The organism is Aquimarina sp. Aq107, assembly GCF_943733665.1.
Lineage (GTDB): Bacteria > Bacteroidota > Bacteroidia > Flavobacteriales > Flavobacteriaceae > Aquimarina.
Window position 1 is genome coordinate 2,490,582 of record NZ_OX030782.1, and the last position, 57,671, is coordinate 2,548,252.

General features: G+C 31.1%; 50 protein-coding genes (1 of these 50 only partly in view). 33 read left to right on the top strand and 17 right to left on the bottom strand.

Features of this window, described 5'->3' with window-relative positions:
- Nucleotides 1-4: 4 nt before the first annotated feature.
- Nucleotides 5-181, bottom strand: a complete 177-nt coding sequence (locus NMK29_RS10490) for a hypothetical protein (protein WP_091412127.1) — start codon at nucleotides 179-181, stop codon at nucleotides 5-7.
- A gap of 184 nt (nucleotides 182-365) precedes the next feature.
- Here NMK29_RS10490 and fumC point away from each other — a divergent pair, with 184 nt between their 5' ends.
- Entirely contained in the window at nucleotides 366-1,763 is a 1,398-nt protein-coding gene (fumC, locus tag NMK29_RS10495; protein WP_108805406.1) for a class II fumarate hydratase, read from the top strand.
- 98 nt (nucleotides 1,764-1,861) lie between these two features.
- Here the strand turns inward: fumC and NMK29_RS10500 are convergent, their stop codons facing one another.
- A complete protein-coding gene (locus tag NMK29_RS10500; protein ID WP_108805405.1) occupies nucleotides 1,862-3,490 on the bottom strand; it encodes a hypothetical protein in 1,629 nt (542 codons plus the stop codon).
- Between the two features lie 605 nt (nucleotides 3,491-4,095).
- Here NMK29_RS10500 and NMK29_RS10505 point away from each other — a divergent pair.
- From NMK29_RS10505 to NMK29_RS10515, 3 genes are all read left to right on the top strand, one after another.
- The gene (locus tag NMK29_RS10505) at nucleotides 4,096-7,101 is read left to right on the top strand and encodes a T9SS type A sorting domain-containing protein (RefSeq protein WP_108805404.1); all 3,006 of its coding nucleotides are present in this window, start codon (nucleotides 4,096-4,098) and stop codon (nucleotides 7,099-7,101) included.
- Nucleotides 7,102-7,924: 823 nt separating this feature from the next.
- On the top strand, nucleotides 7,925-10,918 hold the full coding sequence (locus NMK29_RS10510) for an RICIN domain-containing protein (protein ID WP_108805403.1): 2,994 nt from the start codon (nucleotides 7,925-7,927) through the stop codon (nucleotides 10,916-10,918).
- Nucleotides 10,919-10,945: 27 nt separating this feature from the next.
- On the top strand, nucleotides 10,946-12,175 hold the full coding sequence (locus tag NMK29_RS10515) for a glycosyl hydrolase family 18 protein (RefSeq protein ID WP_108805402.1): 1,230 nt from the start codon (nucleotides 10,946-10,948) through the stop codon (nucleotides 12,173-12,175).
- A 61-nt stretch (nucleotides 12,176-12,236) separates the two neighbouring features.
- On the opposite strand, the gene NMK29_RS10520 is transcribed toward NMK29_RS10515, so the two are convergent.
- Nucleotides 12,237-13,520 carry a cystathionine gamma-synthase family protein gene (locus NMK29_RS10520; RefSeq protein WP_108805401.1) on the bottom strand — a complete coding sequence of 428 codons (1,284 nt, stop codon included), beginning with the start codon at nucleotides 13,518-13,520 and terminating at the stop codon, nucleotides 12,237-12,239.
- Between the two features lie 203 nt (nucleotides 13,521-13,723).
- Between NMK29_RS10520 and NMK29_RS10525 the strand changes: the two genes are divergently transcribed.
- Complete coding sequence (locus NMK29_RS10525) at nucleotides 13,724-14,179, top strand: Lrp/AsnC family transcriptional regulator (RefSeq protein WP_108805400.1); 456 nt, start codon at nucleotides 13,724-13,726, stop codon at nucleotides 14,177-14,179.
- Between the two features lie 9 nt (nucleotides 14,180-14,188).
- Here NMK29_RS10525 and NMK29_RS10530 read toward each other — a convergent pair whose 3' ends face one another.
- Both NMK29_RS10530 and holA read right to left on the bottom strand, forming a co-directional pair.
- Nucleotides 14,189-15,535 (bottom strand): MFS transporter, encoded by a 1,347-nt coding sequence (locus NMK29_RS10530; protein WP_108805399.1) that lies wholly within the window; start codon nucleotides 15,533-15,535, stop codon nucleotides 14,189-14,191.
- 60 nt (nucleotides 15,536-15,595) lie between these two features.
- On the bottom strand, nucleotides 15,596-16,600 hold the full coding sequence (gene holA / locus NMK29_RS10535; RefSeq protein ID WP_108805398.1) for a DNA polymerase III subunit delta: 1,005 nt from the start codon (nucleotides 16,598-16,600) through the stop codon (nucleotides 15,596-15,598).
- Nucleotides 16,601-16,626: 26 nt separating this feature from the next.
- Here holA and NMK29_RS10540 point away from each other — a divergent pair, with 26 nt between their 5' ends.
- The 5 genes from NMK29_RS10540 (at nucleotide 16,627) to NMK29_RS10560 (ending at nucleotide 20,348) form a co-directional block, all read left to right on the top strand.
- On the top strand, nucleotides 16,627-17,070 hold the full coding sequence (locus NMK29_RS10540; RefSeq protein ID WP_108805397.1) for a type I restriction enzyme HsdR N-terminal domain-containing protein: 444 nt from the start codon (nucleotides 16,627-16,629) through the stop codon (nucleotides 17,068-17,070).
- Between the two features lie 33 nt (nucleotides 17,071-17,103).
- A complete protein-coding gene (locus NMK29_RS10545; RefSeq protein ID WP_108805396.1) occupies nucleotides 17,104-18,096 on the top strand; it encodes a glycosyltransferase family 2 protein in 993 nt (330 codons plus the stop codon).
- A gap of 100 nt (nucleotides 18,097-18,196) precedes the next feature.
- Nucleotides 18,197-19,063 (top strand): OmpA family protein, encoded by an 867-nt coding sequence (locus NMK29_RS10550; RefSeq protein WP_027393656.1) that lies wholly within the window; start codon nucleotides 18,197-18,199, stop codon nucleotides 19,061-19,063.
- Nucleotides 19,064-19,206: 143 nt separating this feature from the next.
- A complete protein-coding gene (locus NMK29_RS10555) occupies nucleotides 19,207-19,974 on the top strand; it encodes a DUF3108 domain-containing protein (RefSeq protein ID WP_108805395.1) in 768 nt (255 codons plus the stop codon).
- 5 nt (nucleotides 19,975-19,979) lie between these two features.
- Entirely contained in the window at nucleotides 19,980-20,348 is a 369-nt protein-coding gene (locus NMK29_RS10560) for a hypothetical protein (RefSeq protein WP_108805394.1), read from the top strand.
- Nucleotides 20,349-20,384: 36 nt separating this feature from the next.
- Here NMK29_RS10560 and NMK29_RS10565 read toward each other — a convergent pair whose 3' ends face one another.
- Nucleotides 20,385-22,235, bottom strand: a complete 1,851-nt coding sequence (locus NMK29_RS10565) for a glycoside hydrolase family 13 protein (protein ID WP_159092357.1) — start codon at nucleotides 22,233-22,235, stop codon at nucleotides 20,385-20,387.
- A 603-nt stretch (nucleotides 22,236-22,838) separates the two neighbouring features.
- On the opposite strand from NMK29_RS10565, the gene NMK29_RS10570 reads away from it, so the two are divergent.
- On the top strand, nucleotides 22,839-23,534 hold the full coding sequence (locus tag NMK29_RS10570) for a sensor histidine kinase (protein WP_159092356.1): 696 nt from the start codon (nucleotides 22,839-22,841) through the stop codon (nucleotides 23,532-23,534).
- Nucleotides 23,535-24,263 (top strand): LytTR family DNA-binding domain-containing protein, encoded by a 729-nt coding sequence (locus NMK29_RS10575; protein ID WP_108805391.1) that lies wholly within the window; start codon nucleotides 23,535-23,537, stop codon nucleotides 24,261-24,263.
- 24 nt (nucleotides 24,264-24,287) lie between these two features.
- Here the strand turns inward: NMK29_RS10575 and NMK29_RS23780 are convergent, their stop codons facing one another.
- Together NMK29_RS23780 and NMK29_RS10580 are read right to left on the bottom strand one after the other, a co-directional pair.
- Nucleotides 24,288-24,419, bottom strand: a complete 132-nt coding sequence (locus tag NMK29_RS23780) for a hypothetical protein (protein WP_255411844.1) — start codon at nucleotides 24,417-24,419, stop codon at nucleotides 24,288-24,290.
- Between the two features lie 167 nt (nucleotides 24,420-24,586).
- Nucleotides 24,587-25,171 (bottom strand): hypothetical protein, encoded by a 585-nt coding sequence (locus NMK29_RS10580; RefSeq protein ID WP_108805390.1) that lies wholly within the window; start codon nucleotides 25,169-25,171, stop codon nucleotides 24,587-24,589.
- 227 nt (nucleotides 25,172-25,398) lie between these two features.
- On the opposite strand from NMK29_RS10580, the gene NMK29_RS10585 reads away from it, so the two are divergent.
- Nucleotides 25,399-26,274, top strand: coding sequence for an AraC family transcriptional regulator (locus NMK29_RS10585; RefSeq protein ID WP_108805389.1), 876 nt, complete (start codon nucleotides 25,399-25,401; stop codon nucleotides 26,272-26,274).
- On the opposite strand, the gene NMK29_RS10590 is transcribed toward NMK29_RS10585, so the two are convergent.
- Nucleotides 26,271-26,891, bottom strand: coding sequence for an L-threonylcarbamoyladenylate synthase (locus NMK29_RS10590; RefSeq protein ID WP_108805388.1), 621 nt, complete (start codon nucleotides 26,889-26,891; stop codon nucleotides 26,271-26,273). The genes NMK29_RS10585 and NMK29_RS10590 overlap by 4 nt on opposite strands.
- A 203-nt stretch (nucleotides 26,892-27,094) precedes the next feature.
- On the opposite strand from NMK29_RS10590, the gene NMK29_RS10595 reads away from it, so the two are divergent.
- The 7 genes from NMK29_RS10595 to NMK29_RS10625 all read left to right on the top strand — a co-directional run bounded on the left by NMK29_RS10595 (nucleotide 27,095) and on the right by NMK29_RS10625 (nucleotide 34,161).
- The gene (locus tag NMK29_RS10595; protein ID WP_108805387.1) at nucleotides 27,095-28,453 is read left to right on the top strand and encodes a DEAD/DEAH box helicase; all 1,359 of its coding nucleotides are present in this window, start codon (nucleotides 27,095-27,097) and stop codon (nucleotides 28,451-28,453) included.
- Between the two features lie 30 nt (nucleotides 28,454-28,483).
- Nucleotides 28,484-29,089, top strand: a complete 606-nt coding sequence (locus NMK29_RS10600) for a hypothetical protein (protein ID WP_108805386.1) — start codon at nucleotides 28,484-28,486, stop codon at nucleotides 29,087-29,089.
- Between the two features lie 8 nt (nucleotides 29,090-29,097).
- Nucleotides 29,098-29,637 carry a metal-dependent hydrolase gene (locus NMK29_RS10605; RefSeq protein WP_108805385.1) on the top strand — a complete coding sequence of 180 codons (540 nt, stop codon included), beginning with the start codon at nucleotides 29,098-29,100 and terminating at the stop codon, nucleotides 29,635-29,637.
- A gap of 55 nt (nucleotides 29,638-29,692) precedes the next feature.
- The gene (bla, locus tag NMK29_RS10610; RefSeq protein ID WP_159092355.1) at nucleotides 29,693-30,391 is read left to right on the top strand and encodes a subclass B1 metallo-beta-lactamase; all 699 of its coding nucleotides are present in this window, start codon (nucleotides 29,693-29,695) and stop codon (nucleotides 30,389-30,391) included.
- A 3-nt stretch (nucleotides 30,392-30,394) separates the two neighbouring features.
- Nucleotides 30,395-32,170, top strand: a complete 1,776-nt coding sequence (locus NMK29_RS10615; RefSeq protein WP_108805383.1) for an ABC transporter ATP-binding protein — start codon at nucleotides 30,395-30,397, stop codon at nucleotides 32,168-32,170.
- 217 nt (nucleotides 32,171-32,387) lie between these two features.
- A complete protein-coding gene (locus NMK29_RS10620) occupies nucleotides 32,388-33,761 on the top strand; it encodes a DUF3179 domain-containing protein (protein WP_108805382.1) in 1,374 nt (457 codons plus the stop codon).
- Nucleotides 33,762-33,924: 163 nt separating this feature from the next.
- Nucleotides 33,925-34,161 carry a CDGSH iron-sulfur domain-containing protein gene (locus tag NMK29_RS10625; RefSeq protein WP_108805381.1) on the top strand — a complete coding sequence of 79 codons (237 nt, stop codon included), beginning with the start codon at nucleotides 33,925-33,927 and terminating at the stop codon, nucleotides 34,159-34,161.
- A 55-nt stretch (nucleotides 34,162-34,216) separates the two neighbouring features.
- On the opposite strand, the gene NMK29_RS10630 is transcribed toward NMK29_RS10625, so the two are convergent.
- The 3 genes from NMK29_RS10630 to NMK29_RS10640 form a co-directional block, all read right to left on the bottom strand.
- The gene (locus NMK29_RS10630) at nucleotides 34,217-35,539 is read right to left on the bottom strand and encodes a serine hydrolase (RefSeq protein ID WP_108805380.1); all 1,323 of its coding nucleotides are present in this window, start codon (nucleotides 35,537-35,539) and stop codon (nucleotides 34,217-34,219) included.
- A 133-nt stretch (nucleotides 35,540-35,672) separates the two neighbouring features.
- The gene (locus NMK29_RS10635; protein WP_108805379.1) at nucleotides 35,673-36,575 is read right to left on the bottom strand and encodes a TlpA disulfide reductase family protein; all 903 of its coding nucleotides are present in this window, start codon (nucleotides 36,573-36,575) and stop codon (nucleotides 35,673-35,675) included.
- Nucleotides 36,576-36,578: 3 nt separating this feature from the next.
- Nucleotides 36,579-36,995 (bottom strand): MotA/TolQ/ExbB proton channel family protein, encoded by a 417-nt coding sequence (locus NMK29_RS10640; RefSeq protein ID WP_108805378.1) that lies wholly within the window; start codon nucleotides 36,993-36,995, stop codon nucleotides 36,579-36,581.
- A gap of 216 nt (nucleotides 36,996-37,211) precedes the next feature.
- Here NMK29_RS10640 and NMK29_RS10645 point away from each other — a divergent pair, with 216 nt between their 5' ends.
- Entirely contained in the window at nucleotides 37,212-38,288 is a 1,077-nt protein-coding gene (locus tag NMK29_RS10645) for a sensor histidine kinase (RefSeq protein ID WP_108805377.1), read from the top strand.
- On the top strand, nucleotides 38,278-38,988 hold the full coding sequence (locus NMK29_RS10650) for a LytTR family DNA-binding domain-containing protein (protein ID WP_108805376.1): 711 nt from the start codon (nucleotides 38,278-38,280) through the stop codon (nucleotides 38,986-38,988). The genes NMK29_RS10645 and NMK29_RS10650 overlap by 11 nt, the downstream gene beginning before the upstream one ends.
- 58 nt (nucleotides 38,989-39,046) lie before the next feature.
- Here the strand turns inward: NMK29_RS10650 and lpdA are convergent, their stop codons facing one another.
- Nucleotides 39,047-40,453 (bottom strand): dihydrolipoyl dehydrogenase, encoded by a 1,407-nt coding sequence (gene lpdA / locus NMK29_RS10655; protein ID WP_108805375.1) that lies wholly within the window; start codon nucleotides 40,451-40,453, stop codon nucleotides 39,047-39,049.
- 217 nt (nucleotides 40,454-40,670) lie between these two features.
- Here lpdA and NMK29_RS10660 point away from each other — a divergent pair, with 217 nt between their 5' ends.
- Entirely contained in the window at nucleotides 40,671-42,236 is a 1,566-nt protein-coding gene (locus NMK29_RS10660) for a hypothetical protein (RefSeq protein ID WP_108805374.1), read from the top strand.
- A gap of 68 nt (nucleotides 42,237-42,304) precedes the next feature.
- Here the strand turns inward: NMK29_RS10660 and NMK29_RS10665 are convergent, their stop codons facing one another.
- Nucleotides 42,305-43,222 carry a leucine-rich repeat domain-containing protein gene (locus NMK29_RS10665; RefSeq protein ID WP_108805373.1) on the bottom strand — a complete coding sequence of 306 codons (918 nt, stop codon included), beginning with the start codon at nucleotides 43,220-43,222 and terminating at the stop codon, nucleotides 42,305-42,307.
- A gap of 115 nt (nucleotides 43,223-43,337) precedes the next feature.
- Here NMK29_RS10665 and NMK29_RS10670 point away from each other — a divergent pair, with 115 nt between their 5' ends.
- Genes NMK29_RS10670 through NMK29_RS10685 form a run of 4 tightly spaced genes read left to right on the top strand, consistent with a single transcriptional unit; the run spans nucleotide 43,338 to nucleotide 45,597 of the window.
- Complete coding sequence (locus NMK29_RS10670) at nucleotides 43,338-43,874, top strand: GNAT family N-acetyltransferase (RefSeq protein ID WP_108805372.1); 537 nt, start codon at nucleotides 43,338-43,340, stop codon at nucleotides 43,872-43,874.
- An 11-nt stretch (nucleotides 43,875-43,885) separates the two neighbouring features.
- Complete coding sequence (locus NMK29_RS10675; RefSeq protein WP_108805371.1) at nucleotides 43,886-44,425, top strand: nuclear transport factor 2 family protein; 540 nt, start codon at nucleotides 43,886-43,888, stop codon at nucleotides 44,423-44,425.
- A gap of 46 nt (nucleotides 44,426-44,471) precedes the next feature.
- The gene (lspA, locus tag NMK29_RS10680; protein ID WP_199915074.1) at nucleotides 44,472-44,990 is read left to right on the top strand and encodes a signal peptidase II; all 519 of its coding nucleotides are present in this window, start codon (nucleotides 44,472-44,474) and stop codon (nucleotides 44,988-44,990) included.
- 1 nt (nucleotide 44,991) lies between these two features.
- Nucleotides 44,992-45,597: a carboxymuconolactone decarboxylase family protein gene (locus tag NMK29_RS10685; protein ID WP_108805370.1), complete on the top strand. Its 606-nt coding sequence runs from the start codon at nucleotides 44,992-44,994 to the stop codon at nucleotides 45,595-45,597.
- A gap of 277 nt (nucleotides 45,598-45,874) precedes the next feature.
- On the opposite strand, the gene NMK29_RS10690 is transcribed toward NMK29_RS10685, so the two are convergent.
- Together NMK29_RS10690 and glyA are read right to left on the bottom strand one after the other, a co-directional pair.
- Entirely contained in the window at nucleotides 45,875-49,123 is a 3,249-nt protein-coding gene (locus NMK29_RS10690; RefSeq protein WP_108805369.1) for a sialidase family protein, read from the bottom strand.
- 236 nt (nucleotides 49,124-49,359) lie between these two features.
- Nucleotides 49,360-50,634, bottom strand: a complete 1,275-nt coding sequence (glyA, locus tag NMK29_RS10695; RefSeq protein ID WP_108805368.1) for a serine hydroxymethyltransferase — start codon at nucleotides 50,632-50,634, stop codon at nucleotides 49,360-49,362.
- Between the two features lie 204 nt (nucleotides 50,635-50,838).
- On the opposite strand from glyA, the gene fahA reads away from it, so the two are divergent.
- From fahA to NMK29_RS10720, 5 genes are all read left to right on the top strand, one after another.
- Complete coding sequence (fahA, locus tag NMK29_RS10700; protein WP_108805367.1) at nucleotides 50,839-52,119, top strand: fumarylacetoacetase; 1,281 nt, start codon at nucleotides 50,839-50,841, stop codon at nucleotides 52,117-52,119.
- 102 nt (nucleotides 52,120-52,221) lie between these two features.
- Nucleotides 52,222-53,409 carry a hypothetical protein gene (locus NMK29_RS10705; RefSeq protein ID WP_108805366.1) on the top strand — a complete coding sequence of 396 codons (1,188 nt, stop codon included), beginning with the start codon at nucleotides 52,222-52,224 and terminating at the stop codon, nucleotides 53,407-53,409.
- A gap of 19 nt (nucleotides 53,410-53,428) precedes the next feature.
- The gene (locus NMK29_RS10710; RefSeq protein WP_108805365.1) at nucleotides 53,429-54,028 is read left to right on the top strand and encodes a Crp/Fnr family transcriptional regulator; all 600 of its coding nucleotides are present in this window, start codon (nucleotides 53,429-53,431) and stop codon (nucleotides 54,026-54,028) included.
- Nucleotides 54,029-54,110: 82 nt separating this feature from the next.
- Nucleotides 54,111-54,395, top strand: a complete 285-nt coding sequence (locus NMK29_RS10715; protein ID WP_035085628.1) for a hypothetical protein — start codon at nucleotides 54,111-54,113, stop codon at nucleotides 54,393-54,395.
- A gap of 12 nt (nucleotides 54,396-54,407) precedes the next feature.
- On the top strand, nucleotides 54,408-54,854 hold the full coding sequence (locus NMK29_RS10720; RefSeq protein WP_108805364.1) for a group III truncated hemoglobin: 447 nt from the start codon (nucleotides 54,408-54,410) through the stop codon (nucleotides 54,852-54,854).
- On the opposite strand, the gene ytxJ is transcribed toward NMK29_RS10720, so the two are convergent.
- Complete coding sequence (gene ytxJ, locus NMK29_RS10725) at nucleotides 54,851-55,246, bottom strand: bacillithiol system redox-active protein YtxJ (RefSeq protein ID WP_108805363.1); 396 nt, start codon at nucleotides 55,244-55,246, stop codon at nucleotides 54,851-54,853. The two genes, NMK29_RS10720 and ytxJ, sit on opposite strands and share 4 nt — an antisense overlap.
- Before the next feature lie 202 nt (nucleotides 55,247-55,448).
- Between ytxJ and clpB the strand changes: the two genes are divergently transcribed.
- Nucleotides 55,449-57,671: the 5' portion of an ATP-dependent chaperone ClpB gene (clpB, locus tag NMK29_RS10730; RefSeq protein ID WP_108805362.1), read on the top strand. The gene runs 378 nt beyond the window's last position; only the first 2,223 of its 2,601 coding nucleotides appear in the window; the start codon lies at nucleotides 55,449-55,451; the stop codon falls past the right edge of the window.

The following is a 57,671-nucleotide window of genomic DNA, read 5'->3' on the forward strand; positions in this document are numbered from 1 at the left end:
TTATCTAAGCTTCTCCTCTAGCTTTTCTTTTAGCTTCTTGTTTTAATTTAAAATTTTCAATAGTAGCTCCAAAAATCCAATAAGGAACAACAAATGTTAACAAGAATATCATTAACCAAAATCCAATAGTAAGGATTGTTAAAAATGCTAAGAAACCAAGGTATTGATCAAATTCGAACATAATAGTAATCTAATTTCAATTTTTGCCAAAGATAACAACTCTTCTTTTTATCTCATAGCATTAATATAAATTATTTTTAAAACTAAAACTTTAATCAATTTCCTTTTTAAAAAGTACATTCTTTATTCAGAAAAAGCTCTACAAATTCTTAAATTTGCCGTTCGAAAAACAAATCATCACCGCTATGGAATATAGAATAGAAAAAGATACAATGGGCGAAGTAAAAGTGCCTGCTGATAAACTTTGGGGAGCACAGACGGAACGTTCCAGAAATAATTTTAAAATTGGGGCACCTTCATCAATGCCATTAGAAATTGTATATGGTTTTGCATATCTAAAGAAAGCTGCTGCTTTTACCAATTGTGAATTAGGAGTACTTCCCATAGAAAAAAGGGATCTTATTGCACAAGTATGTGATGAAATTCTAGAAGGAAAACACGATGATCAATTTCCTTTAGTAATATGGCAAACTGGTTCTGGTACGCAGAGTAATATGAATGTCAATGAAGTTATTGCTAATCGTGCGCATCAAATAGCCGGAAAAACAATAGGAGAAGGTGAAAAAACAATCCAGCCAAATGATGACGTAAACAAGTCTCAATCTTCTAATGATACTTTTCCAACAGGTATGCATATTGCTGCTTATAAAAAAATTCTAGAAGTAACAATACCTGGAATCACGCAATTAAGAGATACACTTAAAAAGAAATCAGAAACGTTTAAGAATGTTGTAAAAATTGGTCGTACCCATTTTATGGATGCTACTCCACTTACAATAGGACAAGAATTATCTGGTTATGTTTCTCAATTAGATCATGGACTTAAAGCTCTGGAAAACACATTACCACATTTAGCAGAAATCGCTTTAGGTGGAACTGCTGTTGGTACCGGTTTAAATACTCCAAAAGGATATGCTAAAAGAGTATCTGAATTTATTGCTCAGTTTACAGGATTACCATTTATTACCGCAGAGAACAAATTCGAAGCACTAGCAGCTCACGATGCTTTTGTAGAAACACATGGAGCATTAAAACAAATTGCTGTTTCTTTAAATAAAATAGGAAATGATATTCGTATGTTAGCTTCTGGACCAAGAAGTGGAATTGGTGAACTTATCATTCCTGCTAATGAACCTGGAAGCTCTATTATGCCTGGAAAAGTAAATCCTACTCAATGTGAAGCATTAACTATGGTGTGTGCCCAGGTATTAGGTAATGATGTTGCAATTAATGTTGGTGGAATGCAAGGACATTTTGAATTAAATGTTTTTAAACCTGTTATGGCTGCTAATCTATTACAAAGTGCTCAACTAATCGGTGATTCTTGTGTTTCTTTTGATGTACATTGTGCGCAAGGAATAGAACCAAATCAAGCAAGGATTACAGAGTTACTTAATAATTCATTAATGTTAGTTACCGCTCTTAATACAAAAATAGGATATTACAAAGCTGCGGAAATTGCAAATACTGCACACAAAAACGGAACAACACTAAAACAAGAGGCTATCGCTTTAGGATATGTTACCGAAACAGAATTTGATGAGTGGGTAAAACCTGAAGATATGGTAGGTGCGATGAAATAATATAAGCTCCCATCAATACTTTCAAAAAAGTCAGACCTTCAAATGGTCTGACTTTTTTATTTATCATTTTAAATTTTAAAGAAGTTTCAACTTAATTTTTAAGAAGCATTAAAGAACTCCTCTAAATATTTTCCAAGTGTATAAGATTCTGGAATATTCATCTTCTTTTTAATTCTACTTCGGGAGGTTTTTACCGTATCCGCAGAAACTCCCAAAACACTTGCGGTTTCTTTAATTGATAAGTTAAGTTTTGTAAAAACACAATATCTAATTTCGGTATTGGATAATTGAGGATATGCTTTTTTAAGTTGAGTAATCAGACCAGGATATCTAGATTCTACTCTATCTTGAATTGCAAACAGATCATCACCTGACATCATTAAAGCTTTCAATTTGTTCTTAAGGTTTTTTATCTGGGGAGATGATTTATCAAACTTATCTATTTCTTTTTTTAACTCTTCAAACATTTTTTGACGGTTTGTAATTGCCACAACAGTCATATTTAATTCATTTTCTCTTAGTTGAACCTTATCTTCTAATAACTTCTTCTCCGTTTTTTTTAGTCCAATCAATTCTCTATTTACTCTTATATTTTTTATTAAAAGAAAAAAACACAAAACTCCAATTAAGAATAATAGCGTTACTCCTACTATAATATTAAACTGTCTTTTATTTTTTGCTACCAAAAGCCTATTCTCAATATCCAACTGTTTGTTCAATAATTCTTCTTCTATAAGTTTAAAAGCTATTTCATTATTTTTAATTATCTCTTTGTTATTTAAACTTGTTAAACTGTCTTTAATCGCATAGTATTTATCTTTGCTTTCTTTTGCTCTTTTCCATAAATTTTGTTTAGCATACACTTCAGAAAGCTTATGAAAACTATCCATGTTCTTTCGATCATCCTTTTCTTTCTCTATGGCTTTTAAAAAAAGTACCTCGGCATCTTGTAATTTATTCAAACCTAAATAAATCATACCTAAATAAAAATCCTTGTTCCAATTATAATCTTCGTTTATTAAATGATAGATTTTTTCTGCTTTTATATTTTCATTTTTAAGCAAATACACATCACACATTCCTTTAAGGATATCATTTTTAACCAATTTGTGGTTATTGATCTTAGTCAATTCTAAACCTTTATTCAACCACATGATAGCATCATCAAAGTTTTTTTGCCTTTTAAGATTCAAAGCTATATTTTGGTGCAATTGACTATAATGAATTGATGTTGAATCGAAATCTGGATCCTGCAAAATTTTTATATAGTATTGATGAGCTAGCTCATAATCCCCCAATAAACTATATGTAGATGCTATATTTATTTGTAGCGCCCTTAATATAGTTTTATGATTATTCGAATTCTGTTTTTTATAAAAATCATAAGCCTTTAGATTTACTTCTAAAGACTTTTCATAATTCCGAATCTTCCCATAAATACTTCCTAAAGACAAATAAGAATTATGTAATTCTTTAATCAAATTATTCTCCTTGCAAAGTTTTATAGAACGATTAATATGATAAAATGCACTATCAACTTTATTACGCTTTCTATAATAAAAACTTAATATCAAATGCACCTTACTCATCCCTACAATATACTCTATATCAGAACTCTCATCTAAAAGTCTTTTTAGTTTTTTAGGATCATTGTAATTTTTGTCTAACGAAGATATTAGGCTATCGATTCTTTTTGCTTTAGAAAGATTATTTTCTTTCTGAGCCAAAAGAAAATTAGATATAAAAAATAGAAAGAAAAACACCTTCAGAGTCCTTTGAAAACTATATTTCTTATTATGTCTAATTACTTTTTTGATGATTAACTAATTTGATTTGAAGATTGTCATAAAAAAATAGATCCTTCTCCCATTAAATAAAGAAAAATAAATGACTTTATTTTAAAAAAAATAACCGCTTTAGCGAAACAAAATATTAGCCATTGACTAACAGTATTTTACAACTAAAAAAGATTGTAATGTTTACATTTTATCAACCTAAAAATATCAGCTTGATTACATCAAATCAACCTACCTACTATAGACAACAACAATCTTCAGTTCTAAATTTGAAATCTAAAATGATGATCTATAATTAAATCCAGAATTAATCATGAAAATCGTTTTATCAAATTATATAAACATTAAACTCATGAATTATTAAGTAAACTTTTCTAGCGTAAAATACCATCTCTCCTTCCCTAGTATTAATTCGCATATCACTGCAAGTACTTTAAACATAAAGGTTCTATAGCTATATAAAACGTTTAGATCCTTTGTACTCATTTGTAAATACCTAAGAGGTATAAATATTAATACTAACGTTAACAAAAGCCATGAAAAAAATTAATCTCAAAAGATACATATATCTTTTACTTACCCTTATCTGTTTATCATTTTCTGGAAAAGCTCAAATGATTGATATGAGTGCTATTATTCCCGACAACACTGCAACCCATACTTCTATGAGAAGTGGAAATTGGAATGATCCAAATACCTGGGATGCAGGTTATGTACCAGGTTTAGCCTCCATTGTAGTTATTAAGATGGGAGATAGTATAAATTATAATGTAAATAATGACGTTCAAATATTTGCTATACGGAATGAAGGCAAAATAACATTTAGAGCTCCAACTGGAGCTACAAGAAAATTAGTGGTAGACACTTTTTTTTGTGGTATGATGTCAGAGTTAGATATCAAAGCTGATCAATCAACAGATGGTACTATTGATATTTATTTTAAAGCATTTGATATAGAAAAAAAGAAAAATGGTCTAATAGGTGGAAATCGATGGAACGCACAAGCAAAAAGTCATTATTCTGATGGAAAACGAATGAACGATCATTTTGGAAACCGACTTTTTAATGATGGAACTGGAGTTTTAGGCAGATACGAGTGGGACCCAACACAAGCCACATTAGGATTAATGACAATGAATAAAGTAACGATTCTTGGTAAGGAAAAAACTTCCTTTTTACGAACTACCAGTCCTACAGCAAGAAGAAGAAATAAAACAACTCTCGAAGACACTCCTATAAATTGGAATACAGGAGATGAAGTGGTTTTATCCGGTACTCAAGGTATATTTAGAGTTAGAAATGATGGTGTCAGAACACAGGATGAAGAGTTTGTAATAGAAGCTATCAATGAAGCAACCAATGAAGTGACTTTTAATTCCCAAACAAGAAATGCACACCAAGGAATAACAGAAGCAAACCTTTTTTGTCACCTATCAAATTTAACACGAAACATAACTTTTAAATCGATTGATTTCACGGATAGTAATAACAATGTAAATGATGATATTACTCGTCGTGGTCATACCATGTTTATGCGTACAACTGATGTTAAAATTCATTTTGCTGCATTCAAAGATCTTGGTAGAAGTAACAAACATAATATCCTAGATGATTTTAAATATAACTTAAGAAAAACAGGTGAAGTAGATGAAGATGGAAAACCATTTGTTATCATAAGAAATTTTATTGAAGAAAAAGCATTACCTCAAGATATTGAAAATCAAAGAGGAAGATATGCAATGCACTTTCATAGAATGAATAATTCTCAAACAAAAATGGCTGAAGCACATGGATTAGCCGTTTGGGGTTCACCTGGCTGGGGAATGGTACATCATGATAGTCATGCTTCTTTTGCAAATAATGTAGTTTATTTTGTGGATGGATCAGGTATGGTAGCAGAAAGTGGTTCTGAAACTGGAATTTGGAAAAACAATCTGGTTACAACTGCTAGACCAGATGGAAGAAACTATTACTTTGCAGACATGGATCGTGATGCTCCAAGCGCCCTAAACTCCATCGTATCTGATCTATTAGACGATGATTTCAGGATTGGTGAAGCTTATGGATTACAAGGAAGAGCAGTAAGAATGGTTAACAACATAGCTGCATCTTCTAGAGAAGCTTATGCCTATGATGGTGGAGGAACAGTGATAAGTTTACGGGACAAAGTAAGAACCAATGTATATCCAGAAAATATATTCCCCTTACAAGATTATGTAGATCCTGCTGCGGCACCTTTATTAGAATTTAAAAATAATGAAGCATATGGATGCAGTAGTGGTTTTAGATCAAAAGATAGAGCAGCTCAGGCATTTCATCATAAACTATCTATTATTGATAATCATACCACCTGGAATACGGGTAGAGCAATGTATATTACTACCAATTTTGGATATATGGTTCGGAATGGAAATTATTATAATGGCGATGGCGCTGGTCTTATTGGTGGTGATTTAGACAATCTATGTGTTGTTAACACCACATTTCATAATTGGAGAGGTGATGGATTTACAGATGGTCGCGGAACCGATTCCAATCCTCAACATAAACTAAATTTTGTAAATGTAAGAATCCCTGGATTCGATAGAAATAGAATCTATAGACAACTAGACCGAAGTAACGAAAATATATACAATGCTTCTGTATTAGACGCCAATGTAGAAGTAACTCTGTCACCAGGCAGTCAAATGGATACTCAACTCAATGTAAACACCAGAGATTACACAGCTGTGGTAAGCGGAATGATAACTGATCGATTAGGAACGTACCCTTTTGGACACGCATATGCAAGGCGTTTCCCTACGATCAGAAAGAGAACATATAACTTTACAAACAAAGAAACTCTAGAGGACTATGTTAGACAATATGGTATCGCAGAAGATGCTAATGGAACATATACTACGCTTACTGAATTTATAACGGATAGGGGAACTGGTGAAACCTTTGGGGTAGATATTAGAATTAATATTATTGGACTTGATGTTGAAGATTATAGGGATAATAGGGCTCCAGAGCTAATAATGATTGAACCTATTGAAAGTGAACTATATTTTGAAGGCGATACCCTAATTGTTCGTGCAGAAGCTAATGATCCTGATGGTATAAGAGAAGTTAAATTATATCTTAATGGAGAATTGATCAGAACCGATATGGAAGCTCCATACAGTTGGGGAGGGAACCCTTTGCTACAAAATGTTCCAGAAGGACGGTATAGAATAAAAGTTGTAGCTATAGACAATACGGGCAGAAGAACTAAAAAAATCATCGTACTCAATGTATTACCATCAGCATTAAGAGATGCTGGATTCGATAAAGAAAGTACAGGAACTATTATGGTAACTCCTAATCCTGTTAAAAAAGGATCAAATATTACTATTTATCAAAAAGGAAATAAGTACCTACGATTGTATGATATTACTGGAAAAGAAATAATGAAATTGGATGTAGATTCTAATGAATTAAACATAAACCTATCAGAACTCGCTAGTGGTTTATATATCCTTAAATCTGACAGAACAAGTAGTAAATTCATTATTAAATAACTTAAAGCAATAAATTGCAGTAATTCTATAATAATTAATATTAAAAAAACCGGATGCAAATGCATCCGGTTTTTTGTCCCCATTATTATAACTAAGTATTAGAATTTCCCCCAAAATTCTAATATACTGTTTCTTCCAATTGACAATTACATCCTATCTGTGTATCGCATGGCTACAAGCCTTCGGAAGTTCTTTTAAAAATTTTCTTAAAAATTTGAAATTAATACGAAATGGTTTCATAATATCTTGTGTAAAGTTGTTTTATATAATCTGAAATTTTTATTTATAATAAATTTAAATGATCTTTTTATTTATATGGAATTAATGATATCATCTATAATTTCATATTTAACTAGTCTTATATTCTATCTATGGATAGCGTGACTACATGCTTTAGGTAGCTCTTGTAAAAAATCTAAAATAAAACGGAAGTTAATGCCCAATAAGTTCATAATGCTGTATGTGTAAAAATGATTAATATATCTTTTATTTATAATTCTGGTACAAATATACCTCAGGAATACACATCGCGCAATGGGGGAAAACACCCGAAATGCATAGTGGGATATCCCCTAAATATAATCAAATCACTGATTATCAATAATTTAAACTTAAAAGACTAATCATAAATATTCTAATTAATTGCTTAATTTTTGCGAAATTTTAAAATAAAACTCAATATTATACATTGACATCCACCAATTTTATTAAAATAAAAGTACTTCTATCAATTCCAACATACTTTATGTTAATTCTAAAATCCAATAAAAATTGTGTAAACAATTAATAATATGTACTTTACAGATCCCAATTTCCTCTACTTATGAAAAGCAGCATTACGCTAACTAGTATTCTTTCTGTATTACTACTATTCTCGATAAAGTCTATCAGGGAAAAAAACAACATCTCCTCCTATACAACTATAAATTCGCTTAATGCTATAAACATGCCAATCGAAGTACTTGGAGAAGAAGGTAAAATAGTAGAAAGATCTCTAATTTTAGACAATGAAACTCTTAATAGCACTGCTAAAATTTGGTTAATGATAAATAACCTTAGTTACCAAAATAAAGGATCTATAAAAATTAACAATAATAGCTGGTTATCATTAAATCACAATACCGCTGCGGTTAACCCAAAAGAATTAGCTTATGGAGGCATGGTTCATGGAGGGTTTAATACTATACGACTTACAATACCAGCGACCGGTTTACAGGAGGGAGACAATATCATACGATTTAGATTTGACACCTCCGATGGAATTTCCATAGGATATCGTGTAATAAAAATTAATCTTCTAGATATTAATAACAATACACTTTTACCAAATAACTCTTTTGAACAAGATGATCCTAATAACTGGACTACTCCTGACAACAGTTCTATAGAGAACGGTGAAAATTTATGGTTTAATAAAAATCTATGGAATCATTATCCGCTCAATAATGATACTGGGTTCTGGTACGGAAAAACAATCCCTAATCGAAGAACAATACGAGCGAAATGCACAGATTGTCATACCCGAGATGGTAGGGATCTAGAAATGTTTAGCTATTCTAACCTTTCGATTATTGAGCGATCAAAATTTCACGGTCTTACGGAACAGGAAGGAAAAGATATTGCAGCTTATATTAGAAGTTTATCTTCTCAGTCAAATATAGCAAGGCATGGTAGACCATGGAATCCTCCGTATCAACCAGGTCCAGTTCTAAAAAACAGATCTATTGAACAATGGGCTGCTGGAGCGGGTTTAGAATGGGTTCTTGAAAACGACGCCGATATGGCTCCATATATTTTTGCCAACGGAACCAGTAAACAAGCTATTAGAGCTGTTTTTGATGCTGATAAAATGGAAGATCGAACTATATTACCGCTTGCTATACAATTCCCAGATTGGAAACATTGGCTACCAATTATACACCCAAAGGATGCCTATACTAAGAATGAATGGTGGACTAATTTAGCTATTGAAAAAAATCCAGTAACAAATTACGAAACAATTAGATCACAATTTGTTACTTCCTATAATCCTAATACGATTGAAAGTTTTAATGTTCCTCAAAAACTGCGACAATTAGGAAAAGGAATTGATGGCAACTCTGGATTTAGACATTTTTTTGAAATAGGATCTCCTGACAACAAACATTGGAGATCAAAAAATGGAGATGCTAATGCGCATCTTAGTGATGGTATTGATCTAGAAATGGCAAAAACCAGTCTTGCTAAACTAATGGCAGTTAAAAATTTTGAAATAATCAATGAATTTAACCTACAAGACAAAGCTCCACTTGTTGTACCAAATCCGGAAGAAGATGATCCAGCAATACGCCAATGGCCAGTAAAATGGTATTCGGTATTCGAAATACCTGCTCATTTTACTTCGGATAATAGTAGACATTATGTAGGGCAAGAGCATAAGACAGCTCATTATGAAACATCGACTTGGTATAACCTACAATTTGTACTTAATGGAGGAAATGGATTTGTAGGAGGAACTACTCCAACAGATTTCAACTATCACACCCCATTTATGGGATTTGCTGAATACTATTCTGGAATTAATGAACCATTACGTCGTTTCTCTGCTATTAACCATATGTATCAGATCCGTACGTGGTCTAATTCAATAATTCCTAGTAACGAAGGGTTTAGAATTTCTAATCAAGGTATCTGGGAAATGTTGGGCTCCAGTAATAGTAATCAAGAATTTCATAACCCATCATATGATATCGTAAAACAATTAGACAATATAGAATCTGGTTTATCCGACAAAGTATTAGAAGCTATGCTACTTCAGTTTCTTGATGAAGCTGAAAAATATGATCTAAATACTTGGGCAAGAACCGAAGATGGCGGAGATTATCAGTTAGATTCTGCTTCTAAAACAACCACAGATTTAATATCGGTTCCTCATTTTGGCAACCCTAATCAAGGTAGACTATTGTACCACTATGCCGATAAGTTTTATGATATCATTCCTAGAATTAAAAATAACTTCGGCATACACTGTAGCATTCTAAATAGAATAACAAATTGGTGTAAAGAAGCGTGGCCTTTAATAGATTTTGAGAAATATTTGATCGACAACTGTAGCGAAGAAGTACTGGATTGTAATAATGTATCAATTAATGAAGGTAACATCTATAAAATTAAAACTACACATGATAAATGTATCAATGCAATAGAAAATAATGGTTACAATATCACGCAACAAACTTGTTCTGATAATACTACCGAAAAATGGATTCTAGAAAATGCAGAAACTGGATATTACTATATAAAAAATATAGATAGTGGTAAGTATATGAGTACTACTTCGAATAACAATGGAGATCATATTGAAGAAGTTACTTTCTCTGGTAATGATAGTCAGCAGTGGGAAATAAAAGAAATAGAAAATTGTAAATTCAATATTATTGCGAAAACATCTAACAAATGTCTTGATCTAAAAAGTGGGAATAGTGCAGATGGTACACGTTTTCAGTTATGGGATTGTGTAAGTACTAATAGTGAAAATCGTGAGTATAGTTTTGAATTTATCGAAACAGAAGTATTAGGAGTAGAAGATCTCTCTGAATCAAACATGATTTTGTATCCAAATCCTACACGTGCACTTTTAAATATCAAAATACCAAACAAGTATCTTGAAAAATCTACACAAATTAAAGTATATGATTTTATGGGTAGATTACTAAGAGAAGTAACTTCGACTAAAGATTTGATCCAAATAAATATAGAAAATATACCATCTGGGAATTATTTTGTTCGAGTAATAGATGGTAAAAAGTCTTATAATTCGTTCATTATTAAAAATTAATTTATACGTCCTTTATACACTATATCTATGAGGAAACTATTATTTACAATTAGTATGTTAGTGTTTTTAATGAACTGTAATAATAACAACCAATTCAAGCAAAAAACCAGAACTTTAGAAAAATCAAGCGATAGTGCACGTTCTATTAGTGATCGACAACTACAAAATCAAAAATTTGAATCCTATAATTTTAATACAGAAGAACAATGGGATAGTCTAAATAAAAGGATCAAAACACAAGTAATTCATAAAAAAGGAAAAGTTCATCCGAGTACAAAAACATTTGGTTGGCATATATACTCTAACGGTACTTCCTATAAAAATTATAATTTCTCTATGTTATGGGGACTCTCCTATTTTTCCTATACGTTAGAATCAGAAACTGGAAATTATAAAAGTATCTATCAATGGAAAACAACATCTCTTATTGATAGTGCTAAAGCAAAAGGTTGTAAAGTATTCTTATCAGTTTCTAATTTTGGAAGTAAAAATAATAGTGCATTTTTAAAAAATCAAAAAGCTAAAAAAACACTAATCGATAGTTTATCTAATTTGTTGGCATTAAGAGCTGCAGACGGTATAAACATTGATTTTGAAGGAGTATCAAAAGAAGATAGAACAAACTATACTAATTTTATTATCGAAATTTCTAAAAACTTAAAAAAAGATAACCCTAACTATATGATATCACTCTGTCTTTACGCAATTGACTGGAATGATGTTTTTGACATACAAGCTATTGATCCATATATTGATTTCTATACATTGATGGGATATGATTATTATGGTAGTTTTAGTAAAACTACTGGACCTGTAACTCCTTTTAAAACAAGTCAACTATTTGGAAATGGTCTACAAACATCCGTTGATTATTATAACAAGAAGGGTGTACTTCTTAATAAACTAATTGTAGGGCTACCCTATTATGGAGCCGAATGGTATACTAATGATCCTGAAATTGGTGCCATAGTTACCAGATTTAAATCACACCCGCGCTATCATAATATTAAGGATATATATATTGATTCATTAAAAATACCAATTGAGTTTGATGTAAAGAGTTCTTCAAGTTACCTTATAATTAAGGATAATAATAAAAAATATCGGCAATTATTTTTCGAAGATTCTAAATCGTTATCAATCAAATATGATTGGATAAAAAGCAATAAAATAGGAGGCGTCGGAATTTGGGCACTAGGATATGATGATGGTTATACTGAATTATGGGATTTATTAAACGAGAAATTTTCAGAATAACAATAAAATATGAAAGCCCAGACACTTTGTATCTGGGCTTTTTAGCTTTGGGTTACTATTTTTAAGCAGTTTCTACTTCTAAAACATTGACTATATCAACCTTTTCTAATGCTTGCTCTAAATCCCATATCAAATCTTTAGCACTTTCTACTCCAATAGACAATCTCACTAATTGATCCGTAATGTTCATTTGTTGTTGCTGTTCTTCATTTACACCAGCATGTGTCATCGTTTTAGGATGTTCTGATAAACTTTCTGTTCCTCCCAAACTTACTGCTAGTTTCATTAATTTAAGATTATTAAGAAACATAAATGCTTCTTTCTCACCTCCGATAATATCAAAAGAAACCATTGCTCCAGGTGCAGAACATTGTTTCGTATAAATACTATGCGCCTCTGTTCCTTCTTTTAACAATCCTAAATAATACACTTTTTCTACTTTAGGATGTTTATCTAAATAATCAGCAACAATCTGAGCATTCTGAGTTTGCTGATCCATACGCACCTTTAATGTTTCTAAACTTCTTAACAATAACCAAGCTGTATGAGGACTTACCATATTACCCAAAAAAGTACGTAAAGTTTTAACACGAACCATCAACTCTGCATTTCCTAAAACCGCTCCAGCAATTAGATCACTATGACCTCCTATATATTTGGTAGCAGAATACAACACCAGATCCGCACCACATTGTAATGGATGTTGCCATAGAGGTCCCATATATGTATTATCAACAGCTACAAGTGCTTTTCGATCCTCTGTACTATATTTAGCAGCAATCTGACTAAATTTTTCTATATCTACAATGTCATTCGTTGGGTTTGCCGGGGTTTCTAAATAAATCATAGAAAGTTTATCTGCCTTACCCGAAGCTTCTATCATGTGCTCCACTTCTTCTATACTCTGATTTGGCATCACTCCTATAGTATCAACTCCTATTTTATCTAAGAAATGATGAATAAAGTGATCCGTTCCTCCATAAACTGGATTACTATATACCAATAAATCACCTGGTTTTAAAAATTCTAATAATACCGTACTAATCGCAGACATTCCACTCTCAAATACTGCGCAATCATCTGCTTTATCCCAAAGACATAACCTATTTTCTAATATTTCAAGATTAGGGTTATTAATTCTACTGTAGATCAATCCCAATTCTTCCTTTTCTGATTTCTCTCTTAGACCATAGGCTAATTCAAAAAATGCTTTCCCCTCTTCTGCTGTCTTAAAAACAAAAGTTGAAGTTTGAAATATTGGACATTTAATAGCTCCTTCAGATAACTCAGGTTTATAACCATATGTCATCATTAAACTCTCTGGATTAAAATTGTGATCTTTCATTTCTTTGGTTTACTATATTTATTAATTATTCTAATGAATTTCTATAGAAGAAATAATTAGCATTTATAACAATATAAAATTAGTCATAAAAGAAATAAAAACTATTTTATAGATTAATTTTAGAATTAAAACATATAAAATCTTTTAAAAAAGAATTTTATTCTATTTTTGATTACTTATTTTAATTGAAAAAGAAAAATATTATGGATAAAACAGATCGATCTATCCTAAATTTATTACAAAAGGATGGAAAAATAACTATCAAAGAGATTGCAGAAAGATTGAACCTTACTACTACTCCTATTTTTGAAAGAGTAAAAAAATTGGAACGCGAAGGATATATCAAATCGTATAAAGCAATTCTTGATAGAAAAAAAGCTGGCTTACAACTTATGGTGTTCTGCAACGTAACTTTAAACCTTCACCAAACAGATTATCTTAAAAAATTTGAAAAAGACATTCAGCAATTTCCGGAAGTTGTAGAATGTTACCATGTAGCTGGAATGTTTGATTATCTAATTAAGATATATGCGGAAGATATGGAAAGCTATCAGCATTTTCTTTCTAACAAATTAGCTTCACTAGAAAATATTTCTAAAGTACAAAGCTCATTTGTGATGACTGAAGTAAAAGATTTTTCTTTTTTACCAATTCCTTAGAAAACACATCTAAATCGCCTCTACAGTATGATCCATTATAACTTTAGTTTTCCTAGTTCGGATATAATTTATAAACAACAAAAGTAGGATAACCAAAAATATCCCAGAACCTATAGTAAAAATAACTACACCTATACTTTCAAACATTATTCCTCCTAAAACAAGTCCAAATATACTTGCTAAACTTCCCATACTATTTCCATATCCTTGAATCGCTCCTTGCATAGTTGGATTCCCTGTTCTTGATAAAAGTGATAAAAAACTTGGCCACATTAGTCCATTTCCAAGTGACAGTATCGTATTTGCTAAATAAAGCAGAATTAAGTTATTAAATGAAAGAAAGAAAAAACTTAGAGATAAAAGTAGTGTTCCTATAGTAATTAATATAATATTAGAAACTTTACCTGACAAGAAAGACAATAATGGACCTTGTACTAAAATCATTATAAAACTAGAATACGCCAGAAACATTCCTAAATCAATTGCTGTCCATTCTAATGTAGTAGAAGCATATATAGGCAAGCCAGCATAAAATAAACTAAAGGCTAAAAATGTCAAAAAATAAATAGTAAATAATAACGGAATTCCTTTTTGCTTCAAAACTCCCTTCAGCGTATTATTATTACTATCTTCTGGAGCATTTTTAATAAAACAATCTTTATGCTCAACCTGAAAGAACTTTCTAAAAGATTTAAAGTTTAAACTGCCAGTATCTACCATACACGGATTGCTTTCTGGCAATCTGATAAAAATAACTAGAATTGCTATTAACGAAATAATAGCGGCTAAACTAATTGGCAATATTTCTCCTAAAACTGTAGAAGCTAAAATGCCTGCTACAGCTGGTCCTAAGACAAAACCTAAGCTTGTAGAAGCACCCATCATTCCGAAATTCTTATCTCTATCTTTATCTGTCGAAACATCTGATAAATAAGCATTAGCAACGGATACATTACCTCCAGTAAAACCATCAAAGATTCTTGCTAAGAAAAGTAAAACCAATGGCAATGTCATAATATAATTACCAATGAACCCTGAATCAGAAGACCATAATGGTATTTTTGGTAACATTAAAGCAATTAAAAACAATAACCAAGCTATAAATGTACCTGCTTGGCTAATTACTAGGACTTTTTTTCTTCCTATTCTATCAGAAAGTCTCCCTAAAATTGGAGCACCAATAAATTGAAAAAAAGGATACATTGCACCTAAAATTCCATAAATAAATCCATTACCCCCAAGATCAGTAACAATAAATATAAGAATTGGAATGACAATACTATAACCTAATATTCCTATAAAATTAACTAAGAGTATTGGAAAAATCTTTTTAGAAAAGAAACTTATAAATCTCATTTTCTAAAATTAAGATTGTTATTACTAAAGACCTGTTAAACTATTACTAATAATCTAGCTTCAATTCAATATTTTCACAAGTAGCTCTTTCAGGATATCTCCAGGAGGAAGACCTGCTGCTCCTACTCCTTTGCTCTTAACATCAGCCTCTCTTAATAGTGCAATAATTTGACTTACTTTTTTCATAGGATAATTACGACTAGCATCGGAATAATCACTTACAAAATATGGATTGATTCTTAGTGCACTGGCAACACTACGTTGAGATTTATCGGGTAATCCGTGATATTGTAAAACCTGAGAAAAAAAACTATAAAGCAATGATATGGTAACCACCAATGGATTGTCTTTAGGATTCTGCGCAAAGTAATTGATAATCCTAAATGCTTTCATAACATCTCTGGTACCTATCGCTTTTCTTAGTTCAAAATTGTTAAACTCCTTGCTTATTCCAATATTCTCTTCAATTTTATCTGCTGTAATAGGTTGCCCCTTTGGAATAATCAATTTTAGTTTTTCTAACTCGTTATTAATTTTGTTTAGATCTGTACCCAAAAACTCTACTAACATTTGAGAAGCTTTTGGTTCAATAGTATATTTTGATCCAGCTAAAACTCTTCTTATCCAATCAGATACCTGATTCTCATATAGCTTTTTACTTTCATATATAATACCATTCTTAGCAACTATTTTATATAGTTTTTTCCGTTTATCTATCTTTTTATATTTATAACAAACTACTAAAACGGTGGTTGGCTGAGGGTTTTCTGCATAATCAGCTAATTTTTCAATGGTTCTAGAAAGATCTTGTGCTTCTTTTACAATTACCACTTGACGTTCTGCCATCATTGGATAGCGCTTAGCATTAGAAACAATATCCTCTACGCTAACATCGCGACCATATAATACCATTTGATTAAACCCTTTCTCCTCTTCTGCTAGTACATTTTTATCAATATATTCTGAAATTTTATCAATATAGTATGGTTCTTCGCCCATTAAAAAATAAATAGGTTTAATATTTCCATTCTTAATATCGCTTACTATCTGTTTTACTTCATCCATTCAGAAAAAATCATCAAATTTGTGCTATGCAAAACCTTAACTTTCCAGCATATCAGTTCAGGTTCAAAAGTAGCGAAAATAAAGTTTCTATTTTTGACAGAATACGCAAAAAATTTATCATTCTTACTCCAGAAGAATGGGTAAGACAGCATACAATTCATTATTTAATTGAAGAAAAGAAATATCCAGAAAGTCTTATTAATGTAGAAAAACTGATCAAAGTTAATGATCTTAACAAGCGTTATGATATTATTGTTTTTAACCCTGATGGCAGCATCTATTTGATTATTGAATGTAAATCACATTCTGTAAAAATTACGCAAGAGGTATTTGATCAAATAGCTAGATACAACTTAGTATTGAACTCAGAATATCTTATGATCACTAATGGGCTGGACCATTATTATTGTCAAATGAATTATCAAGAAAAACGTTACTCTTTTTTAAAAGATATTCCTGATTATAAATAGCTATTTATTAATATTTGCTTTTTATTTGTACAAGTGAATATAGCTATTGTCATATTAAATTGGAATGGGCGTTCGTTATTAGAGCAATTCTTACCATCTGTTGTAAACCATTCAGAAGGAGCATCAGTGTATGTTGCAGATAACGCATCTACTGATGATTCTATAGAATATCTTAAAACATCATTTCCCGAAGTACAAATTATCCAAAATGATAGTAATGGAGGATACTCTAAAGGATACAATGATGCGTTAAGCAAGGTTGATGCTGATATTTATTGCCTGCTAAATAGTGATGTAGAGGTTACTAAAAATTGGCTTACCCCAATTATCGAAGCTTTTAAAAATTCTGAAAAAATTGGCGCAATACAGCCTAAAATTTTGGATTATAAAAAAATGAGCTATTTCGAATATGCTGGTGCAGCTGGAGGATTTATTGATAAATTCGGATACCCATATTGTAGAGGAAGAATTTTTGATACACTTGAAGAAGACAAAGGTCAATATGATGATACTTTAGATATATTTTGGGCAAGTGGTGCCTGTTTATTTATTAGAAAATCTGTTTTTGAGGAAGTTGGCAAACTGGATGAAGATTTCTTTGCGCATCAAGAAGAAATTGATCTGTGTTGGCGAATACAAAATACCGGCTATCTAATTAAATATATAGGAAGATCAAAAGTGTACCACCTTGGTGGTGCTACGCTAAATGCTATGAACCCAAAAAAAACATTTCTTAACTTCAGAAATAGTTTACTTATGATAGTAAAAAACACTTCTGGAGTTTTTAGTTGGTATATTATTTTAGTTAGATTACTGCTAGATGGAATTGCAGGTGTTAAATTTGTATTAGAAGGAAAACCCTCACATTGTTTAGCAATTCTTAAAGCACATTTCAGCTTTTACAAAAATTTGCCAACTTTTGTTAAAAAACGTAAAAAATCAAAGGATAAAAGGAAATATTATTCCGTTTCTTCCGTTGTATGGCAGTATTATATTTTAAACAAAAAACTATTTAACCATTTGTAGGGTTATATTCATTAAATTATTGTTAATGGTACGATAATGCGTCACAATTTTAATAATTTTGAGTTATATAACCAGAATAAGACTAAAAACAGATTTTCTAATGAAAAAAGTAATGATTATCGGAGCTTCAATGGCTGTATTATTATCTTCTTGTGTATCACAGAAGAAATTTACGGATCTAGAAGCCAAGCAAAAAGAAACCCAAGATCTTTTAAATACCGCAACAGTTAAATTAAATAATTGTTTAGAAGAGAAAGCAAGTGAAAGTTCTGAATTAAAAGTTTTAAGAGATCAAGTAAGTAATCTTAAAAATCAAAATTCAGCCCTTTTAAATAATGTTGGTAATTTAGCTACATTATCTACTAAAGAGGCTGAGAACCTAGAGAGATCTTTAGAAAGTATTAAAGAAAAAGATCTACAGATAAAAACAATGAACGATGCACTAAATAAAAAAGATTCTGTGACATTAGCATTGGTTACTAGTTTAAAAGGTGCTTTAGGAAACCTTGCGGATGAAGATATCGAAGTAAATGTAGAGAAAGGTGTAGTTTATGTATCTATTTCTGATAAATTACTATTTAAGAGTGGTAGCTACAATGTTTCTACTAGAGCAAAAGAGGTATTAGGTAAAGTTGCTAAAGTAGTTAATGATAAACCTGATATCGAATTCTTAGTAGAAGGACATACGGACAATGTGCCAATTAAGAACAAAGTTTTACTTGATAACTGGGATCTAAGTGTAAAAAGAGCTACTTCTGTAGTAAGAGTTTTACAAAAAGATTTTGGAGTAGATCCAAAACGTATGACTGCAGCAGGAAGAAGTTATTATGTACCAATAGCTGATAATAATAGTGCAGCTAACAAGGCTAAAAACAGACGTACTAGAATTGTTGTACTTCCTAAATTAGATCAATTCTATAATATGATCGAAGATGGAATGAAAAAAGCAACCGAAGGCGGTAATTAAAAAAATAAAAAGTATTTTTGAAAAGGGTTAATGTTACTATTAACCCTTTTTTTATTCTTTATTTTAAGAATGGTATGAAAATTGAATTTTAGTGAATAAAAAAGCCCTTAAAGCTTATTAGTTATTAATATTTATAAAAAATAATGAGAAAATTATTTATTGTCGCACTTCTTCTTTGTTTTACAACCATAAAAGCTCAGAAGAACTCGAACACTTCTATCGGTGAAAACGAAAAACTTGTATATACCGCTTCCTATAACATGTCTGGTTTATTAACTAATTTGGCACAAGTAACTATGCAAACTACTCGTGTTAATACAGGAAAAAGCAATTATCTTAGGTTAAAATGTAGCGCTTCTACTTATTCTAAATGGGACTCTTTTTTTAAAATTAGAGATGTATACGAAGCATATGTAAATCCATCTAATCTTACTCCATATTTATATAAAAGAGATATCAATGAAGGAGGATATATCAAGAAGGAAAAATATGTTTATAGTCATAAAAAAAAGACTGTAAAAGCCACTATGCAAAAGAAAAAAGAACCTAATACAAAGGTTTTAAAAATGACTGGGAATACCTATGATGTAGTCTCTACCCTATATCATATTCGTAATATGGACATAGAAAAAGCACCGGTTGGTACCAATCAAAAAATAACAATTTTATTTGATAGAAAACCTCAAACTGCATATCTAAAACTATTGGGTAAAGAAACTATTAGCACTAAAACAATGGGAAATAAAGAATGTTATAAAATAGCAGTCAATAATAACTCCCTTAAAGGAACTAATAAAAACATTGTTTACCTTACTGCTGATAATAATAAAGTTCCTGTATTAATTAAATTTAGTATTCCAGCTGGAACCGGGCAACTAAGCTTAACTCAGGCTTCTGGATTAAAAAATTAAATCATATGAGAATTGTACTAATATCTATAGCTGCCATAGCTGCTCTTTTAGGAATCATAATGGCAATACTGCCATTTGGAACTATAGGAGTATTGCCTGGTATTGTTGCTTTATTAGCTGGTTTTGGAGCATTCTACATCTCTAAGAAGAAACAAAAACCACAAAAACTATCACTCCTATTTTTAACTATTGGAGTTTTAGTAATTGTAGCCAGTGGATCTAAATCATTGTGGGTAAAAGATGAAATTGCTGTTGATGAAGAATTTGAGCAAAAAGAAGAACAAAGTAAAGAAGAAGCTATAGAAGAACTTAAAGAAATAGAAAATGAACTTGAAGAGATCGAAGGAGATCTAGAAGAAATTGAATCTGAATAATCTATACCTAAAGGTCTTCTATAACTAAAACTTATGTTATTTAGCCAAGTCAATAACCATTGCGGTATACTTGGCTAAATTTATTTGTTTCAAAGTATCAAACTTTTTTCCTGATAAAATATCTTTTCCTTGACTATATCCTTCTAGTGATTCTTGAAAACGAGCTAACTTAAAACTTGTATAATCTTTATCACTATTATTAATAATAATCATTGTGTTTTCTGTATTCGTATATCTAAAATATACATATACATTATCAATCGGTTGGTAATGCACTAGTTTTCCTTTATGAATAGATGATGCATTTTTTCTCCAATTAAGGATTGTTTTCACATATTCAAACAGATCATTTTCTTCTGTGGTTCGACCTTCTTTCGTAAAAGCATTTCTATCATCATCTTTCCATCCTCCAGGAAAATCTTGTCTTACTTTACCATCTGGTCTTCTATTTTTCATAAGAATCTCATCTCCATAATATATCTGAGGAATTCCTCTTGTAGTAAGTGTAAATACCATACTTAGCTTCAGTTTATTTACATCGTTATCTAATAGAGCTAATAAACGATCTACATCATGATTACCATTAAAAACTTTATTGTTTTCTGGGTTTCCATATACAAAATCTTCCGCTAGAGTTTTATATAATTCAGAAATATCTCCATTCTTTCCAAAAGCCCTTAACATTGAATAATATAGAGCATAATCACTAACACTATTAACATTAGAAACATATCCATCTCTATTAATTTTATCATTATTCCAATAAGATAAATAAGAGGCTCTTTCTGCCCAGGTTTCTGCTACCATATAAAAGTCAGGGTATTCTCGCGTAAGTGCTTCCATCCATTTAGACATCGCATTTTTATTAGGATATGGATATGTATCTAATCGAATACCATCTATTTTAGAGTATGCAACCCACCAGATAGAATTCTGAATCATATAAGTAGCTAGAAATTCATTTTCTAAGTTTAGATCTGGCATATTAATATCAAACCACCCTTTTGTCAGTAAATTAAAATCACTGTTAGAAACATAAGGATCAGAAGCTGCTATATTTGTAAAATTACTTTTGGTAAACGTATCCCATTGATTTACCCAATCTTTTGATGGTAAGTCTTCCATCCACCAATGTCCAGAACCACAATGGTTAAAAACTTGATCCATGATTACTTTCATACCTTTTTTATGAGCCATATCAACCAAGGCTTTATATTCTTCATTGGATCCAAGACGAGTATCTGTTTTGTAAAAATCAGAAATTGCATATCCGTGATAAGAATATGTTGATTGATTATTTTCTAAAAACGGATTTAACCATAGCGTAGTAACTCCCAGTTCTTCCAAATAATCAAAATTATCAAGTATTCCTTTTAAATCTCCTCCATGTCTACCATCTTCATTATTTCTCTTTACCTTTTCCTTGGTGTCTTTTGTAGAGTCATTCAAAGTATTTCCGTTTGCAAAACGATCTGGTGTAATTAAATAAATCACATCTGCGGATGTAATCTTCTGCCCTATTTCGCTATCTTTTACTTTCTGTTTTAGTTCATAATTATAATCAAAAAAATGATCTTCATTTTCAAATTTTATGGATATCATTCCTGGCTTAGTATTTTTAGAAATGTTAAGATCGATAAACAAATAATTTCTGTTTCTTACTTTATTGATTTTTTTTAATCGAACTCCAGGATATTGAATTGTAACGTTATAAGCACTAATATTCTTACCATGTAACAATAATTGTAAATTAGGGTTTTCCATCCCTATCCACCAAAATGGTGGTTCTACGTGAGTTAATAATTCCGATTTCTGTCCTTGCCCCAAAAAAGAAACTAAGGTGAAAAGAAATGAAAGTAAAAACACTTTTCTCAAATACGTACTCATAAATATCATTTTTTAATTAATAAATGGCTAACTACCAAGCTTTAGAAAAAAATGACAACTTCATTATACAGAAAACGTGATCTAAAGTATAAACAGAAGAAAGTTAAATAAACGATTGAAATTTAAATGTTTAGCGTATTTGAAGAATAATTGATGTCGTACGTAATAAATTAAAAGTAATTCGTCCTTAACTTTGTTATTTCATCAAAATTTTTGAGACTTTAGTTCTTCGTAAACAACTTAATGATAAACACATCTTTTAAAAATATTTTTTCTCACAGATTAACTAAGCATATTCTTTACTGGATAAGTCTCATTATATTTTTTGGAATTACATGGGGAACATATGATAATGATTATGTTCGTTCATTTACTATTCAGAGCTTTGGTTTACCAGCAAGAATGGTACTTGTCTACATATCTATGTATATTCTAATCCCCAAATTTCTATTAAAAAGAAAGTTTATTTTTTTTATAGTTTCTTACCTTATTTTGTTATTGATTACTAGTATCTGTATCCAAAGACCTATAATTTTCTTTTATGTAGAACCAATATACTTTCCTAGCTGGAACAGTGAAGGTTATTTTACAATAACAGAATTGATGAATACAATCTTAGATGTTAATATTGCAGCTATCATTCCATTAGGTTTTAGCTTTTTTAAATTCTATTATAATTCACAACAAAGAACCTTGACTCTAGAAAAAGAAAAAATTGAAACTGAACTTATACAATTACGTAATCAAGTACATCCTCATTTCTTATTTAACACGCTTAATACGTTATATGCATTAATCATAAAAAAATCTAACACAGCAGAAACTGCAGTATTAAAATTATCGCGACTTATGCGATATATGCTATACGAAGCTAATACCCCGAAAGTATCCTTAACAAAGGAAATAGAATATTTAAAAAACTATATAGACCTTGAAAAATTAAGGTTCGACGACTCTATAGATATTAGTTTTATCTCTGAATCTGACAAAGATTATAAAATATCGCCATTTTTATTGATCCCATTTGTAGAAAATGCTTTTAAACACGGAACTTCTTCTTCAAAAAGATCTTGGATTATCATTAATATATTTACTAGGAAAAAAGAACTAGTACTGCAGGTAGAAAATTCTAAATTTGGCGTTACCAATACGAAGCATGACTCAATTGGAGGTATCGGTTTTAATAATGTAAAAAAAAGATTGCAATTGTTATACCCTGATCAATACACTTTAAAAATAAAAGACAACGAATTGTCTTATGAAATTATCTTAAAATTAAATCTTGCAAAAAATCTCTAGATGAATACCAAAATAAAATGTCTTATCGTAGATGATGAACCATTAGCTAGAGAAATAATTGAAAATTATATTTCTAGAATTAATCATTTAGAACATATAGCTTCTTGCGCTAATGCATTAGAAGCCTTTAATATTATAACTGACAAAAATATTGACTTAATTTTTTTAGATATCCAAATGCCCGAAGTAACCGGAATCGATTTCTTAAAAGATCTAACGCCTTCTACTCAAGTTATTTTTACAACAGCATATAGTGATTATGCGGTAGATGCTTTTAATTTAGAAGCTATCGATTACTTATTAAAACCCATAGAATTTTCACGATTCCTAAAATCCATTAATAAGGTATTAAAACATTTGGACACTACTAATAACATTGATTCAACAATTAGTAACACAGAAGAAAGTGACTATCAAGATGTTTTTATTTATCTAAAAGTGGAAAAGAAAATGCAAAAAATATTTTTAAAAGATATTTTTTATATAGAAAGTCTAAAAAACTATATCAAAGTTAAAACCTCTGAGAGAGAAATAATAGCGTACAAAGGTATTAGCAATATAGAAAGTACACTTCCTAGTAAAAAATTTCTACGAGTACATCGATCTTTTATCATTGCAATTGATAATATCGACGCCTTTTCTCCTACGGAAATTGAAATTAAAGGCTTAAAAATTCCAGTTGGTAGAAACTACAGAGAATCGGTAAAAGAAATACTTGGATACTTTTAAAATCACAAGTATTAAACTTAAATATTATCCATTTAAAAACTCATCCGTTTCTAGAGAAAACTCTTCTATTTCAAAAGAGAAATCATTTACTGTGTCAGAAAAAGAAACTATAAAAATTGCCGCTACTACTAAATAAACTTCTATTACTTTATTCATAATTCTAGGTTTTTATCGATTCATTTATCTTTTAAAGATATTTTATATAGCATAGAATAAAAACATCTAAATTGACCATTATCTATACTATTTTAACCAAAATATAAAATAAAAAAAGCAGCGTGGTTAGTGCTGCTTTTCAAGTGGTTGAGTTAATAATAAAACAATTAAATACTAACTTTCTTTATAAATGTTCTGTCCTTTAATGCGAAGTAAAACTGATATTCTCCTTTAGGCATTTTAGAAAAATCATATGTTCTTTTTAATACTTCTTCTTCATTTCCTTTTACTTCTTCCAATACTCTAAAATCGTTATCATAGATGGTAAGATTAACAGGAGACTTTTCTGTATTATTAAACATTACTTTAATAAATTTATTTTCTGCACGAACCAATGGTTTAAATACTGTTACTGCTGACGTATTAATCAATGAAACTCCTTTTTGGTTTTTTAATAAAGGGGTTACTTTTATTTCATATTCAGCTTCTGTTTCAACAAAATATACTCCATCTGGCACATTTCCTAGGTTAAAATACTTCTGGTAACTTGGTGTTGCTTCTAATGTAACATTGAATAGTACTTCACCGTAGTAATCCTTAAGGAATAATTTTTCTCCTTTTATAACTTCTGTCAATGATACATTAACCATCGACGAATTAGTGATCTCAACTGAAACTCTTCCTGCTGCGTTAGCAACGCTGCTTGTAATGATTACTAGTGCAATCAAACATAGGTTAATAACTCTCTTCATAACTTAAGGTTTTTGTTGTTGTTAATATTTTACACTGCAAATATATGGTAGAGAACATATGTATAAATACATCTATTTTTGCATATATATGTTCAATATTAACCTATAAAACTACCTAAAACCTTCTTAAAGCTAATTTAACATATGATTTCGCATTATTAACATTTAATTAATACTTTAAATATCTTATATTTACAGAAATATCATAAAGAGAAAATTTCCTCAAAATGAAAAAAAGCATTAAACCTTCTTTAGAAAAAATTGTTCCTGAGTTCGGTAGCTCATTTTTTTATGAAAACTTCTCTCAAGAAAAAATGAATAAAGCCCCTATTTGGCATTACCATCCTGAAATTGAAATTGTATATGTTAATGGAGGTACCGGAAAACGTCAAATAGGTAGTCATATGTCATACTACAGAAATGGAGCTTTAATGCTCATTGGTTCTAATCTACCTCATTGCGGTTTTACGGACAGTTTAACCTTAAATAAGAGTGAAACTATTATACAGATGTTACCAGATTTCTTAGGAAACTCTTTTTTTAATATCCCCGAAATGGCTGGAGTAAATCAATTACTAGAACAAGCAAAAAAGGGTATTGTATTTCATGGAGATACTAAACGCAGAATTGGTGCTCGTATTGAAGCCTTAGGCATGTTAGACCCATTTGATAGGTTATTAGGTATACTAAAGGTATTTAAAGAAATGCAGCAAACTAAGGACTACTCTATTCTTAATGCAGAAGGGTTTGTAATTGAAACATCATTACAAGATAATAATCGGATTAATCTGATTTTCAATTTTGTACAAGAAGAATTTACTAGACCAATTCCATTAGAGGAAATTGCCGATAAAGTAAGTATGAGTGTGCCAGGATTTTGTAGATATTTTAAAAAAAATACAGGTAAAACTTTTATTCAATTTGTAAATGAATATAGATTAGTTCACGCTGCAAAGTTATTACATGAAAAACAAACTAGTATTACAGATATCTGTTATGAAAGTGGATTTAGTAATTTTTCCCATTTCAATAAGCTTTTCAAACAATTCTCAGGAAAAACACCAAGTACTTATAGAAATGAATTAAAATATGTAGTCTCTTAAATAATATCAATTGCTCCTTTTCCCTCTCGAACAAGAACAGGTTCTCCACTAGTAAGATCTATAACCGTAGATGCCATATTACCACCATATCCCCCATCTATAACAACATCTACTAGATTATCCCATTTTTCTAAAATCAATTCTGGATCGGTTGTATATTCTATAACTTCATCCTCATCATAAATAGATGTAGAAACTATAGGGTTTCCTAAATTTTCTACTATAGTTTTACAAATATTATTATCAGGGACTCTAATTCCTACCGTTCTTTTTTTCTTAAAAACAGTAGGTAAATTATTACTTCCCGGAAGAATAAATGTGTAGGGCCCAGGAAGTGTTCTTTTTAATAACTTAAATGTTCTATTATCTATTTGTTTTACATAATCCGACAAATTACTAAGATCACTACAGATAAATGAAAAGTTTGCTTTAGCAAGTTTAACTCCTTTAATTTGTGCTATACGTTCTAAAGCTCTATTATTAGTAATATCGCAACCTAATCCATAAACGGTATCGGTAGGATAAATTACCAGTCCTCCGTTTCTTAAGGAATCTACCACCTTTTCTACTTCACGAGGATGAGGATTCTCATTATATAATTTTATTAGTTCTGCCATACTATCAAAAAGTAGATAAAGATACGGTTTTAAAAGAAATCACTATCTCAAAACACTTGTATTATTAACTGATCTACTCATGCTATGGGCACGAAATCCTAAATTTTAAGTCCAATTTATATAATTAAAAATATTATATTATTCGTGTATTGTTATTTATTGATATCAAATAAATTACTTTCGCGTATAAAATTAGTATAATAGTGACTTTTAGAGATCTAAATTTAAGTACACAACTCCTCAATGCACTGGATGATTTGGAGTTTAAAACCCCTACTCCTATTCAGGAGCAAGCATTTTCTGTAGTAATGTCCGGAAAAGACGTTGTGGGAATTGCACAAACTGGAACTGGTAAGACATATGCATATATGTTACCTATTCTAAGAATGCTAAAATATTCGGTACAACAAAATCCGCGAGTTTTAGTATTAGTTCCAACAAGAGAATTGGTAGTTCAGGTAGTTGATGAAATTGAAAAACTTTCTACATATATTAATGTTAGAGTTACCGGAGTATATGGAGGAACAAATATTAATACTCAAAAACAAGCTGTATCTGAAGGATTAGATATTGTAGTAGCAACACCCGGACGTTTATATGATCTAGCAGTAAGTAGAGCATTACAGCTAAAATCTATTCAAAAAATAGTGATAGATGAAGTCGATGTAATGCTAGATCTCGGTTTTAGACATCAATTGATGAATATATTCGACATACTACCTCAACAACGTCAAAATATCATGTTTTCAGCAACTATGACTGAGGAAGTAGATAAAATGATTTCTGAAATATTCCGGAACCCCGAAAAAATATCGGTTGCCAAAAGTGGTACTCCTTTGGAAAACATTAAACAGTTTGGATATAAAGTCCCAAATTTCTATACCAAAGTAAATCTGTTAGAACATTTACTTACTGATAAAGAAACATATCATAAAACATTAATATTTGTCGGGTATAAAAAGATAGCTGATCGATTGTTCGAAGCATTGGAAAAAAAATACAAAGAAGAAATTTGTATCATACATTCTAACAAAACACAAAACTATCGACTAAGAAGTATTGAGCAATTTAGAAAGGGCGAAAATAGAATTCTTATTGCTACGGATGTAATGGCCCGAGGATTAGATATAGAGAATGTAAGTCAAGTAATTAACTTAGATACTCCTGAATATCCTGAAAATTACATGCATCGAATAGGTAGAACTGGTCGAGCAGAAAAAGAAGGTGTTTCCTTTGTTCTTACTACAGAAAAAGAAGAAGAATACCTAGATGCTATTGAAGGATTAATGGAAATGCAAATAGCACAACTATCGCTTCCAGATTCAGTAGAAATATCGGATCAATTGACACCTGAAGAGCAACCTAAGGTTAAAGAAATATACAATCCTCATAAGCGTCCTAATGATGATGAAGCTGGTGTTGCGTTTCATGAAAAGAAAGATAAAAACAAAAAGGTTAATTTAGGAGGAAAGTATAAAAGAGAAATCAAAAAGAAATACAAAAAACCAAAAACGAAAGGGGATAAAACTTTCAACCTGAAACATAAAAAAAAGAAGAAATAGTTTTATTGACAAGATAATTATATAATACGAATGATTGAGAACATAAAAAAACCTGCCTTTCTTAAAGGAAGTATCCAAGAATATATATACCTGTCTTATCTATACTTATTAATCGTAGGAACATTAAGTTATTCTATTTATTATGCTTTTTTAGGAATAAATATTATTAAATATTCTACACTATTAGATATTTTATTAAGTCCTATAGTAATATTAACTGATAATATTAAAATTCCGCTATTTATGGGTGGTTATATTTTGATTATAATCATAGTAATATGGTGGTCGCAAAAACGAATTAAAAAAAATCTAAAAAAGGAAGTAACTCAAGAAAGACAGTCAAAATTAAAGAAAAAGTATGCCTCTTTACAATATATCAAATTTTTAATTCCCATTATAGGTACTTTAGGGTTTTATATAGGATATGCACTTGGAGGAGGTTATAAAACGAATAATAAAATAAAAACTGGTGATTTTAAAGTCAATAAATTAATTGAATTTACCGATGGAAACATGCAAAAAGTAAAGTTGATCGAATTAAATAGCCTATATGTTTTTTATGTATCAGAAAACGAAAAAAAAGTATCCATTTCGCCTATTTCCGGAAACATCAAAACAATCCATAATTTAGAATAATCAGTGTAATGGCTTCGGTATTTGGACATGCATTAACAGCCTATGCTTTAGGAAAAAGTTTCAATAAAGAACTCGGAACATTTAAACTTTGGGGATTAGGTATGATTTGCGCCATACTTCCAGATGCCGATGTAGTTGGTTTTAAGTTCGGAATAGCCTATGGAGACTTTTGGGGACATCGAGGGTTTTCACATTCTTTTGCGTTTGCATTAGCATTAGGAATTTTAATAACTATGCTATTTTATAGTAAAAAAGTAAACTCCAAAACCGGAATATTTCTTATACTTTATTTTACCATTTGTACTGCTTCACATGGTGTTTTGGATGCGATGACATCTGGTGGTTTAGGTATAGCTTTCTTTTCTCCATTTGATAATACAAGATATTTTTTTCCATGGAGACCAATCCAAGTGTCACCAATTGGAGCTGGTAAATTCTTTAGTATCTGGGGCATTAAAGTATTGTTAAGTGAATTAGTATGGATCGGAATTCCGTCAGGTATTTATATATTAGCTATGCATTTTTTAAAAAGAAAAAAGTCCTCTTAAATACATGATTAAACATTATATAAAATCGATCACTTATATATTACTTGTGTTTTTTATGTCTTGTAAGCCTCAGGAAGAAGGTAACCTCATAAGGGTTTCGGATAACTTAAAGCTTGCTAAAATAAATGAACACAGCTATGTTCATATTTCTAAGATTTTTCTAGATAATGGCAAACAATATGATAGTAATGGTTTTATTTTCATAGATGATGATGAAGCTTATGTTTTTGACACTCCAGCTAATGATATTGCTACAGAGCAACTAATTAACTGGCTTCAAAAAGAAAAAAAAACGAAAATAACAGGAGTTATCTTTAATCACTTTCATAGAGATTGTAATGAAGGGATGGATGTTTTCAAGAAATACGATATCCCATCTATTGCATCAAAAAAGACAGCTAGTTTAATGCTAGAAAAGAAATATAATCAACCGGATGAAGTCTTCGAAAATGAATTGATTTTAAACGTTGGAAACAAAAAAATTGTGAATACTTTTTTCGGAGAAGCCCACAGCAAAGATAATATCGTTTCTTTTTTTCCGGAGGATAAAATTCTTTTTGGAGGATGTATGATAAAAAGTCTGAAAGCTTCAAAAGGAAATTTGGCAGATGCCAATGTTTCAGAATGGTCAAACACTGTTCGTAACGTAAAAAAAGCGTATCCTAATATTGAAGTTGTAATTCCTGGACATGGTTCTTATGGAGACCAAAGCCTTTTAGACTATACTATTTCCCTTTTTAATGCCGAAAACTAACTTATGAGAGAATTCCAAAGCAATAACACTTCCAAGGATAAAAAGAAACCAAAAGTTACAATTTTACAAGCATTTAAAACTATTATTTGGCCCAGACGTGGTTTAGTTTTTATAGGTTTAATATTAATTTTTTTTAATCGAGTTGCTGGTTTAATATTACCCTGGAAAAGTAAAACTTTATTAGATGACGTCGTTCCAAGTAAAGATATGGGACAATTGTATGAATTACTTATCATTGTTGGTTCTGCAATATTAATCCAAGCAACTACATCATTTTTACTAACTAGAGTTTTAAGTGTACAGGCTCAATATCTGATTTCTGAGCTTAGAGCTCAGGTTCAGAAAAAAGTACTCTCCCTACCAATCAGCTTCTTTGACAATACTAAATCCGGTGCTTTAGTATCTCGAATAATGAGTGATGTAGAAGGGGTTCGTAATTTGATCGGAACTGGTTTGGTTCAACTAGTTGGTGGCATATTTACAGCAATTGTATCTGTAGTCTTACTTGTTGACATCAATGGATGGATGACTCTTTTTGTTCTTATTCCTATAACTTTATTTGGTATTGTAGCTCTAAAAGCCTTTAAATATATCCGCCCTATTTTCAGGAAAAGAGGGGTTATTAATGCTGAAGTGAAAGGACGATTAACAGAAACACTTGCTGGAGTAAGAGTTATTAAAGGTTTTGGTGCAGAAGAACAAGAAAGCAAAGTTTTTGAAGAAGGTGTAGATCGTTTATTTCAAAATGTAAAAAAGAGTTTAACTGCTACTGCACTTATGACCAGTTCATCTACTTTTTTATTAGCAGGTATTGCTTCTACAGGAATCATGGGAATTGGTGGTTATTATATGATGGAAGGAACTATGACCGCTGGTCAATTTCTATCTTTCACTATGTATTTGGCTTTTATGATTGCTCCTATTGTTCAAATGAGTAATATAGGATCACAACTTACAGAAGCGTTAGCAGGTTTAGATAGAACGGAAGAGTTAATGAATATGGATCCTGAAGAAGATGAAAAAAATCGAACGATCAAACTCGAAAATATGAAAGGAGATATTATTTTCGATAATGTATCCTTTTCATATGAAGAAGGAAAAGAGGTACTACATAACATTAGTTTTAAAGCATCTTCTGGTTCTGTTACCGCTTTAGTAGGAAGCTCTGGTTCTGGTAAATCTACAATTGCAGGTTTATCTGCTACTTTCCTGAATCCAGAATCTGGTCTTATCACAATAGATAGTCACGATATTTCTAAAGTTAACCTTAGTAGCTATCGTCGTAATCTAGGAGTAGTATTACAAGACGAATTCTTATTTGAAGGTAGTATTAGAGATAATATTCTTTTTCCGAGACCTAATGCTACAGAAGAGGAATTACAGCAAGCGGTAAAAGCTGCTTATGTAAATGAGTTTACTGATCGATTTGATGACGGACTGGATACGTTGATAGGCGAACGAGGAGTTAAATTATCTGGTGGTCAAAGACAACGTATAGCCATAGCACGTGCTATTCTTGCAGATCCAAAAATCATTATTTTAGATGAGGCTACATCCAATTTAGATACTGAAAGTGAAGCATTGATTCAAAAAAGTTTAAACGAATTAATGAAGGGTCGAACGACATTTGTCATAGCTCATAGATTAAGTACTATCAAAAAAGCGGATCAAATTTTGGTTATTGAATCAGGAAGTATTGCAGAAAGAGGAACTCACGAAGAACTTATCCAAGCAGAAGGAAGATATTTTGATTTATACACCTATCAAGCTAGAATCTAAAGCATTACACATAAAACGCTAAATATCATTACCTGTATAGACTTACATTATTAGGAACAAACAGAACATTAGATATACTTGCCTCCTATGTATTAGAAAATGTTTAAATACACCTAATAATAATCTAACATATAATACAGAAGAACATAAATACTAAAATTTATCAAAACTTGTCGTGATTAACTAATTCATGCGACTGATTTAGAAAGTTGGTCCGATGAAAAATATATTTATAATATTACTTATTTTATTTAGTCATAACATTCTAATACCTCAACAAAGCACATTAAAGAAAGTTCCCAAAGAGGATCATCAATATTTTTTAGACTTCTTTACATCAACAAACCCCAAAGTACACAAGCTTGCTATAAAACATATTGAAACTAACTGGTCAGAAAGTTTTGAGATTCTAGCTATAGAATCTCTTTATTTCCTTAACCATCAACCAACTACTTTGAAAATATTTAATATTCTAAGTAAAAAAACCAGAAAAAATTATGGATATGATTTTAATAAATGGTATCAATATATCTGGAATAAAAAACCTACATATACCAAAGAATACTATTCCTTTAAAGCAGCATTGCACAAATCATTAGATAGTCGATTTGATACTTATTTTTTAAATCGTGAAAATTTATCTACTATTAGATTAGATGAGGTTCGATGGGGAGGTGTTATACAAGACGGAATTCCGCCACTTAGAAACCCTAAAATGATTAGTGCAAATAATGCAAGATATCTTAACGACAATGATATTGTTTTCGGTATTTCTGTTAATGGAGATGTCCGAGCATATCCTAAACGAATTCTAGCTTGGCATGAAATGTTTACGGACACAGTTGGAGACACTCCTGTTGCTGGGGTATATTGTACACTTTGCGGAACTGTTATTCTATACAAAACCGAAAAAGATGGTATCCAATATCAAATGGGAACCAGTGGCTTTCTCTATAGATCAAACAAACTAATGTATGATCAAAAAACACAATCACTATGGAATACTCTTTGGGGAAAGCCTGTTATAGGACCATTAGTAGAAAAAGGGGTTGAACTAGAATACTTAAGCTTAGTTACTACAACCTGGGGAGCTTGGAAAAAGCGACATCCTAATACTACCGTTTTATCTTTACAAACTGGTCATAAAAGAAATTATGGAGAAGGTGTTGCTTATAAAAACTATTTTTCAACAGATCAACTAATGTTTTCCGTTCCCAAAAAAGATAAACGATTAAAAAACAAACAAGAAATACTAGCGATAAGATTACCTTCCAAAACTGATGAAAACATTGCAATTTCTTCTAAATTTCTTAAGAAAAACAACATATATCAAAATCAAATTAATAATAAAAACATTACTGTATTTACTGATAAAAGCGGATCACATAGAGTATACTTCACAGCAAAAATTAAATTTATCTCCTACAATAAGCAATCTACCGCTACTGATCAAAAGGGAAATACCTGGACCTTATATGAAGATCGATTAGAAAATAATAAAACTAAAGAAATAGCATATCGTTTACCTACACATAATGCGTTTTGGTTTGGATATAAAGCTGCTTTTCCGGATACACAATTAATTAAGTAACAAAAGGTTTCCTTTTCAGAATGTTATTTATGATTAAAAAGAGCTTTAAGTAATTCGATAACACTTCTAAAACAGCACTAAAAGAAAATTATGTAAGCATTCTTAATTTAAAGTCAATCTTAACTTAGTAATTAATAATTTTAATATCAAAATAATTAAGATTATGGAGAATAACATACGAGGTGGTGACGCACCAATTCCTTGTCAATTAGAAGCTAATAAAAATTACGCTTGGTGTACTTGTGGTCATAGTGAAAATCAACCTTTTTGTAACGGAGCACATAAAACAACTGGAGGCACTCCTCCAACTATTTTTACTGTAGAAGAAGCAAAGGAAGCATATTTATGTACCTGTAAATTAACTAGTAACCCTCCATATTGCGATGGATCACATAAATAATAGAAAAAAACCTCTGTTTGTTATTATAACTAGAGAAACAGAGGTTTTTTATTATTTATTTTCTTTTAAAATATACTTTATTTCCATTTAACTCTAGCATCATTGTGCTTTCATCTGTATTAAAGTTAATAGTTGCTCCTGCTCTATCCGATTTAAATCCATTCTTCTGATATCCAACTAATGGAAATGTAGGACCATCTTTAGCACTGGCAATCAACGTGGTATTTTCTTTTGTAAAAGTAATTTGAAAAGGGAAGGACTCGCTAATATAAACCCCTAAAAAAACATCTAATTCTTCTTTAGTAAACTCCAATGGTGCGCTAAATACTGGAAGTTTATAATCCTGATCATAATAGCTTTTTAATACATTTACAATACAATTATTTGGTGACATCACTACTCCATTACCTATATAAGAAACCACTATTTTTTCCTCTGACAGATACATTGTAAGGGATTGGAAACCATCGATACCTCCATTATGACCATAGGCTTGTTTACCAAAAAAAGTCTCTCCTCCAAGACCGATTCCCATACCTGTAGATGTATCCATCATAATTTCTAAAGAAGTATTTGACACTAATTGCCCAGAAAATAAACTATTGTAAAAAATATTAACCTCTGTTGGAGTAGATACTATTGCTCCAGCTCCTATCGGCACGCTCATATGTGTATGTTTTTCTATTTTAACCCACTTATTATCATTCATAACATAAGAAAGAGCTTCATTGTTATTTGTATCAATATTTTTCCCATACGCAGTTCTCTTTAGACCTAAAGGTTGTATTATTCTCGACTGCAAAATTTCTGAATATGTTTTACCTTCAATTTCTTCGGCAATGTATGAGAGTAACAAATAATTTGTGTTAGAATATGCTGTCTTTTCTCCAGGTTCAAAACTCCCTTCTTTTTTCAACAATCTATCTATCATCTGTTTTCTAGTATTAGGTACAATCATCCATTTCATAAAATCCTCATCCTCGGTTAGATTAAATAAACCGCTACGATGACGCAACATGTGTCCAATTGTTATTTTATCTGAATTAGAAATTTTTGGGAAATAATCACTTAATAAGGTTTCTAAATCCAACTTATTATCGTCTATTAATTGCATGATTATTGTTGCTGTAAAAGTTTTTGTAATAGACCCTATTCTATATATCGTCTCAGAATTTGCCTTTGTTTTATTTCCTAAATCAAGATAGCCGATGGAATTTTTATAGATTTCTTTTCCTTGTTTATAAATGGAAATGCTTCCCATACCTTGATTATGAGTATCTAATAAATTAAATAAACTATCTAACCTGGTTTTATTAAAAGTTTGTGCAGTAATAGTATAACTTATTAAGAAAGCTATACATGTTATATTTTTTATCATAATATTTTGTTTTTTTAATTAACATAGGATTCCTTATCAAACCAAAGAATAATATATGGTACTGATTAGTTCATCTATTGCTCTAAATTGTTTTGAAAAAATTACCTAATAAATAAGGTTATACTAGTGCATTCTATTGCTGAATAAATAATCGTAATTTATCCGGATCTAGTAATAGTTCTGCAGAATATTCTAAGTCATTACTTTGTTTATAAAACCCATCAGGACTTATTATAATATGAAAAGGAATTCCGGTAAAACCAAGTTTATCTCTTACTACTATTTCATTACCATTAGTATGTAGTTGTAATCTGGAAGGGTTCTTGTTTTTTAGATATGATAACCACGAATTTTCATCTTCATCTATAGAAATATCGACAAACATGATATCATCCACATTCTTGAACTGATCTTGCATTTGTTTTAATATTGGTTTTTGGGTAATACACGGTGCACACCAAGTAGCCCAAAAACTAACGTATAATGTTTTACCTTTATAATTACTTAAAGAAACCAAATTCTTCTTTTTATCAACAAAGTGTAAATCGGGTAACCGGTTATCTGATGATTTACTAAAATCCCATAGTACTAAGGCATTTATCAGATCACCTTCTGGAGTTTCTACAAACCCTTTTTGTTGTATAATCAGTGGTTGAGAAAACAAATAATATCCAAATGTCACTATCATTATAATAGCCGATACCATTTTATATTTTTTTTGAATGTTTTTTCTAGAAAGCACTAATGATCCCATTCCAAAAAACAGTAATACTAATACAAAAGGGAAATATAAAAATCTAAATGGTTGAAAAACTATCAATGAAATCCCCAAAAAAGGAAGTAACTTAACCGACGTGTTTTTATTTATAATTCCACTTACATACATTCCGATACTACATATCAATATAGGAATCCAATTTAGAGTAGAAAAACGATAAATAATTTGAGTTTCTAATAGTAAAAACATAGAGCTAATAACCAATACAACAAACACAAGAATTCCTAAAAGAATTCTAACTATAGATTTCTTGATCATGGTCTACTCTACTTCTTTACTAATCCAAGTAAATACTATAGAAGCTGCTCTAGAAATTATAAATACACAAAATCCAAAAATTGGAGGAAGTGCGGATACTTTTAATCCTCCTGCAAAAACATCAGAAGATATTTCACTAATTGCCTCCATTTTATCAAACATACCTACAATGCCTATAAGTTGTCCCAGCATACCCCATACTACAGAAAAAAGACCAATTGAATTTAATAATTGGATATTCTTATTAAGTCCTACGTGATTTTTACGAATCGAAATGATTGCTTTAATAATTAAAAAAAACACTAGTAATAACATTATTAAAATTGGAAACATAAAAAACATTCCTCCTTCCTCTAAACGTTGGAAAAATTGAAAAAAAAGAATTGGATTTTGTGATTGAATAATGGATAATGATATCATAGTGTATATTTTTTTAAATTAAACATACTCAAAACTAGTATCTAAATTCTCTGAAAAAAAAAATTTGCGCTTGTTTACCAAATTTGTTGTGTTTTTAACATAATCAATACTTACTAGAGAAATATCCATTTCTATTATGTTATAACGGTCATTAAAATGGTTATTCGCCCAAAAATACATTATGAAAAGTAAAAAATACTGATATTGTACTCCAATATGATCTCTAAAGATACAATTCTTAAAAAAATTGCTTCCATATTACTACACGCTATTTTCTGGGTAGTAGTATTGTTTTCTTATACCTACTTTTTTGGTTACAATACTGATGATATCAGTTATGTTTTCTCCTTTTCTTTATTTCTAATGCCAGTAACAATAGGAACTACATACGCTGTAACAGACATCTTAATACCTAAATATTTAATTAATGAAAAATATGTTCTATTTATAATTTATTGTATTTATACAATTATCATTTCTACCTTTTTTATAGTAATTTCCTTTTTTTATGGATTGATTTTTTTATCATCACTAAAGTATGAAGGAATGGCACCTATGACCAGAAGTCCTTTTTTCCTATTTATCGCAGTCTATTTTGTTGTTTTTATAGCAAGTGCATTAAATCTAGCTCAACATAACTATAAGTCCAGAACAGCTAATCAAGAACTTAAAAACAGAATTCTAGAAGCTCAACTAAAACTAAAGGAGCAAGAATTGAATTATCTAAAGATGCAGATACATCCTCACTTCTTATTTAACACCTTAAATACGTTATATGGGTTTGCACTTAAGAAATCAGATAACACTCCAGAAATGATACTAAAACTATCTAATTTATTAGATTATTTATTGTATCAATCCGACAAACCTTTGGTTTCATTACAAGAAGAAATAAATCATATTGAAGATTATGTAGCCTTAGAGAAAATGCGATTTAGTGATGTTCTAGACATTTCTTTACAGGTAGAAAATATAAAAAACACTATACAAATAGCTCCGATGTTATTAATTCCATTTGTAGAAAACAGTTTTAAGCACGGTCAAATTGTAGATCAAAAATTATCTATTTACATCCACTTAAAATATATCGATAATCAAATTCATTTTTTAATAAAAAATTCTATTCACTCTTTTACAGAAAAAAGCCAAAAAGGAATCGGGTTAAATAATATAAAAAAGCGATTATCATTAGTATATAAAGATGATCATGAACTTACCATTTTAGAGAATCAGAACTGGTATACCGTACAATTAATATTAAAAAACTTAAAAGCACCTACTAATGAGTTCTAAAATATCATGCATCATAGTAGATGATGAACCTACCGCTCGAGATATTATTGAAAGTCATATAGCAAAAATCGATCGTTTAGAAGTTGTTGCCATATGTAATAGCGCTTTAGAAGCATTTAATCACATTAATTCGAAACAAGTAGATCTTATTTTTCTGGATATTAATATGCCTGAAATATCCGGAATTTCATTTGCTAAATCTATCAATAAAGAAATTAAGATTATTTTCACCACTGCTTATAGAGAATATGCTATAGAAGGTTTTGATCTACACGCAGTAGATTATTTACTAAAACCAATTTCTTTCGAACGATTATTAAATGCAGTAAATAATTATTTTGAAATTCATCATAAAGTATCTTCAACAAAAACTCCAGAAACAGTACTAAACGATTTCATTTTTGTAAGATCGGACCGAAGAATGAAAAAAATAGATTTCTCAGAGATTATTTATATAGAAAGTTATAATGATTATCTAAAAATTCATTGCGATAATGCAACTATTGTTACCAGAGAAACTATTAGTAACATAGAGGCTAAACTGCCCGTAAAACAATTTATGCGAACCCACAGATCATTTATTATTTCCATTAAAAAAATAGATTCTTTCTCTAATGAAGAATTAGTTCTTAATAACAAATCAATTCCTATTAGTAGAAATTATAAAACTGAAGTTCTAAATAGATTAGAGAACATATAAAAAAAATCCCACTTCTAATTAAAAGTGGGATGATATATAGGATTTAAAAAAGTTCTTTTTAAACGTGCAATGGTCTATTGTCTGTTGCAGCTAATGCTGCTTCTTTAATAGCTTCTGTAAAGGTAGGATGTGCATGAGACATTCTACTAATATCTTCTGCAGATGCTCTAAACTCCATAGCAGTAACAGCTTCAGCAATTAGATCAGCACAACGTGCACCAACCATATGAACTCCTAATACCTCATCTGTAGTCTCGTCTGCAAGAATTTTCACAAACCCATCTAAATCGGCGCTTGCTCTTGATCTACCTAACGCTCTAAACGGAAATTGTCCAGATTTATACTTAATTCCAGCTTCTTTAAGTTCTTCTTCAGTTTTACCAACTGCAGCAACCTCTGGCCAAGTATATACTACTCCTGGAATCAGGTTATAATCAATATGTGGTTTTTGTCCAGCTAATGTTTCTGCAACAAAAACTCCTTCTTCTTCTGCCTTATGAGCTAACATTGCTCCTTTTATTACATCACCAATGGCATAGATATTACTTACAGAAGTCTGTAAATGATCATTTACTTCTACCTGTCCTCTATCCGTTAATTTTACTCCTGCAGCTTCAGTATTTAATCCATCTGTATATGGTTTTCTACCGACTGATACCAAACAATAATCTCCTTTAAACTCTACAGGGTTTCCTTTTTTATCATCAGCAGTAATCGTTACTTGCTTTGCTGTAGCTTTTACTCCTGTAACCTTATGAGAGGTATAAAACTTCACTCCCTGCTTTTTCATTACTTTTTGCAGCTCTCTAGATAGTGCTTTATCCATTCCTGGAATTATTCTATCCATATATTCTACAACAGAAACCTCAGCTCCTAAACGACGATATACCTGTCCAAGCTCCAACCCGATCACACCACCACCTATGATAACCATATGTTTAGGCACTTCTTTAAGTTTCAAAGCCTCTGTAGAAGTAATCACTCGTTTTTTATCTAACTTGATAAAAGGCAAAGAAGATGGTTTAGAACCAGTAGCTATAATTATATTTTTAGCTTCAATTGTTTCTACAGAATTATCAGATTTTGTAATATTTACGTGTGTCGCATCCTTAAAAGATCCAACACCTTCGTACCTATCAATCTTATTCTTGTTCATTAAGAAATCAATTCCACCTGTTGTTTGATCAACAACAGCTTGTTTACGAGCAATCATTTTTTCAAGATTGATCTTTACATCACCCGGAATTTCAATTCCATGATCAGCAAAGTGCTTTACCGCATGCTCATAATGATGAGAAGAATCTAGTAATGCTTTACTAGGAATACACCCTACATTAAGGCAAGTCCCACCAAGTGTTGAATATTTTTCGATTATTGCAGTTTTCATTCCTAGTTGTGCGCAACGGATAGCTGCAACATACCCACCAGGTCCAGAGCCAATTACGGCTACATCATATGTACTCATAAGAGATTTTTATGTTGGCATATTAAATTCGAATAACAAATGTACAAATGTTTTGCTTCTTACAGAAGCGAAGATCTTGTCAAATTTTTATTAAAAAAGCAATATTAGTAGTGATTAAAAAGTTATACATTTAGTCCATTGATAAACTTATTAGAAATTAGTAATTTCTCTGAGTAGGTTTGTCCATCAAATTTTAATAAAAAACAGCTATTAAATAATGCGCTATTTATCATCTCTTTTTCTTCTTGCTATTATAGTTTTGTGGAGTTCTTGTCGTAAAGATTTTGAATCTGAACCAAGTACTGGAAATCTACAATTCTCTACAGATACTCTATTTCTAGATACTATTTTTACTAATATTGGATCTAGTACATATAGTTTTAAAGTATATAATAGAACTAATGATGATTTTACGATTCCTAGTATTGCTTTAGAACGTGGAGAAACTTCCAATTATAGATTAAATGTAGATGGAATTCCTGGTAAGTCTTTTGAAGACATTCAGGTTTTAGCTAAGGACAGTATTTTTGTTTTTGTAGAAACCACAACAGATATAGCACAACAGACAGGGGATTTAGAGTTTATATATACAGATCGTATTCTTTTTGACCCTAATGGAAGTCAGCAAGACGTAGATCTAGTTACTTTAGTTAAAGACGCTGTATTTCTATTTCCATCTAGAGATGAAAATGGTATTGTAGAGACATTGCTTTTAGGAGAAGATGATAATATGGAAGAAATAAGGATAGAAGGCTTTTTTCTAGAAGATGATCAATTAAATTTCACTAACGAAAAGCCTTATGTGATTTATGGTTTCGCGGCTATACCTCCAGATCGAACCTTAACTATTGATGCAGGAGCAAGAATACATTTTCATGATCAATCCGGAATAATAGCAGCCAATAACTCTACGTTATTGGTAAATGGAGATGTGAGTAGCGATCCTGATTTATTAGAAAACGAAGTTATTTTCGAAAGTGATCGACTAGAACCTGGTTTTAGTGATATTCCTGGTCAATGGGCATTTATCTGGCTCACTGCTGGAAGTACTGGACACCTTATTAATCATGCAACTATAAAGAATGGCTCTGCAGGTATTATTATGGACTCTAATGATGGAGGAGCAGATCCTACACTTACTATCACTAATTCTCAGATTTACAATAATTCCGCATATGGAATATTAGCACGAACTGCTAATATTTCGGGAGAGAACTTAGTCATCAACAACTCAGGAATAAATTCATTATACGCATCTTTTGGTGGTACTTATAATTTTAATCACTGTACATTTGCCAACTATTGGAATACTAGTTTTAGGGATACTCCAGCAGTAGCATTTGATAATATATTTGTGGTCACAGATGAAAATGGAACTATAACGGATATTCGTACAGAAAACCTTTTAGAAGCAAACTTTACTAATTGTATTATTTATGGTAATGAAAATATTGAATTAGGTATCACTAGAGCTGAAGGAACAATTTTTAATTACAATTTTACCAATTCTCTTATTCGTTTTGAAGATCCTACAGGACAATTCTTAGATAACCCTTTGTATGATTTCACAAACAATAGTTTATATGAAAATACTATTTTTAGCGAAAATCCTGACTTTAAAGATCCATTTGATAATTTATTAAATATTGGAGAAGACTCTGCTGCTAATGGGCAAGCTTCTACTCCTACTATGGGGACAGATATCTTAGGAACTTTACGCAGTTCTACCGCTCCTGATATTGGAGCCTATGAAAGTGTTATCTTTGAAATGGATGAAAATTAAACAATATTAAAAAACAAGCATCAAGAAAAAGAATAACATTAAGTGTTTTTGGAGATAATAGATATTCTTCAAAAAATAACTTTAGTATCTGACAATTCATTTTTGATACGTTCTTTTTCCGTTTGAGAAAAGTTATTTTTACTTAATTCTAAAACCTTAAGCGAAGAAAATCCCTTTAAATCTTTTGGTAAAAACTTCAAATTGTTATCTCTAAGTAATACCACTTTAATATTTGGACAGTCTTTTAAAACAGTAACTAATTTTGAAATAGAAAGATTAGGATTATTGTCTAACATCAAACCTTCAAGACTGTTTAACGAATTTAATTTTTTAGGAATTACATTAAGATCATTTTCAGATAATGCCAAAACTTTAAGCGAATTAATACCACTTAAAACACTGAATACTTGCTCTAAATCCAGATCTGGATTTTTTTTAAGATGTAATTCTGTAAGTTTATTTAAATGTATAAAATTGCCTGGGATATTCTTTAAATTATTTTCGCTTAAATATAGAAAGTCAAGGTTTTCTAGCCCTATTAGAACTTCAGTAGCTTGCGCTATGTCTAAATCCGGATTATTAGCCAAATCAATTTCCCTAAGATTCGATAATTGAATCAAGAATTCAGGCAATTGTTCTAATTTATTTGCTCTTAAGTTTAATACTGACAATTGATGTAATTGCCTAAATTCTATGGGTATCCTAGAAAGCTTATTACCTTTTAAGTTTAAGAGTTTTAACGTATTCAATCGTACAATCTGCTTTGGGGTTTGCGTTAGATTACAGTCCGTCAGATATAAGGATTGTATATGTTCTAATTTCTTTATTTTCGTAGAAAAATCCTCCAACTCATTGCAATCGAGATATAAAGAGGTTAATTGACCTCCCGCACTAATAACTTCTGCAATAGATGTTTTTTTATCAACCTGCGCGAAACATATAATTCGAAATAGAAAGAAGCAAGTAACAAATTGTAATTTTCTCATTAATATATTCTTATTAAATATTTCTTTTCCATAACTGTTAATTATCAAATATAATATCTTTTATTCTCAATTATCGAAATTATATGTACCTTCTCATTCTTTATCTTTAGTGCCCATGAATTCATATTTATTTCAATCAGAGAGACTTGGTTTCCGAAACTGGGATGTTAGTGACGTAGATGTCTTTTTTAGTGAAATCAATAACGATGACGATGTCATGGAATTCTTCCCGTTTAAACCTACACGAGAACAAACAAAAGAATTTATTTTACGTATGCAACATATGTATAGTAAAATCGGTTTTTGTTATTTCGCAGTAGACTTATTAGAAACTAAAAAATTAATTGGTTTTATCGGTCTTAGCGAACAAACTTACATAAAAGAACTAGGAACTTTTGTTGATATTGGTTGGAGACTTAAAAAATCAGTTTGGAGAAAAGGATATGCTACAGAAGGTGCAGTAGCTTGTTTACAATACGGTTTTAAACATCTAGGGTTGAATACAATTTATTCGGTAGCTTCTGAGACAAATATAAACTCCATTGCTGTAATGAAGAAAATTGGAATGCAACAAATTAAAACATTTGATCACCCCAAATTAGTTAACTATCCTGATTTAGTATCTTGTGTTTTGTTTTCTGTAACTTCATAAATTATTCTATTATGTCTTCTAAAAACTACTCCTTATTTTTAGTTATTGCTTTTCTAATAATTGTTTTTCAATCCTATGGACAAGAAGAATTATTCCACCAAAAGATTAATCAAGATATGTATGGTAATTTTTCTGAAGCCTTTAAAAATTTAGATTATTCTTTATTTGCTTCTATTCATAGTAAGGAAATGATCAGAATATCTGGAAGTGGAGGAGAAATTAAAAAAGTGCAAGATTACCTAAATGGTTATAAAAAAAGATGGAAGAATCCAAAAACAACTGTTTCAATTATAAATTTTAGACTGTTAGAAAGGATAACTTCAGATACTTTAGTTTCTGATCGTGGAATATATAGAGCATCATATACCAATGACAAAAACGAAAAGAAATTTTTCTATGGAAAGTTTCATGTATTACTACGACTAGAAAATAATACTTGGAAGATACTAATCGATTATGACTCTGATGAAAAAGGTACCATAAACCAGCAATCTTATGATGCAGCTTTTTCTCTTTCAAACTATAAAAAATATTGGGAAAACAAGAATTAATGGTTTCTTTCTGATACAATTAATAAATTATCTCGTTACTTATTATATGAAAAAAATAAATCGAAAAATAAGAATTCTACTTATACTATCTCTAATAATGCTTAACATAGGTTGTGATCAAATTTCTAAAACCATGGTAAGACAGACCATCGCTCCTGACCAAAAAATTGAAGTGTTTAAAGATAATTTTATTTTGACCAAAGTAGAAAACAGTGGTGCAGCTTATAGTCTGGGGTCTGATTTAGCACCTTTATTAAAGATTATTTTATTACAAATACTTCCAGTAATTGTATTAATATTTTTATTACGACTAATATTAATCAAAACTAACTACTCTAAAGAAACTATATTAGGTTTTACATTTATTATTGGTGGTGGTATAGGTAATCTATATGATCGCATTATACATGGATCTGTTACAGATTTTATGATTATGGATTTGGGTATTATAAAAACTGAAATATTTAATATGGCAGATGTTTCTATAATGATAGGATCATTTATCATTATTATCGTATCCATTTTTAGTAAACAAAGTTCTTTTTTTAAAGAAGTAAACAATTAATATGAGTTGGATTAAAGAAATCTCATTCGAAAATGCTACTGGTCAGTTAAAACGAATATATGATCGGGTCAAAGGACCGAACAATAATATTGATAATGTACTATCAATACATAGTCTAAGACCTCATACACTAGTTGGACATATGGGATTATACAAAAATGTATTGCACAATGCCAATAATACCTTGCCTAAGTGGTATTTAGAAACACTTGGCGTATATGTAAGTAATTTAAATCAATGCGAGTACTGTGTAGAGCATCATGCTGCAGGTTTAAAACGTTTGTTAAAGGATAATACTAAATACGATATGGTGATTGATTCTATTAAAAAGAACCAAATGGATCTTGTATTTAGTGATCAGTATTTAGAAGGAATACGATATGCTTACAAATTGACATTATCGCACAGCACTATAACCCAATCTGATATCGAAAATCTTAGAAATCATAAACTAACAGATGGAGAAATATTAGAAATTAATCAAGTAGTAAGTTATTTCAATTATGTAAATAGAACCGTAGTTGGGCTTGGAGTTAATACAAAAGGAGATATCATTGGTTTATCTCCTAATGATAATGATGATCCAGAAAACTGGGGACATTCGTAAAAAAAAGAGATGGTATGATACTATCCATAGAACTTACAAATAATCCCTTTACACATTTTTTATGTAAAAAATTAAAGGGGTTACTAGTATACACTTTGTTTAATACCAACACTCTTACTACAGAATTAATTTGAATGGTATCTGGCTTGATAAATTTATCTTCTAATCAAAAACCCCCCTAAATTGAAAAAATAAAGGGGGATATTCTTATTTAAAAATTTAATTACATCAACAAAATGGAAACAAGTCCAAGCTTTCGAAATGTAAGCAACTATTCTTAATTCTTAATTAATCCTTGGCCTTCTATCCAAGGTGCACCAGCAATTTTTAACTCATTCTCAAGCGCTGGTAACGTAGAATCTATAATGGGTTGTAATTTAGCTTTCACTTTCTTTAACTGACTCAGCACTGTTTTTAAGAAAGTCTTATGTTCTTCTGTTGGACCATATGTATTACCCAAAAATCTTCCTAATGAACCGCCATTACTAGCAGTAGGATTAGATCGCTCTCCAATTTGATCCTTTATTTTATCACCGTTAAGTTCTTTATCAATGTCTAGTAAAGCTATTTTAGTTTCATTTAACCTCTTATACAAGTCATCAGATGAAGTAGTTGCTTTATTGAAAGCTCTTAACATAGCAGCAACTGTTTGTTGGCTCCTTGATAATGAGATATTGGTTGCGGTTAAATCCTGTTGGAATGCAAAGGTAGCTTCTCTAAACTTATCCATTTCTTCATATGGTTGTCTAGGTAATGCCCCTTCAAACAAAGGAGTTACATTAAACGATTCCGGACCTTGTAATACGGTAGTTACACCATCAATTCGCTTTAATAATGTCACCGTATAATTTCCTGGTGTAACCATAATTCCTCCTCTACGAAATCCACCACGAGTATTTCGTGGTGTTCTCAAACGTTCTCCATTTTTACGAGGATAGGTTAAATTCCAGTTAACACGGTTAAAACCTTTTTTGTTCGTGCCTTTTACAGTATTTACTATCTTTCCATTTTCATCTTTGATAACCAATTGCAATAAAGGACCATCCTGTCTTTCTTCATCTTCAAGAGCTTTCCATCCAGGAAATTTAGCATTTCCTTTTTTTTCTTTTTGTTTTCTTATCTCTTTTTTAGACTTGATTTTAGCTGGCATATAATACGTAAAATTAGCCCCAAAGGGTGGATTTTTAGCAATCCATTCTGCATCACCTTGACTGCCAACTCTACTTGCTTGTCGATACCAATCTACTTTCTTAACAGGGAATAAAGTAGCTTCTGTAGTATTCATACTTTTATTAAAGTTACGTAATGGCGTAATGTCATCCAAAATAAATATTCCTCTACCAAATGAACCTGCTACCAAATCGTTTTCGCGTCTTTGGATTGTGATATCTCTAATTGGAATTGTTGGCATCCCTCCTTCTAATTTAGTCCAACTAACACCGCCATTAGAAGTAAAGTAAACTCCGAACTCAGTCGCAGCAAACAATAAATCTTTCTTAACATGATCCTGAACTAATCGCCAAATCAGTAATTTATTTGGCAAGTTCCCATTAATTAATGTCCAAGTTTTTCCTTTATCACTACTTTTTATAATATAAGGTTTATAGTCACCATATTTATGATTATCCAACGCAGCATAAACTACATTAGCATCAAAAAGGTCTGCCCGTACATCATTAACAAAAGGAGTCGTAGGTAATCCTTTAATTGTATTTAGTGTAATTTTTCTCCAAGAAGCACCTCCATCTTCTGTTACCTGAATTAAACCATCATCTGTACCTGCATACAACAATCCTTCTTGTTTTGGAGATTCTGCTAATGAGGTAATTGTATTATAATTAGACATTGCATAAACATCCCAGGCATTATCCCAACTCTGTGGTTTATCATAATACGGAAAAGTAACACGTTCTTGATTCAGCGTTAAATCTTTGGATATAGGTTCCCAACCATCTCCTCTATTTTCTGATTTCCAGACACGTTGAGAAGCAAAATAAAGTCTTTTGGGATTATGTGTACTTACTACGATAGGAGCATCCCAATTAAAACGTTCAAATGGATCACCTTCTCTTGCTTGAGGTTGAATAAAGACAGTCTCTCTTGTTTTACTATCTATTCGCCACAGAGCACCCTGTTGGAATTCTCCATACGTTATATCTGGATTTCCAGGTTCCGTAGCAGTCTGCGCCCCATCTGCCCCTAATGTTTTCCACCAATCTGCACTTGCGATACCATTAGAAATAATAGTTCTAGATGGTCCTCCATGAGATCCATTGTCCTGAGTACCTCCATAAACATTATAGAAAGGTAGAGCATCATCTACCGCTATTTTAAAATATTGCGTAATTGGTAAATTTCTAACATATTTCCAACTTTTGGTATGATCAAAACTTTCATATAAACCACCATCAGTTCCGATTAATAAATAATTAGGGTCAGATTTTTTAAAAACCAAAGCATGACTATCACTATGCTGATTAGATCTAGGCATATTCGTGAATGTTTTCCCGTGATCTCGTGAAATCAAAGCACTATTATTCATCATAAAAAGTGTTCCTTCCTGATGAGGAGATGCAATTAATTCTTGATAATAATGAGGTCCAGTACCTCCAGAAACAGCATCTGATTGTTTACGCCAAGTTGTACCTCCATTAGCAGACATATATACACCTCCTTTTCTTCTATCTAATTCGATAGCTGCATAAATAACTTCAGCATTAAATGGAGACATTGCTAATCCTATTTTACCAAGATTTGATTTAGGAATTCCATTCTTGAGTGGTTGCCAAGTTTCTCCTCCATCGGTACTTTTATGAAGCCCCGATCCAGGACCACCTCCTAAATAACCAGCGACTGTTCTATGTCTTTGCCAAGTTGCTGCATACAAAACATCTGGATTATTTGGATCTATAAGCATATCAGTAGCACCAACCCATTCTTGATCTCCAAGTGTACGCTTCCATGTTTTTCCGCCATCACTTGTTTTAAAAACACCTCGATCACCACCCTTACTCCAAAGTGGACCTTGGGAAGCGACCCATATAATATCAGAATTTTCAGGATGAATAATAATCTTAGAAATATGTTCAGAGTTTTCTAAACCCATATTTTTCCATGTTTTACCGTCATTATGACTTACATAAATACCATCACCAAAACCTACGTGACGTCCACCAACGTTTTCTCCGGTACCAACCCAGATCGTGTTAGGATTATTAGCATCAATAGTGACACATCCTATAGAGTATACCTTTTGTTTATCAAATAAAGGAGTCCAAGTTGTTCCAGAGTTTGAAGTTTTCCATACACCACCTGATCCTACAGCTACGTACCATATGTTTTCATTTTCTGGATGAATAGCTATATCTGCTATTCTTCCTGAGGTCATAGCTGGACCAATATTTCTAAATGCTAATCCACTAAATGGATTTTTGGATTTCTCTTTAGGTTTTTCTTGAGAATGTACATTAAAAGTTATGCTAAATGTTACTACAAAAAGCATAATGAATTTGAAAAAAAGATTCATTTGTGTGAGTTATTTTGGTTTTATTAGTTGAATAAAATATGCTGCTGAAAAGAAGCGGATCTGAAATTACAAAATAAGTATTAAGGATCTCTTGGACACCTTAAAATTTAAGAATACTTTCACTTCCTATGGTATATGTCTGGTCCTGTAGGAAAAAGAAACTTAAAATCATTCTTACAAAAAAATGCGTGACATCTAGCCACGCATTTTAAAAATACATCTTTTTAAGAATTATATTATACCACAAATAATGGTTTATCAGCCATCATTGCATTTACATCGTTTGCTATATTGTGCAATTCTTCTTCGTTCTCTACATTATTTATAACTCTATCAATCAATTCTACGATTGCCAGCATATCATCTTCCTTTAATCCACGTGTAGTAACAGCAGCAACACCAATACGGATACCAGAAGTTACAAATGGTGATTTATCATCAAAAGGAACCATATTTTTATTCACAGTAATTTCTGCAACTCCCAATGCTTCTTCTGCTTGCTTTCCTGTTACATTTTTATTTCTAAGATCAATCAACATCATATGGTTGTCAGTACCTGAAGAAATCACTTCATATCCCTTCTTTACAAATGCATCTGCCATAGTAGCCGCATTTTTCTTTACCTGAATAATATAGTGTAAAAACTCATCAGTTAATGCTTCTCCAAAAGCAATTGCTTTTGCTGCAATAATATGTTCTAAAGGACCACCTTGATTTCCTGGGAATACGGCACTATCAAGTAGAGAAGACATCATTCTTTTCTTCCCACTCTTAAGAGTAATTCCAAAGGGATTTTCAAAATCTTTCCCCATTAATATTAGTCCACCTCTTGGTCCTCTTAATGTCTTATGCGTTGTAGTAGTTACAACATGACAGTGAGGAATAGGATCTGCTATTACTCCTTTAGCAATCATCCCAGAAGGATGTGCTATATCTGCTAATAAAATAGCTCCTACACTATCTGCAATCTCTCTAAATCTTTTGTAATCAATCTCTCTAGAATATGCAGAAGCTCCAGCTATAATTAACTGTGGCTTTTCTGCAGTAGCAATTTCTTGAATTTTATCATAGTTCAATCTCCCAGTCTCCTTCTCTACTCCATAAAAAACAGGATTGTATAATTTACCAGAAAAGTTTACAGGAGATCCATGAGTAAGATGTCCTCCATGAGAAAGATCAAATCCTAATATTTTATCTCCAGGTTTTAAACAAGCGTGATACACTGCTGTATTTGCCTGTGATCCAGAATGTGGTTGTACATTTGCATATTCGGCTCCGAACAATTCCTTAGCACGATCAATTGCAATTTGTTCTACTATATCTACTACAGAGCATCCTCCATAATAACGCTTACCAGGGTACCCTTCTGCGTATTTATTTGTTAATACCGAACCGGCAGCTTCCATTACTTGTTCACTTACAAAATTCTCTGAAGCAATCAATTCTAATCCATTAATCTGACGCTCTTTTTCGTCCTGTATTAAATCAAAAATCTGTTCGTCGCGTTGCATGTTTATTCTTTTATAAAATAGATGCCCAAAAATAGGAACAATCCTTAAAATAAGTTAATGGAATATTAATAAATATGAACATTTTCTTCACAATTAGAAATATCACATTTTTTAATTAACTTTCACATAAATAAGATATCTAAAACGTTCTAATATTATATATTTGATCATAAGAAGTACCAACAACTTATTAAAAAAACGACAATGCCCATAACTGCAAATAATCCAAATAGAAAAACCTGGATAAAAACTCCAATGAATACGGATTTCCCTATTCAAAACATACCTTTTGGAGTCTTTCTTACCAGAGATGATGTAATAACTATAGGAACCAGAATTGGAGACACTGCTATTGATCTTGGCGCTCTTCATCAACTTGGTTATTTTGATGAAATTCCATTGACCGATGACATATTTTTACAGGATTCTCTAAACGATTTCATCTCTGATGGGAAAAAAACTTGGAGATTAGTTCGTAATAGAATAGCGGAAATTTTTGATGCTGAAAATGATGCGTTAAAAACAAATAAAGAACATTGTAAAATTGTACTTTTTACTTTGGATGAAATAGAAATGCAATTACCAGTTACTGTAGGTGATTATACAGACTTCTATAGTAGTATTGAACATGCTACTAACGTAGGAACTATGTTTAGAGACCCTGATAATGCTTTACTTCCTAATTGGTTACATATACCAGTCGGATATCACGGTCGTAGTAGTTCTATTATCCCATCAGGAATTCCCGTACATCGCCCACAAGGTCAAAAATTAATCAATGGTACAGAAAAACCAATTTTTGGACCATCCAGATTAGTAGATTTCGAATTAGAAATGGCCTTTATTACTACAGATGCTAATCATCTTGGAGAACCCATTCCTATTGAAGAAGCTGAAGATTATATTTTTGGTTTAGTTTTATTTAATGACTGGAGTGCTAGAGATATTCAGAAATGGGAATATGTTCCTTTAGGTCCCTTCTTAGCTAAAAACTTTGCTTCCTCAATATCACCGTGGATCGTTACATTAGATGCATTAGAACCATATCGTGTTGCAGGTCCAAAACCTCTTAAAGAACAATTACCTTATTTACAATATAAAGGAAATAAAAGTTTTGACATTAATCTAGAAGTTGCAATACAACCAGAAAAAGCTAAAGAAACAATTGTTTCTAAAAGTAATTTTAAACATATGTATTGGAATATGTCTCAGCAATTAGCGCATCACACCATAAACGGATGTCCAGTTAACTCTGGAGATATGATGGGTAGTGGTACGATATCAGGACCTACTCCAGATTCATATGGTTCTATGCTCGAATTAAGTTGGAGAGGAGAAAAACCTGTACAACTGAAAGAAGGTGGTAGTCGTAAGTTTATCGAAGATAATGATACTGTTATTATGCGAGGTCACTGCGAAAAAGATGGTGTAAGAATTGGGTTTGGAGAGGTCTCTACAAAACTACTTCCTGTCTTCAAAAAATAGAAAAAACTATCATTATAAAAAAGACCTCAAAATTTACTTTGAGGTTTTTTTGTTACCTTTTGGCATCAAAATTGAATAGGTGTCCCCCAAACATATTACATTATGAAAAGAATTCTACTTTTATTTTTAGTTACCGTTTTTACTTTTTCTTGTGGAGTTAAAAAAGGTGCTTTTGAAAATATTGACTCTGGAAGATATGATGAAGCAATTAATACCGCTATAAAAAAACTAAGAGGAAATAAAAACAAAAAAGGAAGACAAGACTATGTACTTATACTAGAAGAAGCTTTCGTAAGAGCTGTTGATCGTGACATAAATGCTATTACTTTTCTTGAAAAAGAAGGAAATCCAGCTAATCTAGAAAAAATTTATAATTGTTATAATACATTAAAAAATAGACAAGAAAGAATTCGTCCATTATTACCTCTTTATCACGTAGAACAAGGACGTAACGCTAATTTTACTTTTGATAATTATGATCAAAGAATTTTAGATACTAAAGAAAAATTATCTACCTATTTATATGATAGTGCGAAATCACTTTTATCTAACGCTAAAAGAAAATCAGACTATCGTAATGTTTATAATGATTTAATATATCTAAATAAGATAAGTCCAAATTATAAAAACACAAATGATTTAATAGAAGAAGCACACTATAAAGGAACTGATTTTGTTAAAGTAGCTATGAAAAACAACACCAATGTTATTATACCTAGAAGACTAGAAGATGACTTATTAAATTTTAGTACCTACGGATTAAATGACCTTTGGACAGTGTATCATAATGAGCCACAAAATTCGATTCAATATGATTATTTAATGGAAGTTTCTTTTAGAGAAATAAACATTTCACCTGAGCAAATTAGAGAAAGACAATTAGAAAAAGAAAAATTGATAAAAGATGGATGGGAATACCTTTTAGATGAAAACGATGAATTCGTTCGTGACGAAGAAGGTAATAAAATCAAAGTTGATAAAATGGTTACTGTACGATGTGAATACTACGAATTCATACAGTTTAAAGAAGTGCAAGTAGCTGGTAATGTTCAATATAAAAACTTAAAAACAAAACAACTACTAGATGCTTTCCCACTATCTAGCACCTATGTTTTTGAACATGTGTACGCCAATTATAATGGAGATAAGAGAGCTCTAGATGATGATTTAATTCGTTATTTAGGATTACAGGCAGTTCAGTTTCCTACGAATGAACAGATGGTTTATGACTCTGGACAGGACCTAAAGAATAAGTTAAAAGGTATTATCACAAGATATCGTTTTAATTGATCAAAAATAATTATAACGAATGATATCAAAGGACATCTTACTAGAAGCTGGAGCCACCTTAAAAGAATATATCCGTGGTGAACAGCTTTTTAAAGAAGGTGATAATGCTCGTTATTATTTTCAAGTATTCTCCGGAGAAATCAAAATGAACAATTATAATGATGATGGAAAAGAATACATACAAGGTATTTTTGATACAGGGAAAAGTTTTGGAGAACCTCCATTATTTGCAGATTTTAGCTACCCAGCTAATGCAGAAGCTATTTCGGATTCAAAAGTATGGCTATTGCCGAAAGATACATTTCTTAAAGTACTAGAAAACAATCCGTCTATTCATCATAAATTTACGAGCACACTTGCTCTACGTCTTTATTATAAGGCTATGATGGTATCCGAAATTTCAACCCAAGAACCTGAACACAGAATTCTAAGAATTTTAGACCATTTCAAAAAAAATAATCAGGATGGTTCTACAAACTCTTCTCTTTACAAAATAGAGCTCACTCGACAGCAATTGGCAGATTTAACTGGCCTAAGAGTTGAAACTGTGATTAGAGCTGTCAAAAAATTAGAACAAAAAGAAGAATTGGTAATCATAGAACGAAAAATATATCGATAATCTTCTTCTCTTTATGATTGAGATCATAAATTGGAGCTCCTTTCCTGAAATAACTTTGCACATAACTTTAAAACAATATGTTATGTATTCCAAATTATTAAAAGATTTCAGAGAAATGTATATGGCCTATATCCCATTAATGATCATTTTATCTAGCTGTTTAGGATCTGTAGCCGCGATGTATATCTTAATGCAAGAACGATCCTCAATGCAAGTAATTGAATTAACCATCTGTGTTATTATTTGCATGACATTTAATGCTTCTATTCTTGCTCAAATGAAACCAAAACTCGTTTTTAATTTATTAATCGCTAGTCTTACAATCAATACACTTTTAGTACTACTAAACTTTGGGTATTATTCTTAATAAGATAATATTATGAAACAAATAGAAAAAAGAGATATTGAAACCAGAGAAGATATTTTTAACCTAGTATCACAGTTCTATGGTAAAATAAGAAAGGAAAATATATTAGGCCCAATTTTTAATCAAGTAATAAGTAATTGGGACGAACACTTTAACATATTAACCGATTTCTGGGAAACCAATCTATTATTTGTTTCCAATTATAAAAGGAATCCTATCCAAATACACCAAAAAGTAGATGCAACCTTTCATGGGAATATAACAGAAAAACATTTTGGTATCTGGTTAAATTTATGGTTTGCAACAATTGATGAATTGTATTACGGAGAAAAGGCCCAAACTGCTAAAAGAAGAGCAAGGAAAATGTCGACACACCTGTATATAAAAATGTATGAATCCAGAATATTACAAAAAACTACTTGTCCTTTTCTTAACGAAAAGAACAACGGTATTTCTTAAACAAATTGATGTAAAACTTGTGGTGTAATAGCACTATGCGAAGCATGATGTACTGTTACTCCATTACGAATTATTATGAATTGAGGAGATTCGTGAAATACCTGAAACTTAGCCGAAATCTCTGAGGATATATCTCTGTGATTTAATAAATCTAAATAATATAAATCAACCTCATTTTCGGAAAGATCAAAACTACTTTCAAAATTTTTAATAACCATTCTACTAATTCCACATCTAGTAGAATGCTTAAAAATTGCTTGTGTTTTAGTCACAGAGGCTTTAGCAATCGTATCTAACTGCTCTAATGATTTTAACTCTTGCCAAGGTAGTGCTTGCTTTTCTTCTTTAGGTTCTTTGTCCTCTGATCCAAATATTTTACCGAATAATCCCATACATTTCTTTTCTTAATACAGCTACAAACTTAATTAAATGATTTCTATTTAATTGATAATTATGCTTTTTTGTCGAAACAGAATCAGTAACTTTACAATAAGTCAAAAAGTCAGCAAAAACAACAGTTTTGAAGACATTTTGACATCTTTTTACAGTCGGAATACTATTTGATCCTACTGGTTCAAAACAAAAAGATTACTCATGAATTTCAATAATTTCACTATAAAATCACAAGAGGCTATCCAGCAAGCTCAGCAGCTTGCTCAAGGTTATGGCCATCAACAAATTGAGAACGAACACATTTTTAAAGGCATATTTAATGTAGATGAAAATGTACTCCCTTTTCTTTTGAAAAAATTAAATGTAAATATCAACATATTACAACAAGTATTAGATAGTACATTAGAAAGTTTTCCTAAAGTAAGTGGCGGAGATATCCAATTATCACGTGAGGCTGGAAAATCGTTAAATGAAGCCAATATTATTGCTAAATCTATGGAAGATGAATATGTATCCATTGAACATTTAGTAATTGCCATTTTTAAATCTAAAAGCAAAATTGGTCAGATTTTAAAGGATCAAGGTGTTACTGAAAAACATCTAAAAGAAGCTATTAATGAAATCAGAAAAGGAGAACGCGTAACTTCGCAAAGCGCTGAAGAAACATATCAGTCTTTAAGTAAATATGCTAAAAACCTTAATGAATTAGCGGAGAATGGTAAATTAGATCCGGTAATTGGAAGAGATGAAGAAATTCGTAGAATTCTGCAAATTTTATCCAGACGAACAAAAAACAACCCCATGCTAGTTGGAGAACCTGGTACGGGTAAAACAGCTATTGCAGAAGGACTAGCACATCGTATTATTGTAGGTGATATTCCAGAAAACCTAAAGGAAAAACAGATTTATTCATTAGATATGGGTGCCTTAATTGCTGGCGCAAAATTTAAAGGAGAGTTTGAAGAGCGATTAAAAGCAGTCGTAAAAGAAGTAACTTCTAGTGATGGAAATATCGTATTATTTATTGATGAAATACATACTTTAGTTGGCGCCGGAGGTGGACAAGGAGCAATGGATGCTGCTAATATTTTAAAACCAGCTTTAGCACGCGGAGAATTAAGAGCTATCGGAGCAACCACGTTGGATGAATACCAAAAGTACTTCGAAAAAGACAAAGCTTTAGAAAGAAGGTTCCAAAAAGTTGTTGTTGATGAACCAGATACTGAAAGTGCTATTTCTATCCTTAGAGGAATTAAAGAAAAATACGAAACACACCATAAAGTAAGAATCAAAGACGAAGCAATAATTGCAGCAGTAGAATTATCTCAAAGATATATCACTAACAGATTTTTGCCAGACAAAGCCATTGATCTTATGGATGAAGCTGCCTCTAAACTAAGAATGGAAATTAATTCCAAACCAGAAGAGTTAGATGTTTTAGATCGTAAGATTATGCAATTAGAGATTGAGATAGAAGCTATCAAACGTGAAAATGATGAATCAAAATTAAAATCTCTCAACGCTGATCTTGCAAATTTTAAAGAAGAAAGGAATGAAATTTTTTCTAAATGGCAAAGCGAAAAAGAAGTTGTAGATGCTATTCAGAATACTAAAACAAACATAGAAGAATATAAGTTAGAAGCAGAAAGAGCCGAACGAAACGGAGACTATGGACAAGTCGCCGAACTACGTTACGGAAAAATTAAAGATGCTCAGGAAAATTTAGAAATATTACAAGAACAACTAAGTCAACAGCAGAGTAAATCTTCTTTAATCAAAGAAGAGGTTACCAATGATGATATTGCAGAAGTAGTTGCTAAATGGACTGGAATTCCAGTAACTAGAATGTTACAGAGTGATCGTGAAAAGCTTCTAGTTTTAGAAAAAGAATTACAAAAACGAGTTGTAGGACAAATAGAAGCTATACAAGCAGTAAGTGATTCTGTAAGAAGAAGTCGTGCAGGACTTCAAGATCAAAAAAGACCTATTGGATCTTTCTTATTTCTAGGAACAACAGGAGTTGGTAAAACTGAATTAGCAAAAGCACTAGCTGATTATCTTTTTAATGATGAAAGTGCAATGACTAGAATTGATATGAGTGAATATCAAGAACGTCATTCCGTAAGTAGATTAGTGGGTGCTCCTCCAGGATATGTTGGATATGATGAAGGTGGGCAACTAACCGAAGCAGTAAGAAGAAAACCTTATTCTGTAATATTATTAGATGAGATTGAAAAAGCACATCCAGATACTTTTAATATATTATTACAAGTGTTGGACGAAGGCCGATTAACTGATAATAAAGGTAGAACAGCTGATTTTAGAAATACTATCATAATTATGACTAGTAATATGGGAAGCCATATCATTCAGCAAAAATTTGAAGCTGTAAAAGATGTCGATACCGCTATGGAAAGTGCTAAA

Excerpts from the sequence above, each read along its gene's own strand:
- NMK29_RS10625 (WP_108805381.1), top strand. The coding sequence starts at position 33,925 with ATGGAGAATAACATACGAGGTGGTGACGCACCAATTCCTTGTCAATTA.
- NMK29_RS10640 (WP_108805378.1), bottom strand. The coding sequence starts at position 36,995 with ATGATATCATTATCCATTATTCAATCACAAAATCCAATTCTTTTTTTT.
- fahA (WP_108805367.1), top strand. The coding sequence starts at position 50,839 with ATGCCCATAACTGCAAATAATCCAAATAGAAAAACCTGGATAAAAACT.
- holA (WP_108805398.1), bottom strand. The coding sequence starts at position 16,600 with ATGGATGAAGTAAAACAGATAGTAAGCGATATTAAGAATGGAAATATT.
- NMK29_RS10555 (WP_108805395.1), top strand. The coding sequence starts at position 19,207 with ATGAGAAAATTATTTATTGTCGCACTTCTTCTTTGTTTTACAACCATA.
- NMK29_RS10670 (WP_108805372.1), top strand. The coding sequence starts at position 43,338 with ATGAATTCATATTTATTTCAATCAGAGAGACTTGGTTTCCGAAACTGG.
- NMK29_RS10605 (WP_108805385.1), top strand. The coding sequence starts at position 29,098 with ATGGCTTCGGTATTTGGACATGCATTAACAGCCTATGCTTTAGGAAAA.
- NMK29_RS10635 (WP_108805379.1), bottom strand. The coding sequence starts at position 36,575 with ATGATCAAGAAATCTATAGTTAGAATTCTTTTAGGAATTCTTGTGTTT.
- NMK29_RS10675 (WP_108805371.1), top strand. The coding sequence starts at position 43,886 with ATGTCTTCTAAAAACTACTCCTTATTTTTAGTTATTGCTTTTCTAATA.
- NMK29_RS10540 (WP_108805397.1), top strand. The coding sequence starts at position 16,627 with ATGCAAAACCTTAACTTTCCAGCATATCAGTTCAGGTTCAAAAGTAGC.
- NMK29_RS10660 (WP_108805374.1), top strand. The coding sequence starts at position 40,671 with ATGCGCTATTTATCATCTCTTTTTCTTCTTGCTATTATAGTTTTGTGG.
- NMK29_RS10630 (WP_108805380.1), bottom strand. The coding sequence starts at position 35,539 with ATGATAAAAAATATAACATGTATAGCTTTCTTAATAAGTTATACTATT.
- NMK29_RS10645 (WP_108805377.1), top strand. The coding sequence starts at position 37,212 with ATGATCTCTAAAGATACAATTCTTAAAAAAATTGCTTCCATATTACTA.
- NMK29_RS10615 (WP_108805383.1), top strand. The coding sequence starts at position 30,395 with ATGAGAGAATTCCAAAGCAATAACACTTCCAAGGATAAAAAGAAACCA.
- NMK29_RS10530 (WP_108805399.1), bottom strand. The coding sequence starts at position 15,535 with ATGAGATTTATAAGTTTCTTTTCTAAAAAGATTTTTCCAATACTCTTA.
- NMK29_RS10505 (WP_108805404.1), top strand. The coding sequence starts at position 4,096 with ATGAAAAAAATTAATCTCAAAAGATACATATATCTTTTACTTACCCTT.
- NMK29_RS10580 (WP_108805390.1), bottom strand. The coding sequence starts at position 25,171 with ATGAAGAGAGTTATTAACCTATGTTTGATTGCACTAGTAATCATTACA.
- ytxJ (WP_108805363.1), bottom strand. The coding sequence starts at position 55,246 with ATGGGATTATTCGGTAAAATATTTGGATCAGAGGACAAAGAACCTAAA.
- bla (WP_159092355.1), top strand. The coding sequence starts at position 29,693 with ATGTCTTGTAAGCCTCAGGAAGAAGGTAACCTCATAAGGGTTTCGGAT.
- NMK29_RS10520 (WP_108805401.1), bottom strand. The coding sequence starts at position 13,520 with ATGAAAGATCACAATTTTAATCCAGAGAGTTTAATGATGACATATGGT.
- NMK29_RS10565 (WP_159092357.1), bottom strand. The coding sequence starts at position 22,235 with ATGAGTACGTATTTGAGAAAAGTGTTTTTACTTTCATTTCTTTTCACC.
- NMK29_RS10515 (WP_108805402.1), top strand. The coding sequence starts at position 10,946 with ATGAGGAAACTATTATTTACAATTAGTATGTTAGTGTTTTTAATGAAC.
- glyA (WP_108805368.1), bottom strand. The coding sequence starts at position 50,634 with ATGCAACGCGACGAACAGATTTTTGATTTAATACAGGACGAAAAAGAG.
- NMK29_RS10510 (WP_108805403.1), top strand. The coding sequence starts at position 7,925 with ATGAAAAGCAGCATTACGCTAACTAGTATTCTTTCTGTATTACTACTA.
- fumC (WP_108805406.1), top strand. The coding sequence starts at position 366 with ATGGAATATAGAATAGAAAAAGATACAATGGGCGAAGTAAAAGTGCCT.
- NMK29_RS10620 (WP_108805382.1), top strand. The coding sequence starts at position 32,388 with ATGAAAAATATATTTATAATATTACTTATTTTATTTAGTCATAACATT.
- lpdA (WP_108805375.1), bottom strand. The coding sequence starts at position 40,453 with ATGAGTACATATGATGTAGCCGTAATTGGCTCTGGACCTGGTGGGTAT.
- NMK29_RS10525 (WP_108805400.1), top strand. The coding sequence starts at position 13,724 with ATGGATAAAACAGATCGATCTATCCTAAATTTATTACAAAAGGATGGA.
- NMK29_RS10715 (WP_035085628.1), top strand. The coding sequence starts at position 54,111 with ATGTATTCCAAATTATTAAAAGATTTCAGAGAAATGTATATGGCCTAT.
- NMK29_RS10600 (WP_108805386.1), top strand. The coding sequence starts at position 28,484 with ATGATTGAGAACATAAAAAAACCTGCCTTTCTTAAAGGAAGTATCCAA.
- NMK29_RS10710 (WP_108805365.1), top strand. The coding sequence starts at position 53,429 with ATGATATCAAAGGACATCTTACTAGAAGCTGGAGCCACCTTAAAAGAA.
- NMK29_RS10585 (WP_108805389.1), top strand. The coding sequence starts at position 25,399 with ATGAAAAAAAGCATTAAACCTTCTTTAGAAAAAATTGTTCCTGAGTTC.
- NMK29_RS10575 (WP_108805391.1), top strand. The coding sequence starts at position 23,535 with ATGAATACCAAAATAAAATGTCTTATCGTAGATGATGAACCATTAGCT.
- NMK29_RS10550 (WP_027393656.1), top strand. The coding sequence starts at position 18,197 with ATGAAAAAAGTAATGATTATCGGAGCTTCAATGGCTGTATTATTATCT.
- NMK29_RS10650 (WP_108805376.1), top strand. The coding sequence starts at position 38,278 with ATGAGTTCTAAAATATCATGCATCATAGTAGATGATGAACCTACCGCT.
- NMK29_RS10690 (WP_108805369.1), bottom strand. The coding sequence starts at position 49,123 with ATGAATCTTTTTTTCAAATTCATTATGCTTTTTGTAGTAACATTTAGC.
- NMK29_RS10560 (WP_108805394.1), top strand. The coding sequence starts at position 19,980 with ATGAGAATTGTACTAATATCTATAGCTGCCATAGCTGCTCTTTTAGGA.
- NMK29_RS10570 (WP_159092356.1), top strand. The coding sequence starts at position 22,839 with ATGAATACAATCTTAGATGTTAATATTGCAGCTATCATTCCATTAGGT.
- NMK29_RS10720 (WP_108805364.1), top strand. The coding sequence starts at position 54,408 with ATGAAACAAATAGAAAAAAGAGATATTGAAACCAGAGAAGATATTTTT.
- NMK29_RS10685 (WP_108805370.1), top strand. The coding sequence starts at position 44,992 with ATGAGTTGGATTAAAGAAATCTCATTCGAAAATGCTACTGGTCAGTTA.
- NMK29_RS23780 (WP_255411844.1), bottom strand. The coding sequence starts at position 24,419 with ATGAATAAAGTAATAGAAGTTTATTTAGTAGTAGCGGCAATTTTTATA.
- NMK29_RS10490 (WP_091412127.1), bottom strand. The coding sequence starts at position 181 with ATGTTCGAATTTGATCAATACCTTGGTTTCTTAGCATTTTTAACAATC.
- NMK29_RS10590 (WP_108805388.1), bottom strand. The coding sequence starts at position 26,891 with ATGGCAGAACTAATAAAATTATATAATGAGAATCCTCATCCTCGTGAA.
- NMK29_RS10705 (WP_108805366.1), top strand. The coding sequence starts at position 52,222 with ATGAAAAGAATTCTACTTTTATTTTTAGTTACCGTTTTTACTTTTTCT.
- lspA (WP_199915074.1), top strand. The coding sequence starts at position 44,472 with ATGAAAAAAATAAATCGAAAAATAAGAATTCTACTTATACTATCTCTA.
- NMK29_RS10665 (WP_108805373.1), bottom strand. The coding sequence starts at position 43,222 with ATGAGAAAATTACAATTTGTTACTTGCTTCTTTCTATTTCGAATTATA.